This is a genomic window from Pseudoalteromonas rubra (genome assembly GCF_004212645.1).
Taxonomy (GTDB): domain Bacteria; phylum Pseudomonadota; class Gammaproteobacteria; order Enterobacterales; family Alteromonadaceae; genus Pseudoalteromonas; species Pseudoalteromonas rubra_G.
Window position 1 is genome coordinate 57,672 of sequence record NZ_PPUZ01000043.1, and the last position, 41,993, is coordinate 99,664.

Genomic DNA, 41,993 nt, shown 5'->3' on the forward strand with positions numbered 1-41,993 from the left:
CTGGCATTCGTGCTGTTGCGATAAAATGACTGAACTCGAAATACATCAAGCAAAGGCACTGTGCCATTAAGGATCCGGCCAATTCTTTGCGTCGACCACAAATACGTAGGAACAGCGGGACCATACTCTACGGCAGGCCTTGACCCAAAGCCACGCTCAACTTCATTACTACTGTCGCCAAAGGGTGAGGATGCCATGACCTCTCGGGGAAAATAAGCGCCGCGCGAATCATCTGGTTCATTCTGATCGTCGCTGTCATCTGAGCCATTATCACCAGAGTCGGTATTGCCATCGCCAGAATCCGCATTGTCGCTGCTATTGTCTGTGCCATCACCTGACGGTGCGTCACCTGATGGTGTATCACCTGAGGGTGTGTCACTGGACGAATCATCATCTGAAGGAGATTGCTGCTGGTCCTGTGTATTGGTGTTTCCGGGCTCATCATTGTCCGATGACGAGCACCCCGCTAATAGTGCCAGTAAAAGATAAGGAATATATGTTTTCATAGTTGCATACCTTGTTGTCTAACCCGTTTTAAAGGTAAGCCAAAAAGACTCTTAGCTCAAAAAACAACCACACCAAAGTGTGAAAATATGTTTTACCTTTTACAGCTAAGCCTATGATGTTCCTGCTTTTACACAATATTAGTAAAAGCATGTATTCTCATTTAGATTTAAGCAAAGTGACTAGTGTAGTGATTAGGCTACAATTTGTTGAGTTTTCCAGAATAAAAAACTGTCATCACCAAAGAACACATATCGAACAACTTATTACAATTAAACCCAACAGTTTGCGTCTGAACACGCTATCTTTCACCGTTTAGATAGCCTGATTACACTCAGACTGCTGAATTGCAATGTGTATCAGTTCAAATAGCTCAGTCATTGGCCCTTCAATTTTGTCATAGTCTTTTTCTTTCAGCAGCGTATCGATTTTTGTGACCGTTTGATAAATATCATGGCAATCGAACATGGCTGATGTGCCTTTAAGCGCGTGTATTGAGCGTGCCAGCCCGTCAAAATCGTGGTACTTCAGCTGATTTTGTAATTGCACCAGTTGCTCATGTAGACCGGCTATATACTGGGATTTCAGCAGCGAGAACTCTTCATCCGGTAAAGCCAGATCGTCCTCGACGGTGATATTCAGGTAATGGCTGACTTTTTTAGCAAACTCAGCTCTGTCAATTGGTTTAGCAAGGTGGTCGGTAAAGCCAAGCTTGAGGTAGCGCTCTACTTCATGGCTCATGGTATTTGCTGTTAACGCGATGACTGGTGCCGTACAGCCTGTTGCCTGGATAAAATTAAACGCCTGCTCTCCATCCATCACCGGCATCTGAATGTCCATCAGGATCAGATCAAACTCATCATCGAGTACGGCCTGCACGGCAAGCTGGCCATTTTCTACTGCCGTCACACTGAGCCCCATTCGCTCGAGAATACGCGTGATCAACCTACAGTTGTCCACATGATCTTCGGCCAGTAACACCTCGCCTTTTAACGACTCTGATTCAAAACTCTCAGCTTCTTTGCCCGGCTCCTCCGTTTGGTGAATTTCCGAGAAGGTGTTCAACCATTTAGTACGTTGCGTGGTATACAAACCCACAGACAAAGTAAACGCGGTGCCTGAGCCCACTTCACTCTCTACCGTAATGTCACCATCGAGCTTCTGCGCTAAGCTTTTAGAGATATTTAACCCAAGACCTGTGCCGCCATATTTTCGGGTGGTAGACGAGTCAGCCTGATGAAACGCATTAAACAGCTCTTTTTGCTCCGCAGACGTCATGCCAATCCCGGTGTCCTGAACCCGAACCGACAGCGTTTCCTGTGTACAACTAACATCAATGGAGATTTTACCTACAGAGGTAAACTTAAGCGCGTTTGAGGTCAGATTGAGCAGTATTTGCCGCAGCCGGGTTGGGTCGATCACAATGTAATCTGGCAGCGGAAAATGATAATTCAGTTCAAATTCAAGGCCTTTATCTCTGATCTGCTTACCCAGTAATGATTCGACATGAGTAATGGATTGAAACAGGTTCGCCTCTATGAGCTCCACTTCAAGGCGGTTAGCCTCTATTTTAGACATATCGAGAATGTCATTTATCAAACCAAGCACATGGCGAGAATTTTGTAAAATCACTGAGATAGCATGATTGCGTTCGTGAGGTTTGATATCACCCAACATAATGCCATCAGCATACCCAATGATGGATGTCATGGGGGTGCGGATCTCATGGCTCATATTTGCCAGAAAACGGCTTTTCGCTTCACTGGCGTCGCGTAATTCCGACGCCAACTGTTCCAGCTCATAAGTCCGCTTGAGTACCTTAGCTTCAAGGTTTTTGTTCAGCTCTATGTTTTCTTCATTCGTTAGCCGGTATTTATCAGCCACCGCGAATGCCAATAATAAAGCATCCAGAGCTGTACCTATTAGCCCAATTAAATACAGGTTGATCGCAATAGGCGGGAGTAAGCCAAGGTTAGTGAAATTGCCGACCATATTAGGAATGGCCATACAGACATAAGCCAAAACAAAATAGCGTGCCGGCTTAAAGCCTTCCATCAGGCGCAGCACGCCAACGTAAAGGCCCATACATAGCGCAGACCCCGTAGCCAATGTTGCCCATAAAAAGCCAAACCCAGGGAACAAGATACAAAACGGTGTGCCAATTGCACCGATTGCACCAACCCAAAGAGACGCCGTGGATAATGCTGGATGTGTTTCTTTGAGCTTAAGTAGCTGATTATAAAATAGCACATTAGTTATTGGCGTCAGCGCAAAGCCCAGCCAGTGTAAATGCGCCGAGTAAAAGCCAAAGAGTTGATCCGAAATATGAAAGAAGTGGCTCCAGGCAAACACCCAGGTTGCAGCAAACATAGCATAATACAGGTGTGTCATGTCTTTGGAGCCGATATAAATCAGCAAGTTGTACAGGCCAAGTACAATACCAACACTAAAACACAGTGACATAAGCAGATTATCAAAAGTAACCTGCCGCTCAAACTCTTTGACCGGGACCAGCTCCAGTTTAATGGGCGTATAAAAATAGTCGCTTTCAAACAAGGTCACTATGAAGTAGCGCTGTTTGGGTAACAAGTGGATCTTATTACCGTAGTGGAAGGGGTACTCATTTGCATGCATTCCACCGGTAAAGAATCTTTCTACGCCAGTTTGTGAGTATATGCGGGTTTCAACATTAGATAGCACCGTATTATACGGGTAGAGCACCAGATCCTGATATCTGGAGTGGTTTTCAATTTCCGTCACCAGCCAGTAGCGACCAGAAAACAGCGCGCGTTTGTTCTGTTCCGGGTGGGTATTTGCCCATTGTTCAACCTGGGCAAAATTATCCGGAAAACGCGCATTATTCTCAGCCGACAACACCAAACCCACATCATGCAGATTCTGGCCTCGTTGCGAGCCATCGAACACATACACACTGGCGCTTGCAAAAAAAGTACACAGGCACAGCAGCACGGCGCTTAATAGTCTTACGCTACCCATTTGAGACCTTAACTATGACAGCTCAGGGCAAGTGCCTGGCTAAAATCGATACGAAACATCCACCCCAAGGCGTCTCCCCTCTCCTTTAAAGTCTTCCAGCATGCCCAAAAAAGCACTCAGATCAAATTTTAAATGACTGTACTCTTTATCAAACAGGTTCTTTCCCCATACTCCAACACGCCAGTCTCCCTGTTCAAAGTGTATGCTACCGCGCCACAAGGTATATCCGGGCTGCATCGCATACGGGTTTTGGTTCTGATCGAAGTAATACTCCGACTGATAATCAAACCCGATGGTTGAAACCAACTCGCCGCGCCAAAGAGGTAAAGAGTAAGTGATATCGCTATTGATATTCCACTTCGGTGTAAAAGGCAAACGATTGTCTGTAAGTACATTGCCCACAGGGTCAATAAATTCGTCAAAGTTTGCTTCTGGTATGTATCCCGCCGCACCTCTGAACTTAAATGACTCACTGAACTTGTACTGCATCGCCAGCTCTGCGCCGTAGATTGTTGAACTACCGACATTTTCCAGCAATTGCAGCGGTGGTGCACCAGGTGTAGTCGACGCCTGGTTCATAAATACCTGCTGCTTGCTGTAATCATAGAAGAATACGGCCCCATTTAACGACAAGTTATCGGCGTTATTGTACTTCGCGCCAATCTCATGCGCATAGAGCTCTTCAGGGTCGTAGTCGGCCATTCTGGCTTGTTCACCGGTGGCCAGCAACCCGCCGTTGTATCCACCACTTTTGGTGCCATTGGCGAGGCTATAATACAGCATCAAAGACTTTGAGTGCTGATAATTCCAGGCAACACGCCCTGACAGACCATCATCTTTCACTTCACCCATTACCTGATAGTAAGGTATGGTCACTCCCTCTAACTGGTTAATATCTAACACGGTATTGAGTCGAGAGATTGAGTCGTATTCAACCGTTTCATCACTGTAACGCAGCCCAACGGTAATGCGATGTGCATCGTTAAGCTGCCACTCATATTGAGCAAACGCGGCCAAAGACTTAACGATAATTTCGTTATCGTAGAAAAAAGTGTTGGTCAAAGTGGTGTCCAACAGACCACGCATGTCGCGTAAGATGTCATTAAAGTTATCTTGGTAAATACGCTCTTCAATATGGAACAAGCCCAGCGTCAAATGATCGCTGTCCAGGGCACTGCTATATCTCAATTCGTTAGAGAGGATTTCATTTTTAAGGCCGAGTTCGCCTTCACATAATCGAGCTGGGCTGCCATCACAGTTAAAGGCATGGCGCCTGTCCAGACGGTTAAAGCCATTGATGTAAGTTAATTGCTGAGCGTCTGATATTTGCCAGTCTCCCTGCACTGTCCAGCCTTTATAAATTGACAAATGCGGCGAATCATTGTTCACGCTGACGGCCCAATAATCCGAACTACCATCATTGAAACCAAACGCGTCATAACAACCAGGACCACCCGCCTCGGCAGGTGTACAACGCACTCCATTGACCGGATCTTTAAAAATACCGATACTGCCTACAGGCTGAACAACCCCATCCCAGTGACCATACTCAAGCTTGGCATAAAGTGAAAATGCATCCCACTCAGCTAAATAACTGAGTCGAGCATCTTGCTGCTTAAGCCCAGCCTCTGGTGAGGACTCAAATAAGTTGTAGCTGGTGTATTCATAATCAGTGTGGTTAAAAGAAAAGCGCAGTGCACTTTGCTCATTCACTCGCGCGTTATAGGCTCCCTGTACCCGACGCCACTCATCGGTGCCAACACCGGCTTTTACAAAACCATAATTGCCGTCATCCGGGCGCTTGGTTCTGACAAGTAAAGCTCCCCCTGTACTGTTACGACCAAACAAGGTGCCTTGTGGCCCCTTGAGTACTTCAATTTGTTCAACATCAAACAAATTTGCAATCTGGTTATTTGCCGAGCCAACAGGCCTGCCGTCAATATACATAGCTATGGGCGAAGTATTAGCGGTGTTGTAGTCAATTAAGCCCACACCGCGAATGTTCAGCGCAGGCGGTGTGCCTTCTGCTGCATTTTGGCTAATTTTAAAGTTGGCGACATAGCCACCCACTTCACTGACGTCTTTAATACCCTGACGGGTAATGTTGTCACCATTGAGTGTGGCAATTGAGATACTCACTTCCTCTAATGTTTGTTTACGTTTTTGCGCATACACTTCGATGACTTCGATACCTTCATCATTTGCAAAAACACTGACGGGAGAGAAAAATACGGTAATTAATGAAATTGATATCGCTGAGAGTTTAAACATATCCATGCTCTTTTTCTGCTTCACGCTTGTGCTTGTTTGAGTATAGTCGAAATGCAAAGACCTCCAATAAAATTGGAGGTCTTTTATCTATTATATCAATAGTTAGCTGACTCAGCTGGCTGATCAGCGACCGCCCCGATGCACAGCTCTGGGTCAATCTGGCTTAAAGCCATCCTCACCGCTGATGTTTTCTGGCAACCCACAAATTGCCCGAGAGGTCTGCATACCAGCCATCACTGCCGCTTCAACACATCCAGCATTAACTCCAGTGCTGATCCAGTCGCCAGTCAGGTACAGGTTTTTAAACACAGTGCCATCGGTAGGCAGCCGGTATTGGCTGCTGTCAACGACAGACAACACGTACCGTTCACTCGGATCCACATTGACCCGCCAGTATTGGCTGTCAAATCGCGCTTCTCCCTGCGCAGTGCTGTCGTCATAAAGCGTGTTCCAGTTGTACTGATCCGCGGCATTGTAGGCATTTGGCCATAACGGTTTCATTTGTGTCGCCAGCTTATTGATGGCATTGTCTTTTACCTTCGCTTTTTGCTCTGCCGGAAAGCCGTGTTCGCTGCTGGGCGGATATTCAGAACACCCAAATGCACTACAAAAATAAGCGATATTTTTTGGCCCGTTTGCAGGCCAGTCTTCATGTGGTAGCAAGTTAGACATCGCAGCCCAGGTATCAAACGGCTGCGAAAACCCACTCAGAATGGGGCGCTCTTCACTCGGTGGTGTGTAATTGAAGCCAAGTTGTTCATCTGTCTGATTGAGCCATACCTGAAATGCCTGCGTTGCCACGGTTTTAACTTCGCTGCTTTGTAAGCGAAGCGCGCTATCTAATGCCAACAACTGTGGACATAAGTGCTCCAGCCCGCCGACAGAGATACCGAAAATTACCTTATCGAAATCTTGCCCCCGCTTAAGCGACAATTTGGGCAATGGCGTACCAAACTCAGCCTCATAAAGTGCTGGCCAGTTACTCCAGAAAGATTCCAGATTCACGTTATGCTGTTGTAACAACGCAGCCTGCGCATCATCAATTTGCTCATAGTTGGGCCTGTCTGGCCAACAGGGTAAGCCTTTAACATCAACAAACGGATCGTAATGGCCACTTTTCAGCTTCACTTGTTGCGTCATGGCAATCTCGTCAACGACGTACTGCCCAGCCACAGATGCAGGTATGAGTTCATCAACCTGATGGAAGTACTCAAACTTTACGCCGCGCTTTGCCAACAGCTCATAGATAGGAGAGAAAATAATATCACCCATACCGGCCTGCATTTTCCACATCACCCCACCACGGTAACATAACATCAGCCGCAACATCGCCAGCGAGGCAACCCCAGCTTCAACATTGCCGTTGTCAAAATCGCCGTCCACATAGCCAAAAACCAAATCGTAAAAACCGCGTACCGGGGCGGACTCCACCACATACTTTTCATCCGCACCGTTGCGCTTCAGCCAGGCTTTAAAATCATATTTATTGATTGCTTCAAAACCATCAGAATGGACATGGTCACGAAGCAAGCCAATGAGCATCGCTATGGCCAGATCAGCGCAAATGTACAAGCGGCGGATGCCTGGGTGATCATCCAGTAAATCCCGCGCTTCGGCTCTGAGCCAGCGTTTAAGTTTGCGCACGATATACCAGGTTACCAGTCGGTCACGACTGTTAGACAAGTTTTTGTCCGCCGCGCGCAGGTTCAGCAACTCATGCAGTTGGGTGATCAGCAGTCTGGGGGTCGACCAAATTTCCCTGGCCTCATCTTGTGCACTGTCAAAAAAATCCGAGACTTTGTCTTCCAGACTGTCAAACGCCGAGGTGATTTCGCTGGCAAGGTGCTGTAGCAAGCCACGGTCACGCCGTTTTCGGGTTTGCAATTTGATTTCTCGGTGAGCTGCCGCTACTTCGTCTTCCAGTCCGTCAATCCACTTATGCAGCCAGGCAATGGTCATTTGGATCAGCTGCCAGAAGTGCAGATCCAGTGTGCCGTCAGCTGGATTGCCGGGGATCAAAGGAAAATCAACCGGCCAGGTTTCCCATTCATTGTCGATAAATTCCTGCAACACTACAAAGCTGTGTGGCTTCAATGCCTGTTGCCAGGTAGCAATGGGCACTGAGCTGGGCCGGTCGAGTTTGTTGTAGACGGTCTCGATGGCCCGAAACGAGTTAACATAAGCACCAAACCAAACGTGCAGGCCATGCTCCTCTATGCGCTCATGGACATCCGGGTTGCGCCCGCTGGCACCCTTGCCACCGAGGCGCCAGCCAAGCTGATAAACCGTAATATCGTACTCTTGCTGCCAGTTTTCTTTTTCTGTGAGATAAACAGCGGCCGTCATGGCTGATACGCCACCTCCCAGAATCGCAATTTTTTCTTTACTCATAATGGCCCCTACCTCAAGTCCGCTCTGACAATTTCATGTGCCCCGTCCTGATCAAAGTCCATACATAAATAGTAAGGCAGTTTTGCAAACTGCTCTCCCACAGCAATACCAAACATGTCCTCTAGCGGAAATGCAGCAACCTGATTTATGGTGACTTTATATTCGTCTTTCAAAAAGCCCAGTTTGTGCAACTTCTTCACTTCTGAAGGCGAATGGACAACCGCACTGTACACACTATTGGTGGCAAAACCATCGGGGAATTGCTTAAAGAAAATCTGGTCCAGCATGGGATTGGTAAAGCCGGTCAGTAATTGCTTAATGAACTCACTGCTGATGTCTATTTCGCTGGCACTTTCATGGAGCAACTCAGCCACTTCCTTGCTGATTTCTACCGCCTCTTCAAACCAGGTATCGTCATCAGCCACCCGATCAATAGACAACAACTCATACCAGGCCATTTTTTTATTGGGGTCATAGGGCTGAAATGTCTCAAGACTCAGTGAAAAATGGTCTGCATGGCGGCGATCCGCGGGCATCTCATAGCGACACAGGTACTTGTTATAACCCCAGGTTTCACGCCCATTGATCAAGGCATTGATGTTATTAACAGTTATAAAGGCAGGATACCAATAAAGGTGAGTCATACGATTGGTGTTTTTGCACACCTCTGCAACCGGTACCCAAATAATGATATCCGTTTCTTGCATGTAGCCGTAATTGCTAAAGGGAGGCACCTTAGAGGCGATATTCTCAATGTCAGTGAATGTTAGCAGGCAATGGGAAGAAATCGCCTTATAACTATTGGTTTCATTGGGGACGGAGTTTAATGTAGCATCAAAAAACGCCTGTATTTTCTCTATTTTCCCTTTTAAAAAAAAACCGTACATCATTGCATTGAGCATTCTGCAGGGCGGTTTAGCAATGGGGTTACCCAAAAAATGGCGATAAGGGATAGTCAGTTTTTCAGACATAGAAAACTCCTTCTATAAAGCGGTGGTAATATGCGGCGACAGAAACACAGCGGCATCAAGAAAACTTGATACCACTGCCCATACGCTATCAGCAACCACCACTTCACAACCTAAGTTGTACTTCCATGACCGATAACCGGGGTGTTAAGTACCCGCAATGATTAAGATGACACTAAGTTTAGTTCATCTTTAATACGTCGATAGTTAAATTTGATCTTAGCCAGTTGCTCAACTTCGCCCTGACACCTTGCCAGATAGTGCTCATGGGCATCGCTGTCGTAATGCTCAGACAAACGATTCATAAAGCCATGTTCATAACGTGTGCGGAAACACTCAACATTGGGCTGCTGCTGCAGTATTTCCATCACGGGTACAATGTCAAAGTGGCTTTCCTGATAAGGAAAAAATACATCTACCCGACAGCCTGGGTTCAGATGTAAGAAGTTGCGGATCTGGCCGGGATAAAATGCGATGAGTTTTACAGAGCTCTTTAGAGCAATGGCAGACAAAGCACGCCAAGCAGCCACTGCGCCCGCACTGAACGCAATGATCAGCTCTGGCTGATATGCCAGGATGTCATCCAGTACCTTTCGCATGTAGGCGTCATGGCCAACTTCATCAACGAAGGCCTGATAGACCTCCGCCTCGGGCAGGTGTGTTTTAGACTGGAATTCGCCATAAGGCGAGCTGACTTTGCATTCGCTGTGCAGACTTTGTGCAAAGTCTTCCAGGTAGTCGCTATGACCGAATATATCACTGACGATAAGCGTAACCATGATTATCTTCTCTTATTTCCACAATATTTATTGTATTAATCGTTACGCCAACCGCCTATCTTAACCGAAAAGTGCACCGGTTGCAGCGTAACTCAGTTTGTCTTTCCATGCTTTCTAATGGTGCACACTGAGAAGGGGCTCCCTAAAATGTAGCAAACCATTACCATTTGTAAAAATAATTTAAAAACAAAAATCGCACTGCATCTTTTCCCTTAAATACCAAGCCAAAGAGCCCATATACTCGGCTTTTTTGCCACCTTTGCTAAACTCACTAGTTAACAGGTGTTGGCGGAGAAGTGCGTGAGACTTATTTTGCTGTTGTTAACGTATTTGAGTTCATTGAGTTATGCTCACAACAGTGCGCCTGTCGTATCATGGATCACGTTAGATTTTCCACCATACTACATCTATGCAGACAGGGATGAAGGCGAAGGCCGGGATGAACAGTTAATTTCGTTGCTTCATGCCCAACTGCCACACCTAGCTTTCCAGCGTCAGGGGTTTCCTGCCAGTCGCGCAATCCACGAATTAAGTCACAGCGACACCGGATACTGTATGGTTTCTCTTTATAAAACCGCCCAAAGGAAAAAACACATAACCTATACAAAGCATTATGCCACCATTGGCCTGTCGCCCGGTCTGGCACTTCGTAAAGAGACAGTGCAAAAGCTGGGGCTGGATATTCATCAAGCCGTTTCCCTCGTTGACCTCATGTTAAAGCACCAGCTCACACTGGGCGTTGCACAAAGTCGTTCCTATGGTGAAAAACTAGACCTACTCATAGCACGCTTACCACCCGACCAGGTGGTTGTGCGCCCCGGGTGGGATACACTGCAAAGCCTGACCAACATGCTCATCAAAAAACGCGTTGATTTGGTGCTGGGCTACCCAAGTGAGCACTATTACCTGAGCAAACGCCTTGGTTCAGACGATTTGCTCCAAGTCTCTCTGGCCGGTGTGCCACTGGTTGCCAAAGGCTACATTGGCTGCACCAAAAACGCTGATGGTAAACAGGCGGTCACTGTTTTCGATGAAACATTAGCCCAGCTGGTGACGACGGATGAATACAGGCGCATTATGTTAAAATGGCTGCCAGATCACTTACGGCGCAAACTTAACAGGCACCTCACTACTGACATCAGGTTACTCAGTAATGAGGTGCCCACAACAAAAGAGCAAAAATAGCCTTCTGTTAACGGTTTTTATAGAAATAGCTTTCTTTTTCTATCGTGATACTGGCGTCTTCCTCAGCCGTCACCACAAAGTTGAGCGGCGTTGCTGTGCGGCTTAAATCGTAGCCGTCAGCAGTCACAGTCACCGGTACCAGTAGCATTTGTCCGCCCTCAATTTTAATTGAATCCGGCGCGGATAAGCTGGCGTGATCTATACCACTGATCCCAATGCGATAATGAAGCGTTTGCTGGGTTTTGTTGATAATGCTCAGGGTATAAGGGTTTTCTACCAGCCCTTCGTAATTCACGCGGTAAAGAGCATTTCTGTCGCGAATAACAGAAGCTTCGATGGGCGTGCGATTCATGGCCCAGACAACCATAGTCACCACTATCACGGCAAATAAGGCGGCATAACCGACCAGCTTTAACCTGAACGGATTGGTCTTTTTGCCCGACAGCGTATTTTCACTGGTATATTTAATCAGCCCGGTATCATAGCCAAACTTGTTCATGGTCTCATCACAGGCATCAATGCACAGGCCGCAGTTAATGCATTCGTATTGCAGGCCATTTCTGATATCAATCCCCGCCGGGCACACCTCAACACATAAATTACAGTCAACACAATCGCCTAACCCCATGGCTTTATGATCTGCCTTGCGTTTTCGTGGGCCACGGTTTTCACCGCGTGCAGCATCGTAAGAGACAACTAAGGTATCTTTATCAAACATCACCGACTGAAAACGTGAATAGGGGCAGGCCACATTACACATTTTCTCACGTAAAAAGCCGGCATTCCCGTAGGTACAAAATGCAAATAAAAACACCCAAAAGCTCACCAGGCCAGACCATTGCAGTGTAAACATCTCGGTATATAGCGTTTTGGCCGGTACAAAATAGGCCATAAAAGACGTCGCGGTAAACACAGAGATCAGCAACCATACAGCGTGCTTAGCCAATTTTTTGGAGACTTTTTTACCATCCCAGTTGCTTTTATCCAGTTTAATCCTTTGGTTTCGAGTCCCTTCGATCCGATGTTCAACCCAAGTGAACATCAGCATCCAAATCGTTTGCGGGCAAGTGTAGCCACACCATACCCTGCCCAGCCAGTTAGTGACAAAAAACAAGCCAAATGCACCAGCCATAAATACCCAGGCCAGTATCATGAAATCATGCGGTAATAAAGTAACCCCAAAAATACGAAACTGCTGAGAAGCCACATCCAGCAATACGGCCTGCTGGCCTTTGTAGGGGATCCAGGGAATCGCAATGAAAACCAGCATCAGGAACCAGCCCAGATAGCGACGGATCTGCTGGAAGGGTCCCTTTTGCTCACGGATATAGATCGGCCCATCCTGCTTATAGGGCTTGATGATCATATCTTCTTCTTTAATATCGAACTTCATAATACTTGCTTATTGTCAGTGAAACACACTTATCAATTTGCAAGTTTCAGACCAAACTGAAAGTTTTTAACTATATGTTTTTATTGGCATTATAAAACACTCCAAAACACCAAACCGCGATATATCACGAAAGCTCGCTATATATCGCGTTCTCGCTGTATATTTAGCTTCTTCATCTTTGAGCGCAAAGTGCTTTCTGGCATACCCAGCAATGCCGCTGCGCCCTGCTCCCCGGCAACCCGCCACTGACAAAGCTCCAGTACCGATATAATGTGTTCCCGTTGGGCATGAGCAAGCGACAGATCCTGAGACACCGCCGCCTCACCCATATTGGCAGCCAACGCCTGCGTCAGCCGCAGTGTTCTGCCGCTGGCTAAAATGGCTTCACGTTCGAGAATATTTTGCAGCTCCCGGATATTGCCGGGCCAGTCATAGGCCTGGAGTTTCGCCAGCGATGACTTGGCAATACCGCGTAATTGCTTACCCAGCCGGGCATTAAGCCGGGACAACATGTTGGCACATAATAAAGGTATATCTTCCAGCCGCTCTCTGAGCGCCGGCACTTTGATAGGAAAGACATTAAGCCGATAGTACAGGTCCATTCTGAACTCGCCCTTTTCAACCATCTGCCACAGATCCCGGTTAGTTGCAGCAATGACGCGAATATCCACCGATATTGTTTTGCTGCCGCCTACACGTTCAAACTCCTGCTCCTGTAACACTCTCAGCAGCTTACTTTGCGCCTCCAAAGGTAACTCGCCAATTTCATCTAAGAACAAGGTGCCCTGATGGGCCAGTTCGAAGCGCCCTTTACGCCTTTCATTGGCCCCCGTAAACGCGCCTTTTTCATGGCCGAACAATTCGGATTCTAATAAACTCGGTGAAAAGGCCGCGCAGTTAACCCGCACAAACGGCTGGGTACTGCGTAAACTCAAACGGTGCAGGTTACGCGCAACCAGCTCTTTACCCGTACCATTTTCACCCAGGATCAGCACGGTACTGTCGGTCTGGCTGACCAGCTTAATTTGTTCCAGCATGGTCTGAAAAATATGGCTTTGGCCAACCAGGCCAGAGTCTTGCCAGTCTTCGTTAATTTCTGCCAGCAGGTAACTGTTTTCCTCTTTAAGCTGCTCAGAGAGTGTCTGAACCTGCGCAAGCGCATCCCGCAGTGCCTGCTCTGCTTCCACCTGCTTCGAGATATCGCGAAATATCGCGACCGCACCAACAATCTGATCGTCTTTAAACACCGGTGTCGAGGTATACTCCACCGCAAAACAGCTGCCATCTTTACGCCAGAATACTTCATCAGTGACATGACGGGTTTGCCCGTCAAACATAGTGCGATAGATCTGGCAATGATCGGCGGGGTAAGGTGTACCATCTGCGTAACTATGGTGGTGATACTGGTGGATTTTCTTGCCAAGCAAATCGTCAGCAGACCAGCCGGTCATTTTTTCAGCCGCCGGGTTGATAAAAACAGCATTGCCGGACAAATCAAAGCCATAAATGCCCTCACCAACAGCGTTGAGCAGTAAGCGGGGATCATTTAAAAATTGTGCAATTACAGAAGACATAGATTACCTCGTGACATTTCACGAGGTAATCTAACATGACTGGTACACAAGACAAACCAAAGGCTAGGCTTTAAATAAAGAAAGCGCCTGTGCATCGAAGTTGCTGAGGTTCGGGAATAAATCCGTTAGCTCACTCTCGCCAAGACCAAACCAGCGTGCAAGCGGGGCAAAGTATTGCTCGTTACTGTAGGTCGGGATCAGTCGTCCACCGCCGACATCATCAGGGCCATCCAGCCGCTGCGCCATCATGGCCCCATGCACATCGCCCCCTTTAACGGCGCCACCCAGCACCAGCTGGTTACCTGCCCAGCCATGGTCGGTACCATCGCCGTTCGAGGTGAGAGTACGGCCAAAGTCAGACATAGTAAATGTACTGACCTGATCGCCCACTCCCAGCTCGGTCAGCGCATTTTGGAACTCTCCCAGGCTGCTTGCCAACGCGCCCAGCAACGCAGGGTGCGTCGATTCCTGGTTATCATGGGTATCAAAACCACCCATAGACACAAAGAAAATTTGCCGCTGTGCGCCGAGCTGCGACTGAATGCTGATGGTTTTTGCCACCGCAGCTAACTGGGCTGAGAGGCTTGATTCACCAAACTCCGTGGTTAAGGTTGGCGCCTGCTCAAGCAAAGTGTTCATATATAAGGTATGTTCGATAGACCCGTTTAAACGGCTGGCATACGCCGATGCCAAAGGATGTGAAGCCTGGCTAAACAAGGTTTGCATAACGCGCCGCACATGTTCCACCCTTGGCTCATAGCCACTCAGCGCGTTAATTTTACTGACTCCACTCTTGCTCAAGGCAAATGCACTGGTGTTGGTGCCGGTTTGCCAGGGGTTAGCCCCATCTATGGTGATGTTACTGCCAAATACGCTGCCCTGCTCCAGGCGCTCTAATAATCTTGCTCCCCAGCCGGTATTCAGCGTTTGTTTTTCCTGACCATGCATCCAGGTTGCCTGCTGATCATTGTGCGAAAACAAATGCTGCGGCAATGGTACACTTTTGGCCTGGTAATCCGTTAATGAGGTGGGCGCGATTAAAGTACCTACACCACCCACAAACGCCAGATTTTGCTGATCAAAATAGGACTGTAAGGGTGCCATCGCCGGATGCAGACCAACCCCGCCTTCAAATTCACTGGCGGTAGTGAGCGAAATTGCCTCTTGCACCGCCAAATTTTGCCGACTTGCTTCGTACCAGCTGCGCTGCTCACCCGTCAACGGGACCAGCATATTCATGGAGTCATTTCCGCCGTACAGGTACACGCATACCAAGGCTTTATAGTCTGAAAAACTGCGCTGCTCAACACTACCCGATAGTGCCTGAAGCTGCAGGCTGGTCAACGCTGCCGCCGACACGCCGCCCTTGAGGCATAATGATAAGAACTCTCTTCTGCTTTTGTTCATCATGTCTGGCTCCTAATACTGCACGTTAAATTCGGGTGATAATGACACCATAAACAACAGCTGCCCGACTCTGTCTGCCGCACTTCGATTGGCAAAGTACTCATCCAGCTCAATGAATGCATCCCGACTTGCCTGTGACATGTTGCCCGCAAAGTACAACAGATTGTACCTGTCGAGCAACGCACTGAGACCGCTGGTTTCGAGCAAACTGATGTCACTTTGGCCGTGTAAATAGATTGCCGATGGATTTAAAGTGTCGTGACGCTCAGCCATACGCCAGACAAGATCGCCATATTGCTGGTTCAAAGTGCCTATCATCGCAGCATCGTTAGCTATCTGGAGTTCCGGGGCGAACAGTCCCTGCTCACTGAGCTCTGCCGGCTGATGATCTGGCCTGAAGAAATTGAATACCGAAGGTGATAGCATAGGACCCTGACCATATCTGTCATCCAGGTTCCAGGTAAAATAGTTACCCTCTTCACTGTGCGCATTCAATGTGCGCCACAGCTGAACTCCTTTTAGTAAAGGCTCTTTAATTTTGCCCTGATATGCCAGTACCGAGCCATAACGGCGCGCCTCGTCATCAAGGTAGATGGCGCGGATCACAGCACTTAAATCGCCTCGCACACCGCTGCCATTGTCATTGAATACGGTTGCTACCCGCTCTACGTACTGTGGTGTTGGGTTAGAGGTAATTAAACGCTGAATAAGCTGTTTGCTGATAAACGGGCCCACATTGGTATGGTTAAACAAGTTGTCCAGTGCAAGCTGCATGGAGTCTTCTGGTCCCACCCCGGCCGGGATCACTGCACCATTGAGCAAGGTTTTTTCGAGTTCAGAGTGGTACTCGGGAAAAGCATGCATGGGCAGGCTGTAATTGCGGCTCGGACGGTCCCAGCGCGCCGAATAAGCAAACGTCCAGCCGGTAAAGACACGCGCAAACCCGGTTATCTCCTGTTGAGAATAAGTCGCGATTGGCTGGCCGCTGTCATCTTGCATAATACTGCCGTCCTGATTTAGCATATCCAGGCCAATAGTGAACAACTGCATGACCTCTCGTGCATAATTCTCATCGGGCCGTATGTTTCGCTCAGGATCCGCTTTTTCATTGCCAAGGTGGCTAAGGTAGGTGCCCATCACTGGCGACAAAGTGACAGCCTCTAACAGTGCCCGGTAATTGCCAAATGCATATTCCAGCAAGAGATCATAATATGCCAGCATGCCCTCCGGCTCACCTCTGAGTGCATTGTTTGCATCCGAGACCACAAGTATCTCGCTTAAGGCAAACGCCACCCGCTGCCTTAGTTGGTCATTTGCATTCAGAGTCGCTTTCCACCAGGCATCAATCCGATTTATCTGATGAGGCGTATCTCTGCCTGGGTAATTCTCCAGTAATGGTGAATGATAGGTCGCCGGCAACGCCATTTGTGCATCCAGCCACTGCGTTTCACTGATACCCGTAGCAGCATTCACCTCTTCAAGTGTTGGCCCCATCGTGCCCTGGTGCAACAACATCGCGGCCTGGGTGGGTGACATCGCGTTACTGGCTTCGACATCAATCATGGTGGTTGTTTCAGCACCCTGAGGATCCGTCACTGTGACTGAAAACTGATAGCTGTCCGCCGCAGCCTGGTATGTATCAGGCAAAGTCACAGTCAGGGTTGGCCCCGTGACATCGCCCAGCTCAACTTCGGGTCCGCTCAGCTGACGCCAGAGATAGCTAAATGCAGTATCTTCTGGATCTTCAACATTGGCTGACAAAGTCAGGGGGGCACCTTTTACCACCTCAGGCTGAGTGATATCGACGACTACTTCAGGCGGGGTGTTTTCCGGCTCAGGTGCCTCACCGTCACCCTCTCCCTGATCACCCTCACCTCCAGGATCTGTGCCATCTTCACTCTCACCTCCTGCTTGCGAGTCTGTATCATCTCCTCCGTCACCGCCCGCTTGCGGATCTGTGTTATCCCCTTGTTCCGACGAGGGGTCTGTGGCATTGCCACCAGATTGTGAAGAGGTCTGTGTATCTGTTGTGGTATTTGATGAGGTATTATTAGTGGTCGGGCTGCTTTCTGATGAGCCGCCGCCACAGGCAACCAAAGTGGTCAAACAAAAAGCCACAAGAGTCAGGTGAGTATTCATAATTGCAGTACTCGCAATAGCATTTAATACTTTTATAACAGAGTAATCACCATAAACATATACTAAATTACTATTATTCTCGAAATGCTTTCATGCTTACCTGAAAGTGTTTTTTGAACTGCCTCGCAAGCGCCTGAGGGTCCTGATAGCCAACCTGATAGGCAATCTGCGCCTGTGACAAGTTAGAGCTGGCAAGCAGGTGTTTGGATTTTTCCAGCCGGACCAGTCGTACGTAATCCATGGGTGTCATGCCCACATGTTGCTTGAAGCGCCGGATCAAGGTGCGCTCAGACATATACACCGACTCCGCCAGACGCTTTAGACTCAATGTTTCTGTCAGGCAATCATCTATCAGAGACTGCACAGCTCTGATCTGCTCATCGCAGTGTTCCTGCAAAACACTCAGCCGGATAAACTGGTTTTGATTCGATGATTTCTGTGGAATTGCCAGCCATGAAGCGACGTTCTCTGCGACCTCTTTTCCTACCATATCGCTGATAAACGTCAGGATCAGGTGTAAATAACTGTGCGCAGCGCCTGCGGTATACACCTCATTACTGCGAAAAACAATCTCGTCTGCTTTAAAGTCAATATGTGGAAAATACTTAGCAAAAAATGGTGCCAGCCACCAACTTGCGGTGATCCTGTGTTGATCAAGCAAGCCTGTCGCCCCCAAATAGGCTACACCACAGCAACCAGCCAGATGATAACGGCATGATTTGGTAGCACTGGTTGTCACTGCTTGACGGACCTGTTTACACTGTTGCCACAAAGCGGCGGGGCCATTGTACTGAGCACCGATCCAGACTAATGCGTCATAGTCACTAAGCTCCTCTAATGTGCTATCACATTGAATCGTCAGCCCCTGGCTACTAGTAACCTGCAACTCGCGATTTAACGCTGCAATCTTCCAACTAAAAAATGACTTGCCCATGACCTGATTAGCCACATTAAAGATGTCGATTACGCCAGTCAGTGCACTGGCGAACACTTTCGGAGGACAAATAAGTACGATCCGCATGTCAATTTCAACCCCAAATTAGTCATTATTGACACACCAAGTTAGCCATGTCCTCAGATAAAGTAAAGTCCGTCTTATTTATAAAAGGAACAATCCTATGTGGATCCATATCCCTATCTTCTTTTTAGTCTTGCTCTATACCTTTTTATGGCTGATCACTGCCGGGCTGCGTATTCGCGCAGTTTATCAGCGCAAAATATCTCTGGCTGATATTCGATTTGTAAGTAAGGAGAGCTTTCCTGAACGGATCAGACTGTTAACCAACAGCTATGACAACCAGTTTCAATTACCTCTGTTGTTTATTTGCCTGTTGTTGCTATTACATATTCAGGCAGCTGAGAGCCAGCTCTGGTATATGTTCAGTACCGTGTTCGTTACCGCCCGTTACTGGCATTGCTATGAGCACATCCTTGGTCACAACCTCAAAATGCGCACACTGGCTTTTGCCCTTGGCAGCCTTACCCTGTTTGTAGCCTGGTTTACGCTGCTATGGCAATCGTTTTAACTAAGCCTTTGTTTTATGGCTAGGCAGGCGCTTAAATTGCCATTATGATCAGGGTGATAGAGCAGCCACAGAGGAACAGTGTGGCTGATGTAGTCTCCATTCATTCAAAAAGGTATGTAGTGGCCAATTTTGCAACTCATTTTAAAGCATCCGTGGTAGTCAGTGCTGGCGCATCATCTGTGATATTGGCAACCAATCTTGCCGGTATGGGCGATATGTTGGTGTTATTTATCCTCGGTGCGTTGGCCGGGCTGCTCCCGGATCTCGATGCCGATAAATCTCGCTCACTCAACAGTTTGTTTTCTATATTTGCATTGTGCAGCGCAATCGGACTGCCTCTGACGGTTGAGTTTAATTCTCTGACCACCATCTGGCTGTCTGGCTTTGGCGTTTACCTGTTGTTTATGTATGCCCTGAAACCGCTCTTTGAAAGCTACACCATTCACCGCGGTGCAAGCCACTCGTTATTGTCTGTGATCATGTTTGCCATCATCGCGGTTAATATTGCCTTATACTTGGGTAAAGCGCTGCCTTTTGCTCTGCTGTGTGGCGTAATGGTTATTTTTGGCATGCTGACCCACCTCATTCTGGATGAGTGTTACGCGGTAGACATAAACAACAATGAGCTGAAAGCCTCATTTGGCAGCGCACTCAAGCCGGTTGCAACCAGTGCGCCGTTAGCCTCAATGCTGCAGTTAGGCGTAGTGGTACTGGGCGGCTATTTGCTACTTCCGCATTACGAAGAGATACCCCAGGTTATCCAGCACTGGCAAAACCGGCTGGCTAACTTACCTTTGCTGCCAGATATGGATGCCCTAAAACAATTTTATTGAGCATAAATCAGTTCAGCAGCCGGTTTAGCTGCTGAACTGTGTGATTATAAATGCCCTATTGGCAGGTATAGCTTGGTGCTAACCCGTTTGCGACTTCCCACTTCGCGGTTAACAATGAAGCCGGACCTTTGCTGTCATGCGACAGTTCCCAGTTCATGATCCCACCGGCATTGAGCTTAGCATATTCGGTTTTGGCACGGATGGTTGGAATGCCGTTGTAGTAACTGCTACCATCGCTATCCCGACAGGCGTTCGCCGGATTTTCCTGCACCAGGGTCCGATATCTCTTCCAGGTTGGACGTGCATAAAAAGGCACGCCTAACACTGTTTTCTCTTTGCTCAGTCCACGGCTCTGCCAGTATGCAATAGAGTCTTTGGCATACTGCATAGATGCATGATCAGCATTGTTGGCGTCGTAGGCCATCAGGTTCAGAAAGTCGACATCCTGGAAAACCGACTCCAGTACACCACCGCCAGTGTAGCCCAGTGCCACCACAGCCGCAGTCAGAAACTTGCCGCGAGCACGCAGCTCAACGCTCAGCTCCTTCATCAACAGCGCGTAGTTATTGGCTGAGGTGCCGGGATCAGGATATTCCCAGTCCATATCTACCCCATCCAGGTTATGCAACTCTACAAAGGCCATTACTTCACGCACAAATGTCGCGCGACCTTGTGCCGACGCCGCAAAGGTTTCAAATGCGCTGTCATCCCCGCCATTCCAGCCACCAATGGCAATGCCAACTTTAACATTGTTGGCGTGGGCAGAATTTACCAGCGCTGTCATTTTACTTAAATTTTCGAGCGGCTGAAGTGTGCCATCCGCGTTGGGTAGCAAGAATGAATAATTGATATGGGTGAGTTTATCAAACTGGATATCACTGACCGCCCCCTGCCAACTCGGGAAGTAGCCAACAATTTTAAAGTTCGGATCACCCGGTGGGAAGTCATCGGCAGCGACAGTAAAGTTCACAGCGCTGGACTCTCCCCTGCCACCTGTTGCATCAACTGCAAACACTTGTAACTGATGACTGCCTAATCCCTGGGCCTGCCAGGGCACAGAATATGGCGCGGTATTGTCAGTCGCGATCAGCGTACCATCAATAAAGAACTCCGCCCGCTCAATGGCAACATTTTGCGGATGAGACACAGATGCAGCCAAATCGATGGGTGTTCCGATAATAATGCTCGTGCTGTTGCTCGGAGAGGTCACCGTCACTTGTGGCACAGGATCACTCGCGTCACAGTTGCCATCCTTATTCCACACAGCATAAGTGGTAGAGTTGTTGGCGGGGTTTTGATTCTGAGTCCACCATTTGGCGGTATAACTTACCGACTGATAGGTAACCGAATCCCCTTTGGTGTAAACGCTCTGAGCCTGCCAGTCAGTTAAGTGACTACAGTCCACCGCAAGTGCGACTTCCATTGCACCAAGCAACGGCAGCGCCATTAATAAATTTCTATATTTCATTACCTTTTCCATGTTGTATTGGTCGGCAAACACAGGCCGCGCCGACGATTAACGAGTTGATGACCTGCCCTCTCAGAGTAACAGGGAGAACAAAAATCATACAGCCAGCATACTCTACGACCTTAGTCTAATACTGAGGTGCAAAGCCGCGCTTTAGTGCGGATTTGGCGTAAGATGGAATGATACTGATTAGAGCGCTTGGTATAGTGAATTAGGTAACCTGGGAGCTTGAAAGGCAATATGGGGAGCCAACGCAATATTGCATTAGTAAATTGGTCCACGGTTATCTTTGACTAAGCAGAGTCAGCCAGGCGACTGACTCTTAAGTGAAAAGGCGATTGCGCAGTGTGATTAGCCCGAACCAAAAAAACAATTAAAGCTTATCTTAGCCTTGTGAAGCGTAGACAGCACAATCTAACAATAGCAAAAAGTATCAGCCATCTAACAAGTTGACACTTATGTGAATTGTATGCTCAGTCCAGAAAATATACTCAGTCTCACTTTCTTAACTGTAGGATCTTTTTACTGTGGTGGAAGAGGCGGCTTACCTTCGCCTCCCCCAGCTCCACCAAGCACTTTGTTCAGCTCGCTTCTTGGTATTACTTGCATATAGAACTCCGATATTCAGAATGTTGTATTACTCCAAGCTTTAGGGGCTATGTGCGAGGAGTTCAGCGTCAGCACGCACTAAGATAACTAACCTACCTACCCTTGCATCTTGCCTGCAAATCCGCCTATAAAAAGCCTAGATATGAGTTACTGATCACAAACATATTAAAATATTCATACTTCAAGGCAATGCTTAATTAATACTAATCGTCAGTTTTTTCAACGGGTGGTGGTAGAATTATATTAGCAGGAAGCGGTGGCTTGCCTTCCCCACCTCCTGCGCCGCCAGAGACTTGAGACAAGAGTTTTTTATTAATGATTTCCATATAGAGCTCCATTGTTGAGTTGATCACGTAATCTGGTTATGTAGCTAGCAACAGCGAGAATTTCCAACGTATGAATCACAGATTGTGCAACGGTAAAAACGTAATGATATAAATAAGGAGTAGTGATTACTTTAAAGGAATACAGCTGAACTTCTACCCATACGAGAGCGCAAACCACTCCGCTACACATGTACATAAGAATGAGAGCACACTCTAGTGTGGTCAAATTGTACTTTAAGATTACTTCTTTGAAAAAAGGCAATTTTGAACAGGAATACGCAGCTCCCGCCCACTGTTTACGACCTAAAACGACGATGATGAACAATAGGTTTAAGGCCAAACACCAAAGATAGTAGTGATGCACCCATGTGATAGCGACTTGATACATTGACATATCTATAATCTGTATACCTAGCAACGTCATCATAAGCCACCTTGCATTTGCATCTTTCCATGCGATAAGCAAAGCAGGTAGCAAAACTAGCAAAAGTATTGTGTCTGATATCATTTTTATTCGACCTTTCCCTTTTCATCACTACACTTATCTTCAATAGTGCAATGAGTAATTTTTGTGTTTTTCTCTTGAGCCTTCGATGAAAGAACACTGAAAAATGTATCCCAGTTTTTACCGAATATCATAAGTACATCAAGCGCCTGCTCTAGTGTCATCGGCGTTTTACAGCTTTCCCAGTTTGAAATCGTTGACTGATCAACGGGGTCTGCCATTTTTTTTGCTAATTCTTTTTGAGACATTTTTCTCTCTTGTCTCATAGGCCGGATCGACCTCTGGAAGTCTTCAATGATCCTGCCCAGAAGACGACCCCTTTTTGATGATTCCATCACCTGTCCATCTTATTGATAAATAGCCAACACACCAAATTAATTTTAATCATTCAAATTTAATAGCATGTTAACTTACTCAACCTATCCTTCCCGACAAGAAGGAGCCAAATCGCACTAGTTCTGCCTTCTCTGACGTTAAATGCCAGTGAAAGTCTATCGAGGAATTGGGAACGAGCGCACTAGAGTAACCAAGAAGTGAGTGTGTTATTATTGTTATTTGCCACATCTTTTCCTTAATGTTAATTTCGGAATATAAATATACTCATAAATAGAATTAAAAACAAGCCAAACAATCCCTTAGCCAAGGCTCTCAATGGCATGAAAGGTCGATATAGATCCTTTGAGATCAGGCACACAGCCAGATCTCTATGAACAAGAGTAGTCAGTTAAAGCTGAGAATAAGCAAATTAACCCGTAACCCGACTGCCCAGAAACTTTTGACACCTCAGCATATGGCTCCACTCCAGTCCTCTTCCGTTTACTCCCAACCCATCACTATGAGACAATAACGTAACGACTTAGATTTCCAGACTTTTGAGTTTGTACAAGCCTTAGCTGAATACGCATTCGTACACACACTGATTGCGTGCGGTACACACAGTGGTATACACACTTGGGCTTAAAAACCGCAAACTCTGAACAGCAGCCTGCTGCACTGAATAAGAATAACAGGTTGATTGAAATAGGATTTATAGCCTGATGGCGACACAAGAATTAACTGATAATATCCCCACAATTTACTGGCACGATTATGAGACCTGGGGGGCCAGCCCGCAGAAGGACCGGCCGAGTCAGTTTGCCGGGATCCGTACCGACCTGGACCTGAATATTATAGGTGAGCCGCTGATTGAGTATTGTCGTCCGGCGGCGGATTATTTGCCTCAGCCGGAGGCCTGTCTGGTGACTGGGATCACGCCGCAGCATGCGCTGAAACATGGACTGCCGGAAAGTGAGTTTATGGCCAAGATCCATCGCGAGTTCAGTAAGCCCAATACCTGTGTGGCCGGTTATAACAGCATTCGTTTTGATGATGAAGTGACCCGTTACAGCCTGTATCGCAACTTTTATGACCCTTATGAGCGCGAATGGCAAAATGGCAACAGCCGCTGGGACATCATTGATTTAGTGCGTGCCTGTTATGCGCTGCGCCCTGAAGGCATTGTGTGGCCAGAAAAAGAAGATGGCACGCCGAGCTTTCGCCTGGAAGATTTAACCAAGGCCAATGGCATTGAGCATGCCGATGCGCACGATGCACTGAGCGACGTCACTGCAACCATTGCACTGGCAAAGCTTATCAAAGAAAAGCAGCCGAAACTGTATCAGTTTTTCTTCTCACTGCGCGGTAAAAAAGCACTGGCAGAGCTGATTGATGTGTTTAACATGCAGCCTCTGGTGCATACTTCTTCTCGTATTCCGGCCACTCAGGGATGCACCAGCTGGATTGCACCGATGAGTTTTCATCCGGTGAACAAAAATGCCGTGGTGTGTTTTAACCTGACCAACGATCCGCAGGTGCTGCTGGACCTGTCGGTGGAAGAGCTGCGTGCGCGCTTATACACCAAACACAGCGATTTGGGCGAAGATGAACTGCCGGTTGGTCTGAAACTGGTTCACCTGAACAAATGTCCGATATTAGCACCGGCGAAAACTCTGCTGCCCGAAAATGCTGCCCGCCTGGGAATTGATCGTGAGCAGTGTCTGGCCAATCTTAAAATTTTGAAATCGCACCCTGAGCTGCGCGACAAAGTCGCGGAGGTGTTTAACGATCAGGGCGATTTCAGTGACACCACTAACCCGGACTATCAGCTTTATAATGGTTTTATCAGTAAAGCCGACAAAGCCAAACTGGCTATTGTACGCGAGGCGCCGCCGCACGAACTGGGCTCGCTAAACCTGGAGTTTGAAGATCCTAAGTTTCACACCCTGCTGTTTCGCTATCGTGCCCGAAACTGGCCGGAAAGCCTCTCTGCCAGCGAGCTGGAACAGTGGCGTAAATACTGTCAGAATAAACTGATGCATGGCGAAGACAACCCGTCGATTAACGCTCAGGACTTTATGATCACGCTGGAAAACCTGGTGTACGAACATGAAGGGAATGAAAAAAATCTGGCGGTACTCAAAGCGTTATATCATTACGCCCAGAGCTTGTAGCCGGTATAAAAAGGCGGTGATTGCTCACCGCCTTTGCTGTTACAAACTTTCCTGATACACCTTAAGCGCCTGCTCCAGGTCTGTAATCAAATCTTCCACATCTTCCAGACCTATGTGTAAACGGATCACCGGGCCGTACTGCCAGCCGGTGGTACTGCGCAGCGGCGCCATGCTCGCATTCGCCGTTACCAGGCTTTCAAAGCCACCCCAGGAAAAGCCCATTTTAAAGTGGTGCAGGCTGTCGAGGAAACGGTTAATGGCTTTTCGGTGACCTTCTTTCATTACCACTGAGAACAAGCCATTACTGCCGCTAAAGTCGCGCTTAAAGAACTCATGTCCGGGGCAGCTTTTGAGCGCCGGATGACGCACATGGTCGACCAGCGGATGGCCCGCCAGCCAGTTGGCCACTTGCAGTGCCGATTTCTCGTGCTGTTGCAGGCGCACCGGCATGGTCCGCAAACCACGTAGTGCCAGATAAGCATCATCCGCCGAGGTGCACTGGCCAAGCAGGTAAGAGTTTTCACGCAGCGTCGGCCACAAGGTTTCGTTCGCCACGGCCACGCCCATCATCACATCGGAGTGACCCACTATGTATTTAGTGGCAGCCTGAATGCTGATGTCTACGCCATGCTCCAGCGGACGATAATGCCAGCCGTTGCCATAGGTGTTATCCAGCATAGTGATCACCCCTTTGGCTTTGGCCACTTTGACCAGGCTGGGCACGTCCTGCACTTCCATCGTGATAGAGCCCGGTGATTCCAGAAACAGCACTTTGGTGTTGTCCTGAATAAGCGATTCGATATCAGCGCCAATTAGTGGATCATAATAGGTTGTGGTGATCCCCAGCCCTGCCAGGATTTTGTCACAGAAATCTCGTGTTGGCTCATACGCAGTATCCACCATGAGCAGGTGGTCGCCGGTTTTCAAAAAAGACAACAGCGCCTGTGAAATGGCGGCAGCTCCGCACGGGTACAGCGCACAACCAGCGCCATTTTCCAGCTCCATGATGGCGTCTTGCAGTGCAAAATGCGTATTGGTGCCACGACGGCCGTAAAATAAGGTGCGTTTGCCGCGCTCGGAAATGGCTTCTTGCATATCGGCGACAGAATCAAAAACAACGGTCGATGCGCGCTGCACCACCGGATTAACAACACCCTTGGTGTACTGGGTTTTGCGGCCAGCGGCCACCAGTTTAGTATTCTTCTTCATAGTGTGCTCAATTTTGGACTTAGTGCATCATTGCTGACGCCAGTATTCAACCAGGTATCGGGAGATAGAGTCTGGACGAGTGAGCTTGTAGCCAGGTACATCGTCTCCCCACTCGGCAAACCCGTCGAGGTCTTCACGGGAAAACCACTGTGCCTGCTCCAGTTCGTCCTGCTCAACAAAAATGTCGGTGCTTTTTGCAGTTGCTATAAAGCCTAGCATAATAGACGACGGAAAGGGCCAGGGTTGCGAGGTCAGGTAACGTACCTGGTCAACCTCAACCCCGGCTTCTTCTTTTACTTCGCGGATCACGGCCCGCTCCAGAGTTTCACCCGGGTCTACAAACCCCGCCAGCGTCGAGAAAACGCCTTCGGGCCACTGCGCCTGACGACCCAGCAGACAGCGCTCAATGCCATCGGGAAAGGTGTGCGTGACCAGCATGATCACGGCAGGATCGGTGCGTGGAAAAGTCATGTGTCGACATGCTTTATCGTTACACAAACGCGCATGCCCGGCTTCCACAGGGCGATTTGCACTACCACAACGACCACAAAAACGATGCGTTTTATGCCAGTAGCATAGCCCACGCGCCAGCACGCCTACCGACGCCAGCTCGGCGTCCAGCTTTGGCCCTATGGTGCGCATGTCTTCGAAATGGAAAGTCTGATTAAAGGTGTGCTCGTCAAAGCTGACATCAATACAGCCCTGAAGCAGCTCTTGCTCCACTTCGCTGACGTCGAGTGCAAAGTAGCTATGTGTGTCGTCAATGCCTAAAAACACGGCCTCGGCGCGGTCGAGCGTCTCAACCTGTGATTGCGACAACAAAGCCAGCTGACGCTCGTTGCTTACAATCAAATTTTTGTTATTCCATACCAGCAACCAGCGGCTTTTTTCACCGTACTGGCCAAGCAACCAGTTGGGGTCTTTGCGTTCAGCCGAGGCCCTGTTGAGGTTCATTTGCGTGTAATGCAGCAAGACATTTATCCTTTTCTTGTTCTTTGACGACACGCTAACATAGCTGGCCCGAATGCCAATAGCTTTGCGGCAAAAAAAAAGCCCTTACGGGCTTGAACTACAGTGTGATAACACACTACAGAGAGGCAAGATATTCCTGAAGCTTTTGGTTTTCAGCTTCAATGTGCTTGTAAAATTCAATGTCTTTGAGTTTGCTGGCGGCGCCTTCATCAAGCACAATCACGGCATGACGATGCATTTGCAATGCTGATGCCGGACAAGCGGCGGTCAGTGGGCCTTCAATCATGGCGTGTACCGCGTCGGCTTTGTTTTCACCGGTTGCCAGTAAAACCACTTTGCGGGCATCTAAAATCGTCCCGATCCCCATAGTGATCGACAAGTGTGGCTGGTATTCATCCGCAGCAAAAAAACGCGCGTTATCGTCGATGGTCGCTTTAGTCAGGGTTTTTACCCGAGTACGCGATGTGAGACCGGACGAAGGCTCGTTGAAGCCAATGTGGCCATTACGACCAATGCCCAGCAGCTGAACATCGATGCCATCGGCGGCGCTAATCCGGGCTTCATATTCTTTACAGGCTTCAATGGGGTTCTTAGCATCACCCGGCGGAACATGGGTATTTTCTTTGTTGATATCTATGTGGTTGAATAGCTGCTCGTTCATGAAATAACGATAGCTTTGCGGGTGTTCGCCATTCAGACCCAGGTATTCATCCAGATTAAACGTTTTGGCTTTGCTGAAGCTCACAGTGCCCGCCTGGTTGCGACGGATCAGCTCCTGATACAAAGCAACTGGCGTTGATCCTGTCGCCAGTCCAAGTACAGAGCCTGGGTTACGCGCTAACTGCTGAGTGAAAATATCGGCACCATATGCTGCAACTTCAGCTGCGTTTTTTAGAATGACTATTTGCATAATGTAAGGCTCAAGGTTGTGAACAAACAGGAAAAAATGGGATCTGAGCCTTGCTCTGCGTGCAATCAAAACAAGGTCAGATCAAAACCTAACTGGGATACACTGTTTAGGTTATTACCATTATGACAACGCTGTCATTATTAGAGAAAAAAACGCGCTTGTAAAGTAAAAGTGATAAAAAAATGTACTTTTTTTATGGCCAAAATAAAAATGACCTGCTGAGCAGGCCATTTTTAAAAGTCTGAAAAGGCGCAAGCCTCTAAATACCTATACGCTACACACTCACAATAATCTTACGTTTGTACATCCAATGTAATACCAGCAGCTGGACCGCCAGTAAGGCACAAACGCTGATCAAAGCCTGCCAGTGCTCTGGCACCGCATTAATGATGCCACCGAACACACTGCGGCTGATAAAGGCCCAATCTACCAGGCTCGATGCCAGATAAATGATAATGGAGTTGGCACCGATGATCACAAAGGGATAGGCCAGCTTCTGGCCGTTGAGTATATCGACCAGTGTAAAGAAAACGGCAAGAAAAATGGCACTCCAGCCGACAGTCACCAGCACAAAGGAGCTGGTCCACAATTCTTTGTTTACCGGGAACTGAAGGTCCCACAACCAGCCCAGAGCCAGGCTAATGATACCAGCAACGAATAAACGCCCTGCCACCTGCCACTGGCCGAGTTTATCTGCCTGAGCAATCAACTGCCCGGCAAACACACCGGCAATGGCGTTCACAATCGCCGGGAAGCTAGACAAAATCCCTTCCGGGTCAACCGGGCGGTTCTGATAAGTCATGCCGGGCAGCAACGTCTGATCGACCCAGGCATTCCAGCTGCCTGTTGGCGTAAGCTCCCCTGCACTACCACCAGGCACAGGGATAAAGCACAGCAATACCCAGTACGCGAGTAATATTCCAACACCGGTGAGCGCCGTCGTTTTCAGGCTGCAATGCCACACCAGCATGGCACAAAAAAACCAGGCAATGGCAATCCGTCCAAGTACGCTGGCATAGCGGATCTCGCCCAAATCAGCCGGAATACCTGTGCCCCAGCCGTGATTATACAAAACCCCAAACAGACAGAGTAAGCCAAGGCGCTTAATTGCTTTGATGTAAATGGGCTTGCGCTCTTCCAGTGGCAAGTGATCAATGCGCTTGGGCCTGAGCCCCATTGCGACACCAGATAAAAAGATGAATAAGGGGAAAATCAAGTCATAAAAGGTAAAGCCATGCCAGGCGCTGTGCAGCGTCTGCGCTTCGAATATCTTCCAACCCTGCCAGCCGGTTAATACAAACAATGCGGCAAATATGGACTGACCACCAAGGATCCAGAACATATCCATGCCACGCAAGGCATCGAGCGATGCCAGCCTTTTCTTATTATTTGACATAGTTACTACCTACACAAACAAAAAATCCCCGCTAAACTGCAGCGGGGTTTTTTACCCAGGGAAAATTATACGCGTTGCCCGTTAATAAAGGTCTGCAACACATCAAGGTTGTCGTCGAGCACAATAAAGTCGGCATCCGCGCCATCGATCAGCCGCCCTTTCTTAGCCAACCCCAAATACTGAGCCGGATATAAAGAGGCCATACGAAATGCTTCTGATAAGGTTACATCCAGCGTATTGACGCTGTTACGCACCGCACTGGCCATATCCAGTACGCTGCCCGCCAGCTCGCCTGTGGTCGAATTGAGCCTGTCACCGGTGCGGATCACCTTGCGACCATCAAAGAAATCGAACTCCTGGTCATCCGTACCAACTGGCGGCATTGCATCGGTTACCAGCATAACTTTGCCACGTTGCTTGCTGCGAATAGCCAGTTTGGCCGACGCCGGATGAACATGGTGGCCATCGACAATCAAGCCGCACCAGGCGTTATCGTCCCAAAGTGCAGCGCCCACCACACCCGGCTCACGGGAGGTATACGCCGACATGGCATTAAACAGATGCGTAAAGCCATCGGCCCCCACTTCCAGTGCGGCCATGGTGGTTTCAAAATCGGCATTTGAATGGCCAATGGATACTTTCACGCCCAGCCCGACCAGACGTTTTATATCGCTCAACGGTACGGTTTCCGGTGCCAGCGTGACCATTTTTATGCCTAAATCTTCACGGCCATAAATGGCAAATTCGCGCTCTGAGATTGGCCGAATAAACTGCTCGCTGTGTGTGCCTTTCTTGGGATGAGACAGGTGCGGGCCTTCAAAATGGATCCCCGCCACACCGGGCTCTTTGCTTGCAATCGCCTGAGCAACTGCATCTGCCGCCTGCTCCATAACGGCTATCTGATCCGTAATGAGCGTTGGCATCAAGGCGGTTGAGCCAAACTTTGTATGAGCTGCAACGATTGTTTTAAGGCAAGATAGTGATGGTTCGGCATTTAAAAAGCCGCCGCCGCCGCCATTTACCTGAACATCAATAAAACCAGGTGCGGTTATGCCCTCAAGGCGTGTGATATCACTACCTGACGGGTGTGATTCAAAACGAAGCTGGCCATTGTCGACAACAAACTCTGCGTCGTTTTTAAACTGGGTGCCGTCAAACAAACGGCTGGCTATAAATCTGTTCATGTATTACACCAAATGTTCTGATTGACGTCGAATACTCTGCATGGCGAAGTAGATAGCGCCCATTTCGGGTGGTTGTTTTGGCAGTTCTACTTGTTTTGCCACTTGTGGGTCTAACCACTCGCTTAGCGGCTCCGACAAGCCACCAATCATAGATAGTCTGGGCGGATTCTGCTGCAGTAACTTGCGCGCAAGTCGGCTGATGTAGTCAGCGCCGGTTTGCACAATCTCCAGTGCAATTGCATCACCGGCTTTTGCTGCATCCAGTACATAACGCGCTAGCTTGGCGTAGCTGCTTGAAGGCTGCCCCGCCATTTGCTCGGCAATGCCCATGGCCGTATTCGTATTAAAGTGCTTGAGAAAAACCGCTGACAACGCCGTATTTGGCCCAAGATCATCTAAGTCTAACAATACCGCTTTCACCGCTTCCAGGCCCATCCAGGAGCCACTGCCAATGTCGCCCTGTGCAAAGCCATGACCGCCATAGTTGGCACTTTTACCTTCCACCAGCACAAACCCGCAAGAGCCAGTTCCGGTGATGATCACTGCGCCATCTTCGCCTTCGTGAGCACCAATACAAGCCGTATGCAAGTCGGTGGTCAGAAACATCTGTTTAAACGGGTGATCCCAGCGCATGATTTTGTCATATAAGCTCGGTAAATTAACGCCAGCAAGGCCTAAGCCTGCATTGAGCTCGTGAACTTGCTCAACCCTAAGCCCTGCGTCTTGCAACGCCAGCTGAGTCGAGACCATGATAGACTCTAAGGTTCTTTCAAACCCGTGTAGCGGGTTTGCAGGACCGCCAAGACCAGTGCCTAGTACGCCATGGATTGCAGAGTATATGGTGGCACGACATTTCGTTCCTCCACCATCGATACCTATATATAACTGGTCATGTTCAACCTGTTTAGCCATCATGTAGCGACCCCTAAAAGTTGTGATTGGTGCCTCCTCATTCAAAGGCAACCGGTGTTCAGTCATGTTGATTTGATGTTACACAACAAATGACAGCGTTGTCATTAAGTTTTTTATTATTTTTTCTCAGTGTGAAAAATTTTAATATTGCACACTTTTGCTTAATTGTCAGAAAAATTTTTGCAAGGACCTGAATATTGTCCTTTTTTTATCGCTAACCCTGGAATTGTCCAGAACGAGAAATAATCAAGAAGTAAGCCTCTTTTAGCAACAAAAAACGGCGCTTTCGCACCGTTTTTTATGACGTATTCATTGTTGCTAAGGCCAATTTATCCAGTTAATTGGTCATGCCCCAATGCAACAAACAAGCTGTGTTTATTTTACACCCAGCTCTCTCAGACGTTCTTGCAGATAGCTGTCTGCAGTGTAACGCTCAGACAGAACCACGTCCGGGCGTGGGTGCAGGAACAATGGCAACGAGATGCGAGACTTGTCACTGGCCTTACCGGTTGGATTGATCACGCGGTGAATAGTTGATGGGAAGTAACCACCAGACGCTTCTTGCAGCATGTCACCAATGTTGATGATCAGGTTACCGAAATCACAAGGCACGTCTAACCAGCTGCCATCTTGTCTTTGTACTTGCAGACCAGGCTCATTCGCCGCAGGCAGAACGGTCAGCAGGTTAATATCGCCATGTGCTGCTGCACGAATAGCACCCGGCTCCTCGTCGCCTGTCATAGGTGGGTAGTGTAAAACGCGCAGTAGTGTCTGCTCAGAGTCTTTGATCATGTCTTTCAGATCAATTGAGAACTTAGCACGCACATCTTCTGGTGCTTCAGCCTGAACCCAGCTTAACAGTTGCGCTGCAAACTCATTGGCCAAACGGTAGTACTCACGAATTTCTGCATCCAGTTGTGCCGGCACACGCCCTTTTGGATAAACGTGAAAATACTCTTTAATGTCTTTAATTGTGAAGCCTTTCGCAACTTCAGATACATCGGGCGGAAAGTAACCGTCTTGCGTTTCTTTGTTAAATAAAAACGCGTGCTTTTCTTCTGAGTTAAAGAATTCTTGCCAGTTTTTATAAATAGACTCAACCAGTTCCTGAGGAATTGGGTGGTTTTTTAGTACACCAAAGCCCGTTGAGCGCAGAGATTCTACAAATAGTTTCGCCGCGTCAGGCGCTTGATAGTCAACTGTAGGTAGCTGTTGCATAATGGTTCCACCGATATATTTACGTGACTTAAATTCAAGAAATTAACTGCAACTCGAACATTGAAAATTAACTTTTTGAATTAAGATAAAATCTTGCTCGCGAGCTTAGAGAAATCCACCGCCACAGATAAGGACTTATGTCCGCCCACCTCATCAATTATCCTGTGGTTTGACTCAGATCAAACAGGTTCGACGGGCAGAGCTATCTGCCAAAGGAGGCCATCTTCACGGTTTTGTACACAGTAATTTCCCTCCAGTGCATTAACAATCAAATTGGCTGCCACCGATGCACTCAGCCCGACATGGCCAGTGTTGCCCCTTTTCGTTGTAACAAAGGGCTTCAGCATGTCTTCTTCTGAGATCCCGTCAAGTCCGAGCCCGTTATCCTGATAGCGCACGGTGAGTTTCCCTTCTTCTATATCAAGGGCAATAGTCACCTGCAATGTTCCTTGCTGACGGCCATGTGCCAGGGAGTTTGCTATCAGTGTGTCCAGCACAGATGCTAACAGCCCACCATCAAACACAGCCACCAGATCTTTGGGCACGACAAGGTGCAACTCAACGGGTTTGCCTGACCAGGCACATTGCACTTTTTCAGCAAACTCTAGCAGGCTCACTCGGGTAGGCGACACAGGACATTCAACCCGGGCAATTTGCTTCACCATAGACACAAATTTGGCCACTTTGTTTAAATTTCTCTGGCTGAGCGCCAGGCTGGTATCGCATTCTCTCAACTTGTCGGTAAACATGGCGGTGTCTGCCCTGCCCGCTTCAAGTGCTGCAACCAGCTTATTCACCGTATCACCACAATGACTGACAGCCGTGATGGCAGTGCCCAGCGGCGTGTTTATTTCGTGTGCAACACCAATGACCATTTCGTTCATCACCTGAGAGAGCTGCTGCTTTACCGCACTTTTTTGCGCATCCAGTAGTTTGATCTGAGTATCCACTCTGGCGAGGATCTCGGCTGGAATAAAGGGCTTGGTAATGTAGTCATTGCCGCCGGCATGCAGCGCTTCGACTATCCAGTCGGTGTCGCTATGGGCACTGACAAAAATTACCGGTATATGGCTGGTATGCATCTCTGCCTTTAGTAACTTACACAGTTCAATCCCAGATGTGCCGGGCATTTTAATATCGGTGATCACAAGCTCAGGCGGTTTACGCTGGATTATGCTCAGCGCAATCTCGGCATTAATGGCGGCAAGCACCGTGTGGCCTTGCTGGCGCAGGATCAATTGCAGCATATGAAGGTTTTCAGCCACATCGTCAACCACCAAAATATCTGCCATTCCTTTGTCCTCTTCGTCGCTTTATTTACTTTCACTAAGCATAGCTTGAGAAATGACCGCACGCGACTATGGTTACTATGTTAGTAAACTCAACAGTGTGGCGTGTATATGGGTCTAAAATTTAGAGTAAATGTGGTCTTTTCAGTGATACTGTCGGGTTTATTTATTGCAGCCTTATTACTTTTTCTCAGTTTCACCAAGCTCGAGCCCATTAATAAACAGCTCGACAACCTTGAAACCCTGACCACACTCTCTGCCAGCCTTCGGGAACATGCTCAAGACCACACTATGCAACTTGCTTTATACCTTAACGACCCCCAGCCACAACAACTCGAAAAGTTAGCCAGGTTCAGCAAGTCACCGTTAACGGTAACGGCAAAAGCACACACCTCAGAGCCTGCAGCAATGCGCCCTTTAATCGCCGCGCTGCCCATTGAGCCCTCTGCAACTCAGCTGGCTGTGATACACAGTGAACTGAAGCAGCTTTTTGTCCAGACTTACACCGAGCTGACTCAGTTTCAGTCGGGCATTCCTCTGACATCACGCTTTAACCTGACAGGCTATCACAGCGCGCTGCAACAAATTAGCAGTGAACTTGCGCAACTGGATAGCATGTTCACTGAGCAAAGTCGCCAGCTTATGGCAACCAAAGACAATCATTTTACAGACCTGAGTAAGCAAATTATGTGGGCCCTGTTGCTCCTTGGTATGGCCGCCTCAGTCGCTCTCTGGTGGTGCAATTTACGGCTCTTTGAGCCGCTTAAGCGCCTGCAAAACGCGTTACATGAAGCCAACCAGACGGGTAACACTCAGTTGCAACTGCCCGACCAGCTGGGCGCCGAGCTCAGCGGACTGGCCAATGTCGTTGGTCAAATATACGACAAACTCCATAATCGGGTCGAAATCGCCAAGTTGCGGGAAATGTTTAACCAAGGGATCCGACATAGTCGCGATCCGGACGAGCTGCGGCGCTTCGCTTTGGAGTTTTTCGCCACCTATTATGCCGCCCCCAGTGTGGCCATTTGCTGCACTGATAATGATGCACTCACGCCAATACAAACAATTGGTTGCCCGCCCTGCCTGGACAAGCTGAGTATTCAGTACACACAATTGCGACGAACCCTGACGCGCCAGTGTTTGGCGTCTAAAGACGCAACCTTTGAGTTGAAAGCCGGTGCCGTCACCATTGCCATAAAAAGCGCCGCGCTTTATCCATTGATTGTTAATAATCAGCTAAAAGGCGCGTTGTATATCGCCAGTGTCGATCGCTTCAACAGTGAGCAACAAACCAGTATCCAGCAGCTATGTGAAGATCTCGCTATCCAGATCCAGCTGTGTGAAAACGCCCAGCAGCAGCTTGCCGCGGAAACGGCGCTATCACAGCACCTGGAGATGACACTACATATACTCAATGCCATTCCTAACCCCACTTATTATCGGGATACTCAGGGCACCTTCTTAGGTGTTAACCGGGCTTTTCTTGATTTTCTGGACTTGTTTGAAGCGGAAGTTACCGGTATGCGCATTCAGGATGTATTCGATGTCTACACCACCAGCTATCTGGAGCAAAAATCTAACTTTACGATTGAACAGCAAGCACAACACCAGTTCGAACTGACCCTGAAAAACGGCCAGCAGGAGTCCCGTGAGTTGATTGTGCATGAGGCTCCTTTCTTTGATGGTTTTAAAGAGGTTGGCGGTGTTGTCGGCACCTTTTTGGATGTGACAGAACGCAATGAGCTAGAACGAGACATGCTTGCAGCCAAAGAGCTTGCCGACAAAAATGCCAAAGTAAAGAGTGAGTTTCTTGCCAATATGAGCCACGAAATACGCTCACCGATGAACGCCATCATTGGCATGGCTCATCTGGCACTGAATACGCAGTTGACTACCAAACAGCGCAATTACGTTGAAAAAATAGATAATGCCGCCAAGCAGCTGCTCAAACTACTTAACGACATTCTGGATTTTTCAAAAATTGAAGCCGGTAAAGTCGAAATCGAGTCCACCCACTTTCGCCTGGATAAGGTCCTGGATAATGTCGCCACAATCGTCGGGCTTAAGGCAGAAGAAAAGCAACTGGAGCTTATCTTCGACGTTCACCCGGATGTGGCCAATGACTATATTGGCGATCCCCTGCGTATTAGTCAGGTGTTGATCAACCTCGCGGGCAATGCCGTTAAATTCACTGAGCAGGGCCATGTGACGATCAATATTTGCTACCAAAGTGAGGATGAGCAAAGTGCAAGGTTACTCTTTAGTGTGATTGATTCCGGAATAGGATTAAGCAGCGAGCAACAAACAAAACTGTTTCAGTCTTTTTCTCAGGCGGATACCTCTATTACACGTAAATATGGCGGCACCGGCCTGGGCTTAACCATATCTCAGCATCTCGTGAAGCTTATGGGCGGTGAAATCTTTGTTGAAAGTGAGTTGGGAAAAGGGTCTACGTTCTACTTTTCCCTGCCCTTGCCCTTTGCCACAACCACCCGCCTTGTCAGCCAGCCAGCAGAGCATTTTAAAGACAAGCTCGCCCTGATTGTGGATGACAATGCACTGGCCCGTGAAGTCATGGCCGCTATGCTGAAGAAGTTTGGCATCGCCTCTAAGCTGTTTTCATCGGGCGATGCTTGCATCGAATACGTCAGCAATCAGCAACCCCACTTTGATATTGCCTTTGTTGACTGGCACATGCCACAAAAAGACGGCATAGACACCATCATGGAGCTGCATGCTCACTCTCCTGCAAGCCAGTATGCATTGGTGACGGCATATGGTCGCGAGTTGGGACTTAAAGACGAGCAAAAGCACATTATTTCCAGTGTTTTATTAAAGCCCATCAACCCCTCAAGCGTATTCGACTGCCTGCAAGCCTGCCTGGCACCGCAACCACAGCAGCTCAGCGGCGCTGAACCGGCCCAGGGAAGCAGGCTTTCAGGATTGACGATACTGGTGGCCGAAGATCAGCCCGTTAACCAGGAAATTGCTGTTGAAATACTGTCTTTTCATGGGGCGACGGTGGCAGTTGCAAATAATGGCCAGGAAGCACTTGAAGCCGTGCAGGCCACTGCCTTTGATATTGTTTTAATGGACATGCAAATGCCAGTGATGGATGGGCTAAAAGCAACGCGGGCTATTCGTAAACTCACCGAGATAGCTCAGCCGCCTATCCTGGCTATGACCGCCAATGCTATGCAAACCGATATCCAAACTTGTCTGAATGCAGGTATGGTTGGCCATATTGCTAAGCCTATTGATGTAGAAAACATGATTGAGACCATTTTGCTCCATACTCAGCAGCACGAAGCCGACAATGAAGACCTCACACCAGCAACACCCGAGCATCAAAGCTCAGCTGAGCCTGACATTGAACATAAGGAATTTGCTTATGAGGGCATTGATATTGATGCCGGTATTAATCGGGCGGCCGGCAACCGCGACGTATACTTTTCGCTGCTTGAAAAATTCGTAAAACAGCAAATAGAAGAGCTTATCAATCTGAAACAAGCCATTACCATAGGTAACACCGAGCTGGCCGAACACCTGTTACATGCCCTCAAAGGTGCCAGTGCAAACCTGTCTATGACCTATCTGAGCGACCAATGTACTGCACTGGAATCTCAAATAAAAGAAGACCGTATTGATATAGTTAAAGTAGACGAATTGCTGGACTACATCAGACAGTGTCATGAGCAAATTAGCCGCTATCTGAATGCCAGTGCTGCACAGCCCCAACAAAAGGCAGATACAAGGCCCCAGTCGGAGCACTACGAGGAAAGCCTGATAACACTTGCCAGGGCATTGCAAGATTATGATGCCCGTGCCACCGAGCTGGTTGCCGCTCTCAAGGTGGGCGCCCCCTTGCCTGAAGCAATACTGGATGAGCTCAACGAGCTGGTTATTCAGTTCGAATTCGAAAAAGCACACACACTGTTAGCGCCTTACATGCCTGAGCATGCAGAATCTTAAGCAATGGTGATAGGAGTGCAGCCCTTTTGCAATCGGGGCTACACAGATATAGATGAGACCTAATTACAGGCCGAGATCCGCCATAAAGTCGTCGTCTGCGACATCTTCTGCTGATGATTCCGCTTTTTTAGCCGCCTCCGCTTTTTTGGTTCTCTGGCTGGCAATAATGTCGTCCGGATCAACGGCTTCAGTGATGTCGTAATCATGCAACTTAATAAACTCGGTCTTATCCATAGCCAATTCCAGGTAGAAAATATTCTGGCCCTGAGTGGTGAACGTCACGCGGCGCGCCTGTGGCCTGTCCATAGTGGTATCCACCGAGATCTGAACCTGTTTGTTAATGGCCATCATTTTGGGCTGGTTCTGCGTGATAGACGTGTGAAGCTGCTCACGCACTTTGCTGGTGAAATCACCAACGATTTGGTTCATCAGCTCACCCATCACATTGGATACGTCATCCGACAAGTGGCTTTGTGCAATTTCGTTTTCCGGCATGCCCATAGAACGCATATAGTCCTGATAAACTTCCATTGCAGCCTGTGCGGTGAAGTTGGTGACAACCAGACCGGTAAAGCCACCGTCAAACAGAACAAAACAACCAATGTCTGGACGCATACAGGTACGGGTGATCTTCTGTACCATTGCCGAGTAGGCAATCTGATTGCCACTGGCCGAGGATAAAACCTCAGTCACCGAGTGACATAATGTGGATAGGATATCTTCTGTGCTGATCACTTTATTTTTCGCCATGTTGGTTCTCTAACTTACTTCTTATTGTTAATACTAGCCAAGCTACTCAATTTATCACTGACTATCTAGTATAAAATGCTAAAATAGCATGATTATTTTTTTGTAAGACAAATTGGACTAGCAGTGTGACGGGCAAAGACAGTATATATGCCACAGAGCAAGAAGTCAGAGACTTCACCTTCGACGCAAACGTTGTAGAAGTATTTCCGGACATGATCCAGCGCTCGGTGCCGGGTTATGCCACCATCGTCAGTACCATGGGTAAACTGGCCGGACAATACGCGCAGAGCAATTCAAACCTGTATGACTTGGGCTGTTCACTGGGGGCAGTCACCCTCAGTATGCGCCGCAATATCGACAAAGAAAATTGCCGCATTATTGCCGTGGACAACTCCCAGCCTATGGTCGAGCGCTGCCAGATGCATCTGAAAGGCTTCAAATCAGACGTACCGGTAGACGTACAACTGGGCGACATTAACGAGTTAGAGGTAAGCAACGCCAGCGTTGTTGCCATGAACTTTACTTTGCAGTTTATCCCCCAGGCACAAAGAGCCGCTGTGCTTGAAAAAATTTACCAGGGGCTGAAACCCGGCGGCGTATTGCTGCTTTCGGAGAAGATCAAAGGTGAAAACGACATCAAAGATAATTTGTTGATTGACCTGCACCACGACTTCAAACGCCACAATGGCTATTCAGAGCTGGAGATCAGCCAAAAACGCACGGCCATTGAAAACGTAATGCGCACTGACAGCCTCAGCACCCACAAAAACCGCCTGGAACAGATAGGATTTGCCCATACCCAGGTGTGGTATCAGTGCTTTAACTTCTGCTCCCTGGTAGCGATTAAATAAGAGAAAGACTATGAATTCCTGGTTTACCGATTTTTATGCCGCTATTGCGAAAAGCCCCCTCAGCCATTGGCTGGAAACACTGCCGGCACAACTGTCTCACTGGCAAAAAGAAGCCCAGCACGGTGACTGGTCACAATGGGAAAAGGTACTCAAAAACCTCCCCGATCTGCCAGCCGATCAAGTCGACATTGAGAACAAAGTGTCCTTTACCCGTCAGGAGCCACTCTCTGAGGGGCATCAGAAGCAACTGACACACCTGTTCAAACGCATGATGCCCTGGCGCAAAGGCCCGTTTCATATTCATGGTATCGACATTGACACCGAATGGCGCAGCGACTGGAAATGGGATCGTTTGTTACCGCATATCAGCGATTTACACGGCCGCAGCGTGCTCGACATCGGCTGCGGCTCTGGTTATCACCTGTGGCGCATGCGCGGTGCGGGGGCTAAGTTTGTCGTGGGAATTGATCCCTCTGACCTATTCTTGAGCCAGTTTCAGGCCATCAAGCACTTTAATCCGGATCCGAATGTCCATCTGTTACCTCTGGGTGTGGAGCAACTCCCGGATTTGAAAGCCTTTGATACCGTTTTCTCTATGGGGGTTCTGTATCATCGTCGCTCCCCCATCGACTTCCTGGCTCAGCTAAAAGCTCAGTTGCGCCCGGGCGGTGAGTTAGTGCTCGAAACCCTGGTCATTGAAGGTGATGTAAACACGGTGCTTGTACCAACAGATCGCTATGCCAAAATGCGTAACGTCTGGTTTATTCCGAGCTGTGACGCATTAGCGCTGTGGCTACAACGCGTGGGTTTTAAAGACATCAAGGTGGTGGATAAAGACATCACTTCTTTGGATGAACAAAGACGCACCGAATGGATGCAGACCGAATCTCTGGCCGACTTTTTGGATCCGGACGATCCCAGTAAGACGATTGAGGGTTACCCCGCTCCGCTCAGAGCAATTATTGTCGCAAAAGCCTAATAATACCAATTTCACTTAATACTTGCTCAATTTGAAGGAGCAAATAGAACGCTAACTGTGTTAAAAATTTTTCATTTAGAGCAACTAAATAGCAAAATTTTTGCCTCGTTATCGACCCTATTTTCTCGCCTCAAAATAGAGCTCTTAATTAAGCAAATTGGTATGTTCAAACACAAAAAAGCCAGCATCTAAGCTGGCTTTTTCTGTTTATGTAGGCTGTAAATTAGCCCAAAAGCTCAGCGAGTTGCTGGCTTACCGCTTCAACAGCCTGAGTACCATCCAGTTTGTGGTACTGAGTATTGCCTGCATCCGCTTCTGACTGGTAGTAGCTTACCAGTGGCTTAGTCTGGTCGTGGTAGATACCAAGACGCTTACGTACTGTTTCTTCTGTATCATCGGCACGAATGATCAAGTCTTCACCAGTCTGGTCATCTTTGCCTTCTACTTTAGGCGGGTTGTACACAACGTGATAAACACGGCCAGAAGCAGGGTGTACGCGACGACCACTCATACGCTCAACGATAATTTCGTCAGCAACGTCGAATTCGATAACGTGATCAACGGCAATGCCGTTTTCTTTCATAGCATCTGCCTGAGGGATAGTACGCGGGAACCCGTCTAACAGGAAACCATTCGCACAGTCTTCTTTTGCAACGCGCTCTTTCACCAGACCAATGATGATGTCATCAGATACAAGCTGTCCTGCATCCATCACTTTTTTGGCTTCCAGACCCAGTGGCGTGCCTTCGCTGATAGCAGCACGTAGCATGTCGCCCGTTGAAATTTGTGGAATACCGTACTTTTCCATTAGAAATTGAGCTTGAGTGCCTTTACCTGCACCCGGCGCGCCTAGCAAAATAATGCGCATAGTGTGTTCCTCGTATGTGAGTTATACCAATTTCACTTAATACCTGTTCAATTTGACGGAGCAAATATGACGCTAACTGTGTTAAAGATTTCTCATTTAGAACAACTAAATAGCAAAAT

Annotated in this window: 31 protein-coding genes (1 of these 31 only partly in view); 7 read left to right on the forward strand and 24 right to left on the reverse strand. The window is 48.2% G+C overall.

The genetic code is table 11. The annotated features are described in order from the left end of the window. From C3B51_RS16065 to C3B51_RS16090, 6 genes are all read right to left on the reverse strand, one after another. On the reverse strand, positions 1-506 hold the beginning of the coding sequence (locus C3B51_RS16065) for a hypothetical protein (protein WP_130245718.1). Its footprint begins 1,237 nt before the window's first position; only the first 506 of its 1,743 coding nucleotides appear in the window; it begins with the start codon at positions 504-506; its stop codon lies beyond the left edge, outside the window. 313 nt (positions 507-819) lie between these two features. Further along, positions 820-3,501 (reverse strand): ATP-binding protein, encoded by a 2,682-nt coding sequence (locus C3B51_RS16070; protein ID WP_240657459.1) that lies wholly within the window; start codon positions 3,499-3,501, stop codon positions 820-822. A gap of 39 nt (positions 3,502-3,540) precedes the next feature. After that, complete coding sequence (locus tag C3B51_RS16075) at positions 3,541-5,772, reverse strand: TonB-dependent receptor (protein WP_130245719.1); 2,232 nt, start codon at positions 5,770-5,772, stop codon at positions 3,541-3,543. 153 nt (positions 5,773-5,925) lie between these two features. Then, positions 5,926-8,163 carry an NAD(P)-binding protein gene (locus tag C3B51_RS16080; RefSeq protein ID WP_130245720.1) on the reverse strand — a complete coding sequence of 746 codons (2,238 nt, stop codon included), beginning with the start codon at positions 8,161-8,163 and terminating at the stop codon, positions 5,926-5,928. Positions 8,164-8,171: 8 nt separating this feature from the next. Beyond that, positions 8,172-9,134 carry an acetoacetate decarboxylase gene (locus C3B51_RS16085; protein ID WP_130245721.1) on the reverse strand — a complete coding sequence of 321 codons (963 nt, stop codon included), beginning with the start codon at positions 9,132-9,134 and terminating at the stop codon, positions 8,172-8,174. Between the two features lie 161 nt (positions 9,135-9,295). After that, positions 9,296-9,910: a hypothetical protein gene (locus C3B51_RS16090; RefSeq protein WP_130245722.1), complete on the reverse strand. Its 615-nt coding sequence runs from the start codon at positions 9,908-9,910 to the stop codon at positions 9,296-9,298. A 300-nt stretch (positions 9,911-10,210) separates the two neighbouring features. Between C3B51_RS16090 and C3B51_RS16095 the strand changes: the two genes are divergently transcribed. Beyond that, positions 10,211-11,095 (forward strand): transporter substrate-binding domain-containing protein, encoded by an 885-nt coding sequence (locus C3B51_RS16095; protein ID WP_165389175.1) that lies wholly within the window; start codon positions 10,211-10,213, stop codon positions 11,093-11,095. 7 nt (positions 11,096-11,102) lie between these two features. Here C3B51_RS16095 and ccoG read toward each other — a convergent pair whose 3' ends face one another. The 5 genes from ccoG to C3B51_RS16120 all read right to left on the reverse strand — a co-directional run bounded on the left by ccoG (position 11,103) and on the right by C3B51_RS16120 (position 18,629). Beyond that, positions 11,103-12,488 (reverse strand): cytochrome c oxidase accessory protein CcoG, encoded by a 1,386-nt coding sequence (gene ccoG, locus C3B51_RS16100; RefSeq protein ID WP_130245724.1) that lies wholly within the window; start codon positions 12,486-12,488, stop codon positions 11,103-11,105. 137 nt (positions 12,489-12,625) lie between these two features. Then, positions 12,626-14,062: a sigma-54 interaction domain-containing protein gene (locus tag C3B51_RS16105; RefSeq protein WP_125721444.1), complete on the reverse strand. Its 1,437-nt coding sequence runs from the start codon at positions 14,060-14,062 to the stop codon at positions 12,626-12,628. Between the two features lie 63 nt (positions 14,063-14,125). Continuing rightward, complete coding sequence (locus C3B51_RS16110) at positions 14,126-15,469, reverse strand: DUF1501 domain-containing protein (RefSeq protein ID WP_130245739.1); 1,344 nt, start codon at positions 15,467-15,469, stop codon at positions 14,126-14,128. Between the two features lie 12 nt (positions 15,470-15,481). Further along, positions 15,482-17,608, reverse strand: a complete 2,127-nt coding sequence (locus C3B51_RS16115) for a DUF1800 domain-containing protein (RefSeq protein ID WP_130245725.1) — start codon at positions 17,606-17,608, stop codon at positions 15,482-15,484. A 73-nt stretch (positions 17,609-17,681) separates the two neighbouring features. Continuing rightward, on the reverse strand, positions 17,682-18,629 hold the full coding sequence (locus tag C3B51_RS16120; RefSeq protein ID WP_130245726.1) for a GlxA family transcriptional regulator: 948 nt from the start codon (positions 18,627-18,629) through the stop codon (positions 17,682-17,684). Between the two features lie 97 nt (positions 18,630-18,726). On the opposite strand from C3B51_RS16120, the gene C3B51_RS16125 reads away from it, so the two are divergent. Continuing rightward, positions 18,727-19,134, forward strand: a complete 408-nt coding sequence (locus tag C3B51_RS16125) for an MAPEG family protein (protein WP_130245727.1) — start codon at positions 18,727-18,729, stop codon at positions 19,132-19,134. Positions 19,135-19,253: 119 nt separating this feature from the next. Continuing rightward, a complete protein-coding gene (locus tag C3B51_RS16130; protein ID WP_164519304.1) occupies positions 19,254-19,967 on the forward strand; it encodes a metal-dependent hydrolase in 714 nt (237 codons plus the stop codon). Positions 19,968-20,022: 55 nt separating this feature from the next. On the opposite strand, the gene C3B51_RS16135 is transcribed toward C3B51_RS16130, so the two are convergent. The 3 genes from C3B51_RS16135 to C3B51_RS16140 all read right to left on the reverse strand — a co-directional run bounded on the left by C3B51_RS16135 (position 20,023) and on the right by C3B51_RS16140 (position 23,210). Next, entirely contained in the window at positions 20,023-21,435 is a 1,413-nt protein-coding gene (locus tag C3B51_RS16135; protein WP_130245729.1) for a glycosyl hydrolase family 18 protein, read from the reverse strand. Between the two features lie 812 nt (positions 21,436-22,247). Then, positions 22,248-22,370 carry a hypothetical protein gene (locus C3B51_RS24090; RefSeq protein WP_276319649.1) on the reverse strand — a complete coding sequence of 41 codons (123 nt, stop codon included), beginning with the start codon at positions 22,368-22,370 and terminating at the stop codon, positions 22,248-22,250. A 510-nt stretch (positions 22,371-22,880) separates the two neighbouring features. After that, positions 22,881-23,210, reverse strand: a complete 330-nt coding sequence (locus C3B51_RS16140) for a helix-turn-helix transcriptional regulator (protein WP_130245730.1) — start codon at positions 23,208-23,210, stop codon at positions 22,881-22,883. A 702-nt stretch (positions 23,211-23,912) separates the two neighbouring features. On the opposite strand from C3B51_RS16140, the gene sbcB reads away from it, so the two are divergent. Further along, a complete protein-coding gene (sbcB, locus tag C3B51_RS16145) occupies positions 23,913-25,364 on the forward strand; it encodes an exodeoxyribonuclease I (RefSeq protein ID WP_130245731.1) in 1,452 nt (483 codons plus the stop codon). 39 nt (positions 25,365-25,403) lie between these two features. On the opposite strand, the gene C3B51_RS16150 is transcribed toward sbcB, so the two are convergent. From C3B51_RS16150 to C3B51_RS16185, 8 genes are all read right to left on the reverse strand, one after another. Continuing rightward, the gene (locus C3B51_RS16150) at positions 25,404-26,573 is read right to left on the reverse strand and encodes a cystathionine beta-lyase (RefSeq protein ID WP_130245732.1); all 1,170 of its coding nucleotides are present in this window, start codon (positions 26,571-26,573) and stop codon (positions 25,404-25,406) included. A gap of 27 nt (positions 26,574-26,600) precedes the next feature. Beyond that, complete coding sequence (gene nudC / locus C3B51_RS16155) at positions 26,601-27,545, reverse strand: NAD(+) diphosphatase (protein WP_206074108.1); 945 nt, start codon at positions 27,543-27,545, stop codon at positions 26,601-26,603. Positions 27,546-27,660: 115 nt separating this feature from the next. Further along, entirely contained in the window at positions 27,661-28,455 is a 795-nt protein-coding gene (gene nagB / locus C3B51_RS16160; protein WP_046003161.1) for a glucosamine-6-phosphate deaminase, read from the reverse strand. A gap of 274 nt (positions 28,456-28,729) precedes the next feature. Continuing rightward, complete coding sequence (gene nagX / locus C3B51_RS16165) at positions 28,730-29,851, reverse strand: transmembrane glucosamine N-acetyltransferase NagX (protein WP_130245733.1); 1,122 nt, start codon at positions 29,849-29,851, stop codon at positions 28,730-28,732. 65 nt (positions 29,852-29,916) lie between these two features. Next, positions 29,917-31,035, reverse strand: a complete 1,119-nt coding sequence (gene nagA / locus C3B51_RS16170; protein WP_130245734.1) for an N-acetylglucosamine-6-phosphate deacetylase — start codon at positions 31,033-31,035, stop codon at positions 29,917-29,919. Positions 31,036-31,038: 3 nt separating this feature from the next. Beyond that, positions 31,039-31,950, reverse strand: coding sequence for an N-acetylglucosamine kinase (gene nagK, locus C3B51_RS16175; RefSeq protein ID WP_125780276.1), 912 nt, complete (start codon positions 31,948-31,950; stop codon positions 31,039-31,041). Between the two features lie 372 nt (positions 31,951-32,322). Then, a complete protein-coding gene (locus tag C3B51_RS16180; protein WP_125719542.1) occupies positions 32,323-33,165 on the reverse strand; it encodes an isopenicillin N synthase family dioxygenase in 843 nt (280 codons plus the stop codon). 179 nt (positions 33,166-33,344) lie between these two features. Next, entirely contained in the window at positions 33,345-34,457 is a 1,113-nt protein-coding gene (locus C3B51_RS16185; RefSeq protein WP_130245735.1) for a response regulator, read from the reverse strand. Between the two features lie 108 nt (positions 34,458-34,565). Between C3B51_RS16185 and C3B51_RS16190 the strand changes: the two genes are divergently transcribed. Continuing rightward, on the forward strand, positions 34,566-38,426 hold the full coding sequence (locus C3B51_RS16190) for a PAS domain-containing hybrid sensor histidine kinase/response regulator (RefSeq protein WP_130245736.1): 3,861 nt from the start codon (positions 34,566-34,568) through the stop codon (positions 38,424-38,426). A 63-nt stretch (positions 38,427-38,489) separates the two neighbouring features. Here the strand turns inward: C3B51_RS16190 and C3B51_RS16195 are convergent, their stop codons facing one another. Beyond that, positions 38,490-39,176: a DUF3334 family protein gene (locus tag C3B51_RS16195; RefSeq protein ID WP_046003167.1), complete on the reverse strand. Its 687-nt coding sequence runs from the start codon at positions 39,174-39,176 to the stop codon at positions 38,490-38,492. A 125-nt stretch (positions 39,177-39,301) separates the two neighbouring features. Between C3B51_RS16195 and cmoA the strand changes: the two genes are divergently transcribed. After that, positions 39,302-40,027, forward strand: a complete 726-nt coding sequence (cmoA, locus tag C3B51_RS16200) for a carboxy-S-adenosyl-L-methionine synthase CmoA (protein WP_125780282.1) — start codon at positions 39,302-39,304, stop codon at positions 40,025-40,027. Positions 40,028-40,037: 10 nt separating this feature from the next. After that, entirely contained in the window at positions 40,038-41,006 is a 969-nt protein-coding gene (gene cmoB, locus C3B51_RS16205) for a tRNA 5-methoxyuridine(34)/uridine 5-oxyacetic acid(34) synthase CmoB (RefSeq protein ID WP_130245737.1), read from the forward strand. Positions 41,007-41,229: 223 nt separating this feature from the next. Here the strand turns inward: cmoB and adk are convergent, their stop codons facing one another. Further along, on the reverse strand, positions 41,230-41,874 hold the full coding sequence (adk, locus tag C3B51_RS16210; protein WP_010385354.1) for an adenylate kinase: 645 nt from the start codon (positions 41,872-41,874) through the stop codon (positions 41,230-41,232). Positions 41,875-41,993 lie beyond the last annotated feature (119 nt).

What these genes read in the sequence shown, in the direction of transcription:
- C3B51_RS16120 (WP_130245726.1), bottom strand. Translation starts at nt 18,629, where the DNA reads ATGCGGATCGTACTTATTTGTCCTCCGAAAGTGTTCGCCAGTGCACTG.
- sbcB (WP_130245731.1), top strand. Translation starts at nt 23,913, where the DNA reads ATGGCGACACAAGAATTAACTGATAATATCCCCACAATTTACTGGCAC.
- C3B51_RS16105 (WP_125721444.1), bottom strand. Translation starts at nt 14,062, where the DNA reads ATGTCTTCTGTAATTGCACAATTTTTAAATGATCCCCGCTTACTGCTC.
- C3B51_RS16110 (WP_130245739.1), bottom strand. Translation starts at nt 15,469, where the DNA reads ATGAACAAAAGCAGAAGAGAGTTCTTATCATTATGCCTCAAGGGCGGC.
- nagB (WP_046003161.1), bottom strand. Translation starts at nt 28,455, where the DNA reads ATGCAAATAGTCATTCTAAAAAACGCAGCTGAAGTTGCAGCATATGGT.
- C3B51_RS16180 (WP_125719542.1), bottom strand. Translation starts at nt 33,165, where the DNA reads ATGCAACAGCTACCTACAGTTGACTATCAAGCGCCTGACGCGGCGAAA.
- nagA (WP_130245734.1), bottom strand. Translation starts at nt 31,035, where the DNA reads ATGAACAGATTTATAGCCAGCCGTTTGTTTGACGGCACCCAGTTTAAA.
- C3B51_RS24090 (WP_276319649.1), bottom strand. Translation starts at nt 22,370, where the DNA reads ATGGAAATCATTAATAAAAAACTCTTGTCTCAAGTCTCTGGCGGCGCA.
- nagK (WP_125780276.1), bottom strand. Translation starts at nt 31,950, where the DNA reads ATGATGGCTAAACAGGTTGAACATGACCAGTTATATATAGGTATCGAT.
- C3B51_RS16115 (WP_130245725.1), bottom strand. Translation starts at nt 17,608, where the DNA reads ATGAATACTCACCTGACTCTTGTGGCTTTTTGTTTGACCACTTTGGTT.
- C3B51_RS16090 (WP_130245722.1), bottom strand. Translation starts at nt 9,910, where the DNA reads ATGGTTACGCTTATCGTCAGTGATATATTCGGTCATAGCGACTACCTG.
- ccoG (WP_130245724.1), bottom strand. Translation starts at nt 12,488, where the DNA reads ATGAAGTTCGATATTAAAGAAGAAGATATGATCATCAAGCCCTATAAG.
- C3B51_RS16135 (WP_130245729.1), bottom strand. Translation starts at nt 21,435, where the DNA reads ATGAAATATAGAAATTTATTAATGGCGCTGCCGTTGCTTGGTGCAATG.
- C3B51_RS16185 (WP_130245735.1), bottom strand. Translation starts at nt 34,457, where the DNA reads ATGGCAGATATTTTGGTGGTTGACGATGTGGCTGAAAACCTTCATATG.
- C3B51_RS16085 (WP_130245721.1), bottom strand. Translation starts at nt 9,134, where the DNA reads ATGTCTGAAAAACTGACTATCCCTTATCGCCATTTTTTGGGTAACCCC.
- nagX (WP_130245733.1), bottom strand. Translation starts at nt 29,851, where the DNA reads ATGTCAAATAATAAGAAAAGGCTGGCATCGCTCGATGCCTTGCGTGGC.
- C3B51_RS16125 (WP_130245727.1), top strand. Translation starts at nt 18,727, where the DNA reads ATGTGGATCCATATCCCTATCTTCTTTTTAGTCTTGCTCTATACCTTT.
- C3B51_RS16080 (WP_130245720.1), bottom strand. Translation starts at nt 8,163, where the DNA reads ATGAGTAAAGAAAAAATTGCGATTCTGGGAGGTGGCGTATCAGCCATG.
- C3B51_RS16075 (WP_130245719.1), bottom strand. Translation starts at nt 5,772, where the DNA reads ATGTTTAAACTCTCAGCGATATCAATTTCATTAATTACCGTATTTTTC.
- C3B51_RS16190 (WP_130245736.1), top strand. Translation starts at nt 34,566, where the DNA reads ATGGGTCTAAAATTTAGAGTAAATGTGGTCTTTTCAGTGATACTGTCG.
- adk (WP_010385354.1), bottom strand. Translation starts at nt 41,874, where the DNA reads ATGCGCATTATTTTGCTAGGCGCGCCGGGTGCAGGTAAAGGCACTCAA.
- C3B51_RS16195 (WP_046003167.1), bottom strand. Translation starts at nt 39,176, where the DNA reads ATGGCGAAAAATAAAGTGATCAGCACAGAAGATATCCTATCCACATTA.
- C3B51_RS16140 (WP_130245730.1), bottom strand. Translation starts at nt 23,210, where the DNA reads ATGGAATCATCAAAAAGGGGTCGTCTTCTGGGCAGGATCATTGAAGAC.
- C3B51_RS16070 (WP_240657459.1), bottom strand. Translation starts at nt 3,501, where the DNA reads ATGGGTAGCGTAAGACTATTAAGCGCCGTGCTGCTGTGCCTGTGTACT.
- C3B51_RS16150 (WP_130245732.1), bottom strand. Translation starts at nt 26,573, where the DNA reads ATGAAGAAGAATACTAAACTGGTGGCCGCTGGCCGCAAAACCCAGTAC.
- cmoB (WP_130245737.1), top strand. Translation starts at nt 40,038, where the DNA reads ATGAATTCCTGGTTTACCGATTTTTATGCCGCTATTGCGAAAAGCCCC.